Origin of the sequence: Jeotgalicoccus marinus DSM 19772, assembly GCF_000425825.1 — a bacterium.
GTDB lineage: Bacteria > Bacillota > Bacilli > Staphylococcales > Salinicoccaceae > Jeotgalicoccus > Jeotgalicoccus marinus.
Window position 1 is genome coordinate 114,929 of record NZ_AUEE01000003.1, and the last position, 57,671, is coordinate 172,599.

Genomic DNA, 57,671 nt, shown 5'->3' on the forward strand with positions numbered 1-57,671 from the left:
TTGGTGCACTTGTTTTCTATAAACTTGGTCGTCATCCACTAGCAGGTTTAGCAGCTGGTTTTGCCGGAGCTGGGGCTGGTTTTACGGCCAACCTTTTCATCGCTGGTACCGACGTTCTTTTATCAGGTATTTCAACAGAGGCTGCACGTTTGATTGATGATTCAATCGTTGTTACACCTGTAGACAACTGGTACTTCAACATTATCTCAGTATTTATGCTAACAATCATTGGTGGTCTTTTAACTTCTAGATTTGTTGAACCACGGTTAGGTCAATACACAGGTGAAAGTGTTGAGGAAGAAAATGAAGAAGAATTACCTAATGCCAAAAAAGGCCTGATCGCTGCATTAATAACAGGTCTAGTATACTGGGGCATAATTATTGCTGTCATCTTCCTGCCTAACAGTCCTTTAACAAATGAAGATGGTGGTATTATTCCATCTCCATTCATAGACGGTATTGTTCCAATCATACTTATATTCTTTATTTTAATTGGGCTTGCCTTTGGTATTACAACTGGGAAAATTCGTTCAACTAAAGATGCAACACATTACATGACCGAATCAATCAAGGACATGGCTGGTTATATCGTACTTGTATTCGCAATTGCACAGTTCATTGCTTACTTTAACTGGTCAAATTTAGGAACATGGCTTGCTGTAAATGGAGCTGAATTCTTAGAAAGTGTTGAATTTACCGGTCTCCCATTAATCATTGGGTACGTTATCTTCACAGCCCTATTAAACTTCTTGATTACATCAGGTTCTGCAAAATGGGCAATCGAGGCACCAATATTTGTACCGATGTTTATGCAACTTGGTTACGATCCAGCCTTTACTCAAGCGGCTTATCGTATTGCAGATTCATCTGTAAATATCGTTACACCATTATTCCCATACATGGTTATCATTTTAGCCTTCATGCAGCGCTATGATAAGAATGCGAGTATTGGAACGTACATGTCACTGATGCTACCATACTCATTAGTATTCTTATTAGCATGGATTGTTTTACTAGCTATCTTTTACTTCACAGGATTACCACTCGGACCTGGCGTATCAGTATTTCTAGAAGACCGCGCACAATAATCTTAGGAGATGAATAACTTTGGTATTAAAAGACAAACTCATTCAATGGCGTCGTGATTTTCATCAACACCCAGAACTCGGTTTTTTAGAAATGCGTACCGCTTCAATCGTCGCTGAAACGCTAAATGAGCTAGGCATTGATTTTGAAATTGGTACGGCTGTTATGGATCCTAATTATGTTATGGGTAAACCAAGTGATGAAGAAACAAAAGCGCATTACCTATGGGCGAAAGCACACGGGGCCGTAGAAGTATATTTAGATGACCTAAAAGATGGATATACTGGAATTGTTGCAACTATTGATACGAACAAAGCAGGTCCAACGACTGCTTTTAGAGTCGACATGGATGCTTTACCAATCTACGAGGCAGAACATGACAGCCATGTACCTGTTAAAGAAGGCTTTCGTTCGATTAATAATGATATGCATGCATGCGGCCATGATGTCCACACATCCATTGGACTTGGTCTTGCTACACTTGTCCAAGAAAGAAAGGACGAATTGTCTGGTATTATAAAAATCATTTTTCAACCTGCCGAAGAAGGCACGAGAGGTGCAAGGTCAATGGCTGAAAAAGGAATCGTTGACGATGTTGACTACCTCATCGCCTCACATATAGGCACAGGTGTTCCAATGAATCATTTCTTAGGGTCAAACAATGGTTTTCTAGCCACAACTAAAATCAATGTAACATTTAAAGGTGTGTCAGCTCATGCAGGTGGCAATCCAGAACAAGGTAAAAATGCGATGTTAGCTGCAGCAAATGCTGTCATTAACTTAAATGCAATTCCTCGCCATTCTGAAGGCGCAACACGCGTGAATGTTGGTGAATTACACGCAGGTAGCTCACGTAATGCCATTGCTGATTTTGCCTCTTTAAAAATGGAAATTAGGGGGACTACTTCTGAAATTAACGACTATATGAGAAGCTACGCAGAGTCCATTATCAAAGGAGCAGCTGAGATGTTTCAGGTTGAATATACACTTGAAACTGTCGGAGAAGGCAGAAGTGCTAAAGGAGACACTACACTTGCTGAAATAGTGACCCAGGCAGCTCAATCAAATGGTTTAGAAACAACAATTGAAGAAGATAAACCGAGTGGTAGTGAGGATGCAACGTTTCTAATCAACCGTGTTCAAGAAAAAGGCGGGCAAGCAACATACTCTATTTTCGGCACAGAATTAAAAGCAGGCCATCACAATGAAAACTTCGACATAGATGAAGACAGTATGTTACCTGCTGTGAACACACTTTTTGATACTGCAAAACGTTTATCTACTCAATAATACACACCAGATATAGGGCAAAATCTCATGGTTTTGCCCTTTTTCACGTTTATTTTTCCTAAACAGTGCTATCTATATTATAATGATTAAATTTTTATCTACGTTCATGATTCACACTTTTCGTCTAGTGAGGTTGAAATTGTTAGTGTAGATTGTTATTATTTATCATTGTTAATCAAAAACCAAGGAGTGATGTAATGGCTAATCAAACGCCATCTTCGGAAAAGAACAAAGGAATGTCTCATGTATTTCTATATGCCGCTTTAATCGTCGGTGCCCTAGTTGTCATCGGTGCAATTTTCCCGGATCGTTTCGGTGATATATCTGGTTCCATTTCCGGCTGGGTAACAAGTTATTTTGGCTGGTATTACATGATATTAGTGGCTTTAATCGTTATGTTTTGTATTTTTCTTATCTTCAGTCCAATCGGAAAACTAAAGTTAGGTAAACCTGATGATGAACCTGAATTTAGAACAATCTCTTGGATTGCAATGCTCTTTAGTGCTGGTATGGGTATCGGACTTGTATTCTATGGTGCCGGAGAACCAATCGCCCATTACCTTTCTCCACCAACTGCAGACGGAGAAACTACTGCAGCACTTGCAGAATCAATGCAATCTACTTTCTTACACTATGGTATTCACGCTTGGTCAATATATGGAATCGTCGGCTTATGCTTAGCCTACGCGAGTTTCAGAAAAGGTGAAGTTGGATTACTTTCTAAAACGCTCCGACCTCTATTTGGTGATAGAGTAGATGGCTGGTTAGGCGTAGTAATCGATGTCCTTGCTGTTTTCGCTACTGTAATCGGGGTGGCCGTATCTCTAGGTATCGGTGCCATTCAAATTAATGGTGGCTTAAATTATCTATTCGGTTTACCTGTCAACTTAACAAGTCAGGCAATTATTATTGCTTCAGTGACTGTGCTCTTCCTATTCAGTGCTTGGAGTGGTCTGAGTAAAGGAATTCAATATCTAAGTAATACAAATATGATCTTAGCAGGTATCCTTTTTGCAATTATTTTAATTGTCGGGCCAACTATGATGATTTTAAACATCATGACAACAAGTACTGGTGGTTACTTAAGCTCAATCGTTACCAATACGTTTGATGTTGCACCACTCAATCCTCAAAAACAAGACTGGCTTAGTTCTTGGACTATTTATTACTGGGGTTGGTGGATGAGTTGGAGTCCATTTGTCGGTATCTTTATTGCACGTGTTTCTAAAGGCCGTACAATTCGAGAATTTATCATTGCAGTACTACTCGTTCCAACTGTAATTGGTATTATTTGGTTCAGTGTATTTGGTGTCACTGGTATTATGGCTGGTGTTAATGACGACCCAGGAATTTTTGAAATGGCAACAGAGGTTCAACTTTTCGCAGTGTTTGACACCTTGCCATTAGGTTGGTTATTGTCAATTGTTGCTATCCTACTTGTATCAATTTTCTTCATCACATCAGCAGACTCGGCAACCTTTGTATTAGGTATGCAAACATCACATGGTAGTTTAAATCCATCAAGTATGACCAAAGTGATTTGGGGTATCTCACTTTCTGCTATTGCATTTACACTATTAGCTGCAGGTGGAGAGACTGGACTGAATGCCTTACAATCTGCCGCAATTATATCTGCACTACCATTTAGTTTTGTATTAATTGGTATGATGCTCGCATTCTACAAAGACGCAAACAACGAACGTAAGTATCTCGGACTTTCAATCACACCTAGTAAAGAAAGACTTGAAACCTACAAAGAATCTTCTCATGAAGAATATCTAGAAGAACTCGATGCTTATGCTGAAAAAGATAAGCCTAGAGGTGTGTAATATAAAAAAGGCTTGATTCCATTTTGGAATCAAGCCTTTTTTGTGCTATTGCAATTTACCTTGAGCTGCGATGTCTAATGTGTCGACAACTTCACCTTCTCTTAATAGATATGCTTTATGATAGAGATTCGATACTGGGCAGATATGGTTCGGTATGATGCGAACTTTATCACCAATATTGATTGCTTGGTTAAAGTGTTCGTTATATATAATCGCATGTTCATCAAACACACCGTGTACATGTACATCGTCGTATTCTTTGACCTTACCAAATCCTGTAGTTGTCGTTAGCCCTTTACTTCTAGACTGAGCAGTTAGACCTTTTGCACCAACATCTGTGATCACTCGTTCTTTAGTCGGTTTAGAGATTATAGTTGTCAGTACACTAGCGGCAGAATGTTCGTAAGTGCCTATCGCGTTAGATTGTGAACAATCCATTAAAATATAGGTGCCTGGTCTAATCTCAGTGACACCCTCAGGAATATCAAAACCGAACATGAATGGTGGTGTTGAGCCAATGCTCACTGTTTCGAGTTCAAAGCCCATCTCGCTTGCAATATCGTTAAAGTATAAGGTTCTTGTTGTTGCTGTATTAAATACATCAAGACAATCCGCCTGATCTACTGCTTTGTAAGTATGGCCATCGTGTGAGAATATCCCTTTTAACTCAATGTTATTTGACGCTTTTATTTCATGAAGTAAAGCTTTATAATCATTGACCTCAATAATACCAGAACGCTCTTCTCCAACTTCGATTTCGATTAGAATCTGAGCTTTTTTCTGAGCACCCTCAAATACTGCTTCAATCTCTTTAATGTGAGCAATACTATCTACCCCAAATGAAATATCAACAGTTTCTGCAAGTTTTTTTATTCTTTCAAGTTTCTGTTTACCCGCAACTTGATTTGCAATAAAAATATCATTAATACCATAGACCGCCATGATTTCCGCTTCACCAATTTTAGCAACCGTAATACCACTCGCACCATTTTGTAATTGCTTCTGTGCAAGTTTAGGCATCTTATGTGTTTTTGTATGCGGTCGTAAACTCACATTTTGCTTCTTTGCATAATCACTCATATAAGCTAGATTTTTCTCTAGAACTGCTTCATCTATTAAGAGTGCAGGTGTATCGATTTCTTGATAATTCATTAAATCCCCCCTTACACTAAATATATACCATCTTATTCATCATTACATAGAATTTTGCCATTATGATGATGATGTTTACATTCTACTTGTAAAGTAACATGACTGATATTTGAGTCTTTCATCTTTTCTTCTATATCATTAATGATTGCTTGAGTTTCATGCACATTTAAGCTGCCATTAACTACAATATGTCCACTCATTGCATTAAAACCGCTCGTAATACTCCAAATATGAACGTGGTGAATGTCTTCAACACCATCTACGGTTCTTACCTCTTCTAATAGATGATTCAAATTAACGTCATGTGGCACACCTTCCATAAGGACATGTAGAGATTGACGAAGTACTCTCCATCCGCTGACAGTAATAATAGCAGCAACAATTACGCTAGCTAAAGGATCCATGAATCCCCAATCCAAAAACATAATGGATAAGGCGGCAACAATTGCTGCGACAGAGCCAAATAAGTCACCGAGCACATGTAAGAATGCGCCTCGCATATTGAGGTTATCATGTGTATCTCCAGACATTAAAATCTTTGCAACAATTAGATTTACTATAAGACCCATTATTGCAATGACTAGCATGCCCGTTGACGCTACTTCTGGTGGATTTATAAAGCGATTAATTGCTCCGATAAAAATTGCGATGGCAATAATAATCAAGGTGGCTCCATTGAAAACCGCTGCAAGAATCTCAAATCTCTTGTAACCGAATGTACGCGCTTTGTCCGCTTTTTTCTCACCAAATTTAAAGGCTAATAGTGCGATTAATAAAGAAAAAGCGTCACTTAACATATGACCAGCATCACTTAAAAGTGCCAGACTGTTCGTAACAATACCTCCGATAACTTCAACAATCATAAACACTCCGATGAGAATTAAACTGATCGTCAGTGCTTTTTTATTCGCACCATGAGTATGATCATGATGTCCGTGATTATGATGATGATCACTCATAATATCACTCCGCTTCTTGGGATTTTTTGCTATCTATTTACTATTTCTGGGTGTATTATAGGCATATCAATACTTTACCACATTTTAAAAGGTATATAGGTGTATAAATTATGAAACAAAAATATCAATTATATCTACTTTACAATAGTATTTTTCTTGTCTTTTTAGGTATCAGTTTAGTAATTCCAGTTCTACCTTCAATAATGAATGAACTTAATATTTCTGGTGCTGGCGTCGGTTACTTAACAGCCGCATTTGCAATGACCCAACTGATTTTTTCGCCTTTTACTGGTCGTGCAGCCGATAAGTTTGGACGGAAAATTATCATCGTTATCGGAATGGTCATTTTCGCCTTTTCCGAACTATTATTTGGACTTGGAACGACAATAGAAGTCCTTTTCATTTCAAGAATTTTAGGTGGCTTAGCAGGGGCATTTATAATGCCAGCTGTCACTGCATTTATTGTTGATTTAACAACAGATCAAAACCGTGCAAGAGCACTTGGCTATATGACCGCTGCTTTAAATTTCGGTTTTATAATTGGACCAGGTGTTGGTGGTATCTTAGCGGAAGTCAGTACACGTCTACCATTTTTCGTCGCTGCCGTACTTGGTATCATCAGTGCAGTTACAGCAATTTTTCTATTGACCGAACCAAGAAGAAAAACTGAGGTCGCAGCAGAGAAAACCGAAGTTAAGGCGAGCAACTTTAGAACAATCTTAACTCCAGTATTCTTTATTGCTTTCTTAGTTATCTTTGTTTCTACATTCGGTATGTCTGCATTTGAATCATTCTTTAGTCTATATTTCGATAGAAAACTCGGCTTTACACCGTTTGATATTGCAGTCGCAATAACTGGTGGTGCTTTGATTGGTGCAATCGCTCAAATTATCTTTTTTGAATCACTTGTTCGTAAATTTGGAGAAATCAATATTATCAGGGCATCAATCATTTATTCAGCCTTCTTGGTATTTATTATTACCTTTATGGAATCCTACTGGGCAATCATGGCCATTGCTTTTATTATCTTTGTAGGTTTCGATTTAATCAGACCTGCAGCTACAACCTTCCTATCACATATAGCAGGAGATAACCAAGGCTTTGCTGGAGGAATGAACTCATTTTTCACTTCACTTGCAAATGTTGTTGGTCCAATTATCGGTGGTATTCTATTTGATATTAATTTAGATTTACCGTATTACTTCAGTGCAGTTGTTTTAGTAATCGGTTTTCTTATAACAGTAATATTTTGGCGAGACCCTCGAAGAATATAGTGGTACTAAAGTCTGAATTACGCGTCAATCGCTCAATCTCGCGTTATAACACTTTTAATTTTGATTCGCATTATGTAATAATTAAGAAGATGAAAGTTGTTATGAGATTTCTCACATATTTTGGAGGGTTATATAAATGAAAGATGAAATTACAGATATAACAATTATTGGCGGTGGACCAACAGGTCTATTCTCTACATTCTATGCTGGAATGAGACAGATGTCTGTACGCTTAATCGATAGCTTACCTGAATTAGGTGGACAGTTAACTGAACTTTATCCGGATAAATATATTTATGATGTCGGCGGATTTCCAAAAATCCTCGCCAAAGATCTTGTGAATAATTTAGTGGAACAGGCGAAATACGCTGAACCTGATTTTCATTTAGGTGAAACTGTTCAATCATATAGAAAAGAAGATGATCACTTTGTCCTAACAACGGACAAAGGTGAATATTTAACACGTACAATTTTGATTACAGCTGGTGTCGGCGCTTTCCAACCTAGAAAACTTGGTCTAGAAAATGAAGTAGAATTCGAAGGCGCTTCCCTACAATATGCTGTTCGTGATTTAGAAAAATTCAAAGATAAAGATGTCGTCGTTCTTGGCGGCGGTGACTCAGCACTTGACTGGGCACTCATGTTAGAAAAACTTGCTAAATCAGTCACACTTGTGCACAGACGTGAACGTTTTACAGCACATGAAACGACAGTCCAACAAGTTAAAGACTCCAGTGTAACAGTTAAAACATCTCTTAATGTAACAGAAATTAAGGGTGATGCAGGTCAGATTGAAGAATTAGTTTTAACGGCTAAAGATGGTAGCGAAGAAGTAATTCAAGCAGACCAACTTATCGTTAACTTTGGTAACATTTCTTCACTAGGACCACTTAAAGATTGGGGTCTAAAGCTGGATAAAAACTCAATCGAAGTAGATGCTCACATGCAGACAAATATCGAAGGTATCTTCGCAGCAGGAGATGTCACTACCTTTGAAGGTAAAGTTAAACTAATTGCCACTGGATTCGGTGAAGCACCAGTCGCAATTTCATACGCTAAATCTTCATACGATGCTAAGTCTCGTATCCAACCAAAACACTCTACAAGTGTCTTCAAACAAGATTAATTACACAAAAAGCACGGTCATTTGACCGTGCTTTTTTCATGTGAAACATCATCCAAATATTCTTAGACCAACGACAGCAATGACAATGATTGAAAGATACATTACACGCTTATAGCTCGCCGATTCTTTATAAAAAATTATACCTACTAAAGCACTACCAATTGTGCCAATACCAGTCCATACTGCATAAGCGACACCAAGCGCAATTGTTTCCATTGCGAGACTTAATAATCCCAAGCTAATTGGAAAACCGATACATAGTGTCAACCAACCGCGTATCTTCTTACCCTGACCAATCCATGTCATACCAGTAACACCGGCAACTTCAAAGAGTCCAGCAAATATTAAAATAATCCAACTCATTTCGCACCCTCCTCATGATCCGTTACCGTTTTAAGGCCAATTACACCAAAGATTAATAAGGCAACAAAAAAGATGACTATCAGGCTAAAATCCTCACCAAATATAACAATGTCTACAACAACTGTCCCAACAGCACCAAGCCCTGCAAATACTGCATAGACTGTACTTGCTGGTAGTTTAGTAGAAACATACACTAAAAGTAAAAAGCTCCCGACGACACCTAAACCTGTTAAAGTCCATTCATACCACGTTACTGCATACTTTAATCCACTTGCCCAGCCAATCTCAAAAAGGGCTGCTAATACAACTAATAACCACATACCAATGCTCCTTTTCTTTGTTTTAGAGCGAAAAAAGCCTGGGAGAATAACATTCGTTACTCTCCCAGGCTTTTGTCCCTCCGTGTACCGGATAATCCGGCGTTTTCTCTCGGTCCAGACTTATTTTCATAACGGAACCCTAGAAAACTTTTATAGAATTCATTTTATAATAATACATCGTGAATTTTTTGTCAAACTTCTATGATTCCATAATGAAACTTACTCGATTCTCTTTTAACTTGTTTAAAGCCTAATGCTTCAAACCTAGGACTTCTGTAGTGATCTTTAAGAATCACTTTTTTTTTTGCCACTCTCTGTGCCTCTTCTACAGCTTTAGTCGTTAGACCTTGATTTGCTACAGTAGCAATAGCCTGTATTCCTTGTGACTCCTCTATTTCTGTTGAAAACATCGGGTCGAAATATACGATATCTATACTGGAATCCTCAAGGTTTTCTAAATATTTTACATGATCACTATGGATGACTTCTATTTGCCTCATACTGCTTATAATTTCATCTAAGTGACTTTTATATTGATTCATTCCTTCTTTTAACATGACATAGAGTGAAAAGTCTTTCTCAATGGCATACACTTTTCCTGTCTGACCAACTGCCATTCCTGCAATAATGCTGTCAGCCCCGAGGCCTGCTGTACAATCAAGAAATGTCATTCCTTGGTCTAGCCTCGATGTTTCAACTAAGGCATCAACTTCACCTTTAATGATGCGTTTCGCCCTAACCATAGCAAAGTTTGGGTGATAGACAATCGGTTTTTCTACGCCTGACAGCTTAATACTGATACTGTCTGAACTTACAACCAATATATCGTCGTTATATCGTTCCTCTATAGCTGATATAGAGCGTTTCTCTCTATTTAAAAATACCAGTTTGTAACGCGTAGCGATGTCTATTGCTAAAGCCAAAGTTTCCTGTGAATAACGACCTGCAGTTGTCACAATCATCGCCAAGACCCCTATCAAAATTGTTTATGTATGTATTTTATCATGGTAATATATTTTTATAGTACTAATAACGAAAAGAGGCTATCCAATGACATTAAAACAAGAGCTAAATGCTGAAGAAAAAGAAACGTTAATTGCCAAACTAAAATCTCGTTTTGATACTCACCAAGAAAGACATGAGTCTTTATCATTTGAAGATATTGAATCTCGTCTTGACGACAAAAAACTTGTAACACTTTACAACATGGAAGTCACTGAAGGTGAACCCGATGTCATTGTTTTAGACGGTGAGCTCCATTTTGTAGATTGTTCTAAAGAGAGCCCTAAAGGTAGACGTAGCGTTTGCTATGACCGCCAAGCTTTAGAAGCGCGTAAAAAGTATAAACCTGATAACTCGGCTGTCGATCTCGCTAATGAGATTGGTATAGAGATTCTAAGTGAAGATGATTACAGAACCCTACAAGAAGTTGGAGAATTTGACCTTAAATCATCTAGTTGGATTGTTACACCTGAAAAAATCCGTTTCCTAGGTGGTGCACTCTTCTCTGACCGACGTTACGATAGTATCTTCGTATACCACAATGGCGCAGATTCGTATTATGGCGCTAGAGGGTTTAGAGGAAAACTTAAAATATAAAAAAGAGGGAGACTCCCTCTTTTTTCATTTGTCATCAATTATTTCTTTTAAGACTACAGCTTGATTGTAATGTTCATCTTTTGCTGCATATAAAAGTGTCACATTATGACCATCTGAGTCATTCCGAATCTCAGCGATAAGATCTCCCTTATCCTTCAACTCTTCTTCATATTTCTCTTTAAATTCTTTCCATTTATCTACATCGTGATTAAACCATTTTCTAAGTTCAGTAGAAGGTGCCAATTCTTTATACCATTCATCGAGTTCTAAATCTTCCTTCTTAATGCCTCTTGGCCAAACTCGGTCTACAAGAATTCTTTTACCGTCTTGGGTGGAAATATCATCATACACTCTCTTTAGTTTTAACATATGACTACCAACTCCTAAAAAATATGCTACTCACTATATACCCATTCCTATATTATTTTTCGTCATCATTACCTTTATTTAGAATTAAAAAGTCCAATTCTTCTTTAGACAATGATTTCAAGGTCTTGTATTTAAATGCAAAGAATATAGTACCTAAGATTACCCACATTAATAAGACATAATATGACGGTGCCGAAAGTGCCGCTGGTGATCCTGGGTATAATAATAACACTAAGAACACTAATGAGATGATGACACCTAGAACACCGAATATGACATATACAATGTTTTTACTTTCTGGTTTGGAGAAGTATTTTACTGCGACTGCACTCGTCGCTAAGAAAGCAATAGAGACACCAACAGAAGACATATCTACAATCCAGTTTAAAGCAGTTCTTCCTAGCCATGGAGCAACAAGACAAACGATTAGAACGAATAACACTGCGTAGTGTGGCGTCTTGTTTTTCTTGTGCACCTTAGCAAATATTGCCGGTACAAATTGTGCACGTCCCAGTGCAAAAAGTAAACGTGATGATGACATATAGAAACCGTTGAGACCAGTAAAGACACCAAAAGTTATGGCAAATGTTAAAAACATCAACCCAATTATACCCATGGAGTTTTGGATGACTGAACCAGTTACCCAAACTGCACCGTCCATAGAATTCTGATCCGGGTAAATCCATGATGTTACTAAGATCATTGCGACATAAGTAATGATAGATGCGATGATTCCAAACACAATAAGTTTAAAGGTTTTATCTGCACTAAATTTAAACTCTTCTGCTGCCTGTGGAATGTTATCAAAGCCAACATACATCCACGGCGCTATTGCAACAATTAGAATGATGGACTTCCAAACACCGTCTGTTTCATGGAAAAGTGGCTGTGCATTCTCAAATGAGAATTCTCCGACGAAGAAAGACAATACAAATAATCCAGCTACAACTAAAGCCATAAACAAACAGAATATAAATTGAAGGTTTCCTGAAAGTCCTGAACCCTTCATACTAATCCAAGCAAAGATGATCAATATCACGGTGGATAAAATCACTTCCATAATATAAACGTCCCAGCCCGCTATCGTATAAAGGTAACCGACTTCTAAGAAGTCTGGTAAGACAAATTTAAAAAGTAAACTAAAGGCACTGGCATTCAGTGCGACGACACATATGTAACCGAGTACCAAGAACCATGAAGCAATAAAAGCTGCAAATTTACCAAATCCAGCATAGGTAAATGCAAATTCACCACCTGATACCGGGAATTTTGCCGTGAGTGCGCCGTAACCTACTGCAATGATGAGCATCAATATACCACCGATTGTAATACCTAACGTTGCCCCAAGTGTTCCTGATGAAATCAACCAATCGCCTGGTAGTATAAAGGCCCCCCAACCAATAGAAGAACCATAGGCTATCGCCCAAATAAATCGTTTTGACATCGTACTTTCTAATTCAGTCCGTTTCTCAGACATTTCTTTGACCCCTCTTGTTTTAAGTTTTTACTTGTGGTCAAGTATGTCATAATATGCTTGAAGTCGCTACATCTTTAATAAATTTATGACAATTTTAGGGAGGATTTGACATGACTTTACCAAAGATCGGAAAGCCCGCTACAAATGCCCTCGCCAACATCGGAGTCACTGAATTAAAACATGTTTCAAAAATCGACGAGGATAACCTCCAGAAAATTCACGGTGTCGGACCGAAAGCCATTAAAATTTTAAAGACGGCTTTAGCTGAAGAAAATTTAAATTTCAAAGTGCTAGAACCCTTACCATTTAGGACACCTTTTGCGGTTATGGGGTCTTTATCTTGTAACAATGCACCTAAAAGAGAAATACTACGGGATTTTGTGATTGGTGTTCATGCTAACCAGCCAACTTCGATTCGTCATTTACACACAGATGATTGTGATTTTGAGTTTTTTACTGACGTAGAATCGATCAGCAGTTTAGAGATTGACCATTTAATCACTCACGGTAAGGAAGGGGCCGCTTCAAGTATTACCACTTTAAAATCAGGAGAAAAATTGTCCTACGCCTATATATTCGAATTTGAAAATAGTAAAAAAGAAGCAAGAATTAAAAAAGTTTCAATTTATTTTCAAGCTGACTGTTAGTCACATAAAAATTCGGGTATTACTAAATAATACTTTAGAGAATAATTGAGGTGAAAATCAATGCAGGTGTCATATCACACAGATCACGACAGCGCATACCAAAAATTGATAACCGATGTTGCTGCTCGCCCTGACGATATTTTTCCACTACTCGGAACAACTTTAGGTGTTCAACAATGGTTTCCAGAACTCTCAGTTCGTGGTGGTGATGTAATTACTTTCGGCCACGGAACACAGGATGAAGAGGATTGTGAAATCTTCAAATACGAGAATCCTAAAGTGCTTCATTTCGAATGGTATGGTGGAGAAATAGAATTTCTATTAGAGGAAAATGAAGACTCGAGCAAGATTATGCTTAACCAGAGATTGCCGTTAGATACTGAGTATCTCTCTCAAGACTTTGGAGGCTGGCAACACCACTTTAAGAGCATTAAATCAATTGCTGAAGGTGGTAAAGCTTTAGAGATGGATATGGATGAATTTGAACATACTAAAAAAGATATAGAAGCAAATTTAGATAAATAATTTTAAGGGATAATACTACGGTGTTATCCCTTTTTTACTGCCTTTATTGACAATTAATAATTACATATTGACAAATAAACTTGTCAATATGACGTGTTAATGTTACATTATGTATATCAAATCGATTTGAAATATTGATCAGTGAGGTCAAAATATGAAAACAAGACTAAGAGAATTGCGTGCTAGAGATAGGTTAAACCAAACAGAACTTGCCAAACTCGCAAAAATTTCACGACAAACAATTAGCCTAATCGAAAGAGAAGAGTATATTCCTTCTCTACTTATAGCTAAGCGGTTAGCAAATATCTTTAACGAACCAATAGAAAGTATCTTCATTTTTGAAGAGGAGGAATTATAATGAAAATGGTACTAAAATTGATTGTTGGCGCACTCATCGGTTTTGCAGGCGGTTACTTGTTAATTGAAGCTTTATATGGAAATATTAATAATATTTATATGGATAATATTTATTACTATCTGAGTATCGTGATTGTCATTACTGCTCTAGGTTTAATGATTTATACACTCATCAAAAATTATCAATTGATTTCACGACTTAAAGGAAATAATACAGACTTTACTGATGATGAGTGGGACCGTTATAAATACAACTCATATAATATTTTGACAGTATCATCATCTTCAGCAATTATTCTCTCCTTCATTGGATTATCAATTCAACTGATGCATGCAAGAGATACATGGTTGTTGATTGCGACAGGCATTTTATTTTTAGTCTCAGTTGGCGTCAGCTTCGTGACACCTAATCTGATTCAATCTTTATTCCCTGATAGAGACTTGCCTGAACCAGGTGACAAGGATTACGCAGACAAATTGTTTAATGCATCTGATGATGGTGAAATTTATATCATGGCTAAAGCAATGTATCGTTCAACAAACTTAACGACGCTTCTACTATTTTTTGCCTTAGTAGCGATGATGTTCTATACAATTATAACTGGAGAATCACAAATTTTCTCAATCATTTTAGTCGGTATTATCTTAGTTATCAATCAAGTTAAATACTCTATTGAGATTAGAGATAAATAAAAAAGTCCTGTTAGCTATTTAAGTAGCTAACAGGTTTATTTATGAGTACATGATGCTCTGTGGTCAACGCCATCTCACCTTTGAACTTCCAGACGCTCACCACAACCTCTTACCACGTCTCTATATCATCACGTACGCTGTATTCTTGTTTTTTACCGTGTCGCTGTTCTAAATTCTCTTCAATATCTTTTAAAGTCACACTATTTTGATTTAGCAGAACTAAGAAGTGATACAATAGATCGCTAGATTCATCAATGAGCTCTTTTTTGTCTTGGTTTTTAGCAGCGATGACGACTTCCGTCATTTCTTCACCACATTTTTTGAGGATTTTATCTAGTCCCTCTTCCATTAAATACTTGGTATACGAACCTTCTTCTGGTTGTGCCATTTTTTTCTGAACAGTTTTTTCTAGTGTTTGAAGGTTGAAGTAATCGTCCCCAAAGCAACTGTTTGTTCCTGTATGGCATGTAGGTCCCTTAGGATTAACTTCAATAAGTAAGGCATCACTATCACAGTCGAGCTTCATAGATACGACTGCTTGGGTATTACCGCTCGTTTCTCCTTTTTTCCACAGGCGCTGTTTTGACCTAGAATAAAACCACACAACACCCTCTGCTTTAGTCTTTTCTAATGCCGTTTCATTCATAAAGCCATTCATTAACACTTGTTTTGTCTCACTATCCTGTAGAATTACAGAAAGCAGTCGATCATTTTTAGAGAAATCTGCCTGCATTAAATCTCCACCTCTATGCCTTCTTTTTGTAAGGATGATTTTAATTCATAAATTTCAACTTCTCCTTTGTGGAAGATGGAAGCTGCAAGTCCTGCACTTACATTTGTCTTATTAAACACATCGATAAAATCTTGGATGCTTCCAGCACCACCACTGGCAGTAACTGGAATGCTCACTGCTTCTGCTGATTTACTCAAGAAGTCATAGTCAAATCCTTGTTTCACACCATCGTGATCCATACTCGTGATTAACAGTTCACCTGCACCGAGTGATTCACATTGTTTCACCCAGTCTAAAGCATCGATATCTGCACGTTTCTTACCACCGTGTGTGAGGACGTAATACTTATCTTCTGTATCATCGCATTCTGTATCAATCGCCACAACGATCTTGTCACTACCAAATTTCTTAGAAGCTTCTGTAACGAAAGCTGGATTGGCTACAGCTGCTGAGTTTATGCTCACTTTATCTGCACCAGCTTCAAATAATTGTTCGATATCTTCAACAGATTGGATGCCGCCACCTATTGTGAGTGGGATTGTTAGGTCCTTAGCTGTCTCCCTAATCAGATCAAGTAATAAATCATGACCTTCTTCAGTTTTTGAAATATCTAGAAATACTAATTCATCGGCACCACTTTGATTATACTTATCTGCTAAATCCTTTGGATTACCGATATCTTCTAAATCTACGAAGTTAACACCTTTCACTACTCTACCGTCTTTTACATCTAAGCATGGAATAATCTTTTTCTTTGTCATGTAATGTCCTCCCAAAATTCATCTTTGTGACTCGCTTTACCTACAATCGCTTCGGTAATACCTAGTGATTCTAGACGATCTAAATCACGCTTATCTCTCACACCGCCACTTGCAACAACTTTGTGCTTAGTTAGATGATTAATTCTTTCAGTGTTCAGAAAATTAGGTCCAAGCCCCATACCGTCCTTATTAATATCGGTATATATGACACCCGCAAGTTCAAGGTTTTCAATTTGCTTTAGATATTCATCAATCGTAATTCCTGAGTTTTCAGTCCAACCGTTGATATAGATATCATTCTCTCTCGCATCAACACCGACAAAGATTTTCCTGGGAAATTTTAATGTAATATCCTTCAACCACGGAATATCCACAATGGCTCTAGTCCCTAAAATAAAGTAGTCTACCCCCATTTCGTGGTATTTTTCAATCATTTCTAATGAACGAAGTCCACCGCCAATTTCCAAAGGTTTGGAGGATAAAGATCTCAGATGGCTCACTAGATTCGATTCCTTAGATTCTTGATGGAGGGCACCCATCAAGTCGACAATATGAATCCGAGAAACCGAATCAAAGCTTTGGTAGAACCGAAGTGCCTCTTCTGGCGTTCTTTTCATAGCTGTTTTTTTATCGTAATCACCTTGTGATAGCCTGACATTATTGCCATCAATCAGGTCGATTGCAGGTACAATATTCATAGTGACAGTCCTTTCTTATTCGATGACGCCTTTAGATGATGGAATTCCGGAATTCGTTGGTGACAATGCAATTTTTAAACTGCGTGCAAATGCTTTAAATATTGCTTCTATTTCATGGTGTGAGTTACCTCGCTTAAGTAAATCAATGTGCAGTGTCATACGACTATTCATCGCTACTGCATTGAAGAATTCCTCAACGAGCTCAGTATCAAAGTCTCCGGTTTTTTCTCTTGAAAATTCCGCTCTGAAACTCAAGAATGGTCGTCCTGATAAGTCGAGCACAACGCGTGCCAGTGATTCATCCATTGGTAAATACATGGATCCATATCTAAGGTAACTCTGTTGATCTACGTATATTTCTCTAATCAATTGTCCTAAGACAATACCAATATCTTCTACAGTGTGGTGGGCATCAATATGGAGGTCACCTTCTGCTTTTACGTTCAGGTATATTTCTGAGTGAAAGCTAAACAGGGCCAACATGTGGTCAAAGAAACCTACGCCTGTATTGATATTAGATTCCTTGAAATCCCTTTTTGGATCCATAACAATTTCAAGCTTTGTTTCTTTTGTATCTCTCACTTTTTTATATTCAGTCATTCGCTTCACCCCACTTAGTGATCAGGGCTCTAAGTTCGTCTACAGCTGTCTCGTCGACAATTGAGAACCTCGCCACATTGGATAGTTGTTGGTCCTCTTCATATACTCGACCTTTAAAGCCATTTTCAAGTAAATAGTTGTATAAGTCTTTTGCCTTATCACCATATACAAAGACAAAATTCGTATGTGATGGTTTAATTCTGACGTGTCGACGCACGATTTCAAAGCTATCGACCAATTTTTGATGAAGTTCTTTTTGATAGTTAAACCATTCATCTAGTTTCTCTTCGTCATTTAAGAGTGCATTGGCTAAGACTAGAGAAAGACTATTCAAGGGATAAGGATGATTAATCTTGGTGATTTTATCGAAAGCTTCTCCTTTTGCAATGGCGATACCGATTCTTAGGCCGGCAAGACCGTACACTTTACTAAGCGTTCTTAAGATGATGACGTGGTCGCCTGTTGGCAATTCTCGATCCAAAGCAAACTCTCCGTACGCCTCATCTATAACAAGGTAACCTCCAACAGCCTTCATCGCATCGGCTAACTGTTTCATCGCATAAGATGGTAATAGGACGCCTGTTGGATTATGAGGATTTGATATAAAGAAGACGGATGGTTTTTTATCTTGTATTGCCCTAACTGCCGCATCAAAATCAAAAGAAAAATCTCCTCTTGAAGCGACTGAGTAAAATCGAATACCCACTTGATTTGTATAGACTTGGTACATAAAGAAGTCCGGCTTAAAGGACATCACACCACTCTGACCAAGTGTCATTACAATTTTTTGAATCCATTCATCTGAGCCATTTGCAACTTCGATTTGATTCCTATTAAATCTATTTCTTTTAGCATAAAGTGTCTTAAATTTTTCAAGTTCTTCCTCTGAATATGTTTCAATATTTGCTTGTTCAACCGCCTTATTAATCATGTCTTTTGTTAGCGGTGATTTTGGGGATGTGTTTCTATCCATACTGATCATGCGCTCACTCCATTCTAATATTCAAAGATTCTCCGTGTGCGAATAGCCCTTCTTTGTCAGCCAACAACTTAGCAGGTTGACTAATCTCATCATAAGTCTCTTTCTTTAAATTAATAATGGCATGACTAGTCAGACAGTCATTGACATTGAGACCATGACTAAAGCGACCTGTTCTGTTCGTTGGAAGCACATGGGATGGGCCTGCGGCATAATCACCGATTGCTTCTGGTGAATATTGCCCGATAAACACCGCACCTGCGTAAGAAATTTCACTTGCAATGGACTTAGCATCTTGATGCTGGATCGATACGTGTTCCGGTGCAATATAGTCGATAACTTGTTTTAAATTTTCTCTAGTATCGACAATTTGCCAGTGATTATTTTTAAGAGAGCCTTTAATTACATCTGCTCTTTCTTGTTCGTCTACCAAGCGATTCACTTCAGCTTCTACACCTTCGATCACTGACTCACTTTCAGCGATGAGGAAGGTACGTGCATTAACGTCATGTTCTGCTTGAGCAAAAATATCATAAGCAATTGCAGTATAGTCTGCACTCTCATCCACATAGAGTAGAATCTCACTAGGTCCAGCAACCATATCAATCCCGACATCACCAAACAATAATTTTTTTGCAAGTGCTACATACTTATTCCCTGGCCCGACAATCTTATCCACTTTTGGAATAGATTTTGTACCATAAGCTAAAGCAGCAATCGCCTGAGCACCACCGATACGGTATACATCTTTTACACCAGCGACATATAAGGCTCCAAAAGTAATGTTGTTATCAGAGAAAGTTGGCGTTACAACGGCGATATTACTTACCCCTGCAACCATGGCAGGTACTGCTGTCATCAGTACACTGGATGGGTAAAGTGCGGTACCACCTGGAATGTAAATACCGATACTTTCTATCGGTTTGTAGACATAAGAGAATTCATCGCCTTCGACATCCTTATATTTAATTGACGCCTGATATTCACTAATTCGGTCTTTGATAGATATCAGGGCATTCTTTTCTTCTTCAGTTAAAGCATCAAAACTATTCTTTAAGCTCTCTTCTGGCACTTTAAAATCTTCTATTTCCACACCGTCAAAAGCTTTCGTATATTTCTTTAGTGCTTCATCTTTATTTATTTTTACATCGTTGATAATATCTAGAACCGACTTCAAGCTGTCACTATCATCTTGTGTCGATGTAGAAAAACGTTCTATAAACTGCTCGGCATTCATTCAATCACTCCAATTTCGCTTAAAAATTCATAGATGTCATCCTCTTTGGTATAAAAGGTTTGCTTATTCGCAATCAATCTTGCTTGAACATCTAATATCTTTTGATATTCAATTAAACCGTTATCTCTTAAAGTACTCCCTGTCTGTACAATATCCACTATCCCATCTGCTAGGCCCAGTATTGGAGCCAGTTCGACTGAGCCATTTAAATGAATGAGAGATACCGCCTGTTGTTCATCATTAAAGAATTTTCGTGCAATATTAATATACTTCGAGGCAATCGTCTCAAAACGTTCTATATTCGGTGGTCCAGCTAAGGCAAAATGGCATTGCCCGAAGGGAAGTTCAGATACGTTTAAATAAGAAAATGCATCCTCTTCTAAAGTATCTGATCCAACGATGCCAATATCTGCGACACTACGTTCAACGTAAACAGGAACATCTGGCCCTTTAGCAAAAATGAATCGCACATTTCCGGATGTAGTATATAAAGTCCGAGATTTTTCTTTTAATACTCCGCTGTATTTATCTAAATTTTTTTCTTCTAAATATTTTATGAAATCATCAAATAGTCGACCTTTTGATAATGCTACCGTAATCATAACAAGCCTCCATCAGAAAGATTTAAGCCTATTCCAAAGGCACTGCTGTTGTATTGTCCACCACTGAGTACAGGTGAGTTCGCATTGAGGAAAGCTTGGAAGTACAAACCATTGTAATATTTTTGAGGTGACCGAAATGATAGATCTAAAATAAATTTCATTTCTTTATTTTGAGATTTAATAACGTCTTTTACTCTCTCAATTAACTGCATTATCTCAGTGTCGCCGAAAAGATGTTGAATCATTCCATATTGTTCACTCACCTTAGCACTTATAATCTTGTATAAATCATGGTCAGTACCAAGCACCCGTCTCAACTCTGAAATATTTTTACTGTAGACGAGTGTGCGGATATTTTCACTGAGTTTGTATTTGTAGACAAACAAATCCAAAAGCTGATCGTTGTTGATTACAAAAGTCTTAATCGTATCTTCTGTACTATTTTCTACAAACTGAATATGCATCAGTAAAGTATTGATAATGTCTTGATTTCCGACCTTATATATTTCGACACCGGCCTGGTAGAAAGATTCATGTTCCCTTACAACCGGGCCAAAATAACCAAACTTGGTTTCATTTGAATAGTAATTGTTATTGAAATTAAGTAAAGTTCTCGTCCAATCACTGCGTATCGCGTACATTGTGCTATCTCGTTCAAACACGATACTCGTCGGATGATGATTTTTATCGTCTATATAAAAAGGTTCAATCATATTCATATCGACTAAGGTAAAACCTGAGCGGTCCAATAAGTCTAAGTACGTTGTACCCAATGCAGTTCGTTTTAGTATTAACTGATTTGCTGACATGCATATTCTCCTTTACTACTTTAGCGTGATAAAGAAATCTGATAAATTACATACTAACAAAGAACAGAAATAAGTACAACGATTTTCTTTAGCTCTTTAGTATGTTAAAGTGGGATATATGAAAATACGGGAGTTGATTACATGCAAATAGATAAGTTAAAAGGTCAGGAGCTTGATGATTTGTTCGACGGTATCTTATCTCTTGAGTCAAAAGAAGACTGTTATAAATTCTTTGATGATATTTGCACGTCTAATGAACTTGTCTCGCTTAAACAACGTTTTCAAGTGGCAAAGCTCATTAATGAAGGAATGACATATTCAAAAATTCAAGAAAAAACGGGAGCATCTAGCGCGACAGTATCGCGTGTGAAACGCTGTATAGATTATGGTAGTGGTGGATATATCACCGTTTTAAGTAAAATGGAGTAACGCTATGCGTTACTCCATTAGTTCTTCTTATTTACTTATAATTAATCTTCATCATCACGTTCTGTATCTAGAATTTCAAGTGAATCTGCATCAATTGTATATTCGTAAATTTCATTTTCATACAGTAAGTCAATGTCATATTCAGCCTTACCATCATCCATTGAAAGTGTCCATTCTGAAATATCTCCGCCGCCTGCATCAGAACTTGCGACTTCAAAAGCTTCGTCAATTGAACTAACGCTAGAGTAATCTAGAATTTCTTCTTCATCGTCATCACCTTCTGAATCAGTTCTAACGTCGACGACTTCCTCTGTCTCTTGATTAATCGTTACTTCAGCTTCTTCATCTGCACTTCTTAGGTCTATTTTATACACCCAGTCTCCTCTATCTTGATCGAGCTGAACTTCGTGCAGATTACCATCGAATTCACCCTGTGCAATTTCAATAGCATCTTCAGGACTTAAATTTACATCGTCAATGGCGATTGCTTCACTGCTATTCCCTGATGAATCACTGGAAGACTCTTCTGAGCCGGAGTTATCATCGTTTGAATCATCATCTGTTTGATTATCACCTTGAGTATCTTCCACAGGTTCTGCAGGTGTACCTGCATCGTCTGCATCTTCTTCAGAACCTCCATCACTATTACAAGCAGCTAAAGCTAATGTTGTTGCTAATGCTAGTCCAAAAATCTTCGTTTTCACCCTCGTTCCTCCTTATTCTATCTATTAATCTTTTAACCAATAATGATTCACTACAAACATGTACGGGAAATCATTTATCATTTACATGCTTATCGATATAATAGAGGTATTAATATTTGAAAAGGCTTAGGGGTGTTTAGATTGACAAATATCGATAACGACAACCAGGATTACAAGGCGCACTATTTTCAACTTTTAGCCGAGAAGTTTAATTCTGAAGAAAAAGTGGCAACTGAGATTATAAATCTTGAATCTATAATGGAATTGCCAAAGGGTACTGAGCACTTTGTCAGTGATTTACATGGTGAGTTTCAAGCTTTCCAACACGTATTAAGAAATGGTTCGGGTAATGTCAAAGTTAAAATTGACGATTTATTTAAAGACCAACTGACAACGAACGAGTTAAATGAACTTGCAGCTGTCGTCTACTATCCTGAAGAAAAGCTTCAATTAGTAAAGAATGAATTTACCAATAAGGATGAATTAAATCATTGGTATAAAACTAAGGTTGAGCAATTAATTGAGTTGGTTGCTTACTCTTCTTCAAAATATACACGTTCAAAACTTAGAAAGGCCTTACCACCACAGTTCGCTTATATCATTGAGGAACTTTTATATAAGAAAGATGAAAATGATAATAAGAAACAATACTATAATAGTATTCTTAGTGAAGTAATCGGTTTAGGTCAAGCGGATAAATTAATCACTGGACTCGCTTTTAGTGTTCAAAGATTAGTTGTCGATCACCTTCATGTTGTTGGCGATATTTATGATAGAGGGCCAGAACCTGACAAGATTATGGATACGCTTATCGATTATCACTCTGTTGATATTCAATGGGGGAACCACGATGTTTTATGGATTGGTGCCTATGCCGGCTCCAAAGTGTGTCTTGCCAACATTATTCGTATCTGCGCTAGATACAATAACTTAGATATTATTGAAGATGCTTACGGTATAAATTTACGCCCTTTATTTACTTTAGCTGATAAGTACTATGGAGATAACAAGGCATTTAGACCGAAGAAAACAACTGGTAAAACATTGGATGAAGCTGAACAGTTACAGATGACCAAGGTTCAACAAGCTATTGCGATGATCCAATTTAAACTAGAGGCACCCATTATCAAGCGCCGTCCTAATTTTGAAATGGATGACCGTCTAGTACTGGAAAACATCAATTACGACACACTTGAATACACAGTTAATGGTAATATATATCCTTTAGAAAATACTTGTTTCTCTACGATTGATCCGAATAATCCTACAGCTTTAACTGAAGATGAAGAAGATGTGATGAATACTTTACTCATCAGTGTGCAACAATCCGAGAAACTAAAACGTCATATGAGTTTCATGATGAAGAAAGGAAACTTATACCTACGTTATAACGGCAATCTATTAATTCACGGCTGTATTCCTGTAGACGAAGATAGCAATATGGAAGGTATGGAAATCGACGGTAAAACATACTATGGCCGCGAACTTCTAGATCAGTTTGAGTACTACTTACGCTACTCATTTACGCACTTAGATGACACTGATGATCTAGCCACTGACCTTGTATGGTACTTATGGAATGGTAAAAAATCTTCTCTATTTGGAAAACGTGCCATGACTACATTTGAGAGATATTTTGTAAATGATAAACCCGCTCAAAAAGAAGAGAAGAACCCATACTATTACCTTAGAGAAAAAGCCGAGTCTGCACGTATCTTCTTAGAAGAGTTCGATTTAGATCCTGATGAAGGTCATATCATCAACGGACATACGCCTGTGAAAGAAAAAGAAGGTGAGAACCCGATTAAAGCGGATGGTAAGTTTATAGTTATCGACGGTGGTTTCTCTAAAGCGTATCAATCCACAACAGGCATTGCCGGCTACACCTTGTTATATAATTCATATGGTATGCAACTTGTTGCCCACCAAGAGTTTAACTCTAAAGATAATGTACTAAATAATGAATCCGATGTACTTGCTGTTAGAAGGATTGTCGATGAAGAAGTAGAGCGTAAAAAAGTTCGGGATACGAAAACTGGTAAACGCTTGAATTACGAAATTAATATGCTGAAAGAATTAATGAAACAGAGATATCTTAACTAGAAGATAGAAACAAAATTTAAGACAAGCTGGAGTTTTTGTTAGATGATGTAATAGAGCGTAAAAATGGAAGGTGATAATATGAACAGCATCCCAGAATATAATTTACATGATGGTTACAAAATTCCAGCCATTGGATTTGGAACGGTATACCTTAACGGGAAGCAAGGTGCTAAAGATATAGAAGCTGCCATAAATAATGGTTACCGGTTATTAGACACTGCAATCCGTTATAGAAACGAAGGGGCTGTTGGAGAAGCTATCAGAAATACTGATGTTTCTAGAGAAGAAATATACGTGACATCTAAGCTTCGTGGTGGTTTATATGATTATGACACTGCATTAGAATCTATTGAAGAATCCTTGTTTAGAACAGGTTTGAATTATATTGACTTATTCTTATTGCACTGGCCAAATCCTAAACAAGACAAGTATGTGGAAGCTTGGAAGGCATTAATTCAAGCTCAAAAAAATGGATACGTTAGATCAATCGGTGTGTCTAACTTTGAACCAGAGCATATTGACCGTCTAGTCAATGAAACTGGTGTGAAACCTGTTATCAATCAAATAGAACTTCACCCCTGCTTTATTCAAGAAAAGGTCCGTAAATATAATAAGGATAACGACATTATAACGGAAGCATGGAGTCCTTTATCACGTGCACAATCAGTAATTAATGATCCGCTTTTGCAAAAACTAGCAAAAGAAAAAGAAAAAGACGTCGGGCAAATTATTTTACGTTGGCATTACCAACATGGTGTCTTACCAGTACCACGTTCATCCAAACCAGAACGTCAGATAAGTAACTTAAACATCTTTGATTTTGAACTCTCTGAAGACGAGATGCATGCGATCGATCGTTTAGACCGCCTTGATGGACGTATCAACGACCAAGACCCAAATGAATATGAAGAATTCTAAAAAAAGCTGGCTCCCTAGGGAGTCAGCTTTTTTAATCTATCAGATTATTTTCTTGTAAGAATTCTTCTGCCACGTCATATGGTGCTTCGTCATCTACTGTTACCCGATAGTTCATATCTTGCATTTCCTCATCTGTAATCATGCCAGACAATTGATTTAATGGATCAATAATTTCAGAATGTTCATCTAAAAATTCTTGCTTAAAGAGTGGCGCACCTTGATATGGGGGAAATACTTGTTTGTTATCTTCCAATATAACCATATCGTACTGACGTAATTCTGCATCAGTTGCATAAGCATCCATTAAGTTAATCTCACCATTTTCAATTGCTTGGTATCTCAATTGTGGCTCCATAGTAATGACATCATTAAAGTTTAGGTCATAAGCTTCTTGAATTGCCGGGTAACCGTCTTCAACTCGGTCATTAAACTCCATAGTAAAGCCAGGTCTTATTTCATCTTCTATACTTTTTAAATCTTCGATTGTGGTTAAATTATTTTCTTCAGCAAAATCTCTTTTTACTGCTAGAGTGTAAGTGTTGTTAAACATCATAGGTTCGAGCATGGTCATATCAAATTCCGAATCTAATGCAGTGTTCGCCTGGTTGTATACCACTTCTACATCATTCGATTCTGGAGCTTCTTTTACAAGCTCTCCTAAGACTGTACCTGTAAACTCTAGGTAACCATCTATATCGTCAGATCTTAAGGCATTGAACAAGAATGAAGTTTGCCCTAAACCATCTTCAACATTCACTGTATAATCGGTTTCTTCTTCAATTAATATCTTATACATATTCGTTATAATCGCAGGCTCTGAGCCTAATTTACCTGCAATAGTAATCTCGCCATCTCTATTCGTTAATAGTGGTGCTAAGGTAACTGCTAAAATAATGACAAATATTGTACCCACTGTAATCATGGCACGTTTATAGGATAAGTTTTGTATGATTCTTAAACCGATATCAAAAATAATTGCTAACAGTGCTGCAGGTATCGCACCGATTAGAATAAGATCTGTGTTATTACGATTAATACCGAGTAGTATTAAATCACCTAAACCACCTGCACCAATTAAAGCTGCTAAGGTTGCCGTACCAATAATTAACACCATTGCTGTTCTAATACCTGCCATAATAATTGGCATAGCAATCGGTATTTCCACTTTTAATAGTCGTCTTACCGGTTTCATACCGATACCTTCAGCCGCTTCCACTAAAGACTCATCTACTTCATTAATACCTGTATAAGTATTTCTTAATACGGGCAGTAAGGCGTATATTACAAGTGCGATAATTGCCGGTACTTCACCGATACCAAATAAGGGTATCATCAAGCCTAATAGTGCTAATGACGGTATAGTCTGCATTACTGCAGCGATATTTATAACGATCTCAGCAATTCGGTCCGTCTTGGTTAAAAGTATGCCAAGTGGTACCCCAATAAGTACCGCAATTAAGAGGGCAATAAATGAAATCTGTATGTGCTCGATTAGTGTTTGTAAAAGCTCACCACGTCTCGACGATAAAGTCTCTAGAAATGTATTCATTTAACTTCACCACTTTTCCGGGCGAGATGTTGAAACACATCAGAACGCGTTAATAGTTTAGGACCGTCCTCAACTTCAACTATAACTTCATCCTGTTCAGTGAGTGCTGTAAAAACATCGTGAAGTGATTTATCTTGTGAAATATAGACGCCCTGATGTTCATTACTAATTACTGCTTTATTTAATACTAAATCGCCTGCTTTAATATCATCAAAAGGTTCACTTTGACCACCTATAAAGGTTCTAACAAAGTCACTTTTTGGCGTCTGAATAAACTCATTTGGCGTACCAATTTGTTCAACTGCCCCTTCATTGAACAAACATAAACGGTCTGCAAGCTTGAATGCTTCAGATATATCATGCGTAACAAAGATAATGGTCTTTTTGATTTTCTCTTGTAGTTCAATTAGATCGTTCTGAAATTTTTCTCTAGTTATAGGGTCTAGTGCACTGAAAGGCTCATCCATTAAAATCACTGGAGGATCAGCAGCCAGTGCTCGAAGCACACCGATTCTTTGTTGTTGACCACCCGACAGTTCAGTCGGCTTCCTATCTCTATAAACCTCAGGGTCTAAGCCGACCATCTCTAATAATTCATCGATTCTATTTTTAATTTTTTCGTCAGACCATTTTTCCATCTGTGGGACTTGTGCAATATTTTCTGCGATTGTCATATGCGGAAAAAGCGCAATTTGTTGTAGTACATATCCCATGTCTCTACGCATTTCATAAACTTCGTAATCGCTAATTGGGTTGTCTTTAAAATATATGTATCCTTCACTCAGAGGAATTAGCCGATTAATCATTTTAAGTGTTGTCGTCTTACCACTTCCTGATGGGCCAATTAAAACAAAAAATTCTCCTTCATTTATATAAAAACTGACGTTATTCACAGCGATTTTATCACCATAACGCTTTGACACATTTTTAAATTCAATCATGACACAAAGCTCCTTTATAATTTCATATATGTTATAGATAAGTTAAACTGGTTGTAAATGTCCATACCCTAAATATCAATATCTTAAAAGATTATTCACAATATAAATATATTTTGAAAGTAGGTTTATACTATGTCAGTTGAAGCACTTGTTTTGGAACAAAGAAAATATTTCTTAAATGATTACACACGCCCTGTTGACTTTCGTGTTCGTCAACTTAGAAAATTGAGAACAGCTTTAAAAGCCAACGAGAAAATAATCCTAGACGCACTGTATGAAGATCTTGGCAAATCATCTACTGAAGCTTATATGACAGAACTCGGCATTATTTACCAGGAAATAAATTATGCAATTAAACATGTAAAGAAATGGGCGAGCCCAAAGAAAGTAAAATCTAGTGTCATGAGCTTACCAGCATCTAGTCATATTTATGCTGAACCTTATGGTGTGACCTTGATATTGTCACCATGGAATTACCCTGTAAATCTAACAATCGGTCCATTAATCGGCGCCATTGCAGCAGGCAACTGCGCTGTAGTAAAACCGTCTGAAACTAGCCCTAAGACGTCTGCAATCTTAGAAAAAATCATAAATTACACCTTTGTAGAGGAATTTGTTCATTGCTTACCGTATGACACACCACATGATGAGGTCAACAAGCAAGATTATGATTACATCTTCTTTACTGGAAGTACAAGAATAGGTAAGGAAATTATGAGTATAGCGAGTCAAACATTGACGCCAGTTACACTTGAATTAGGTGGTAAGAGCCCGGCCATTATCGACGAAACTGCTAACATTGATGTCGCTGCTAGACGCATTGCTTGGGGTAAATTCATTAATGCAGGACAAACTTGTGTGGCACCAGATCACCTTATCATTCATGAGTCCATTAAGGATGCCTTTATTGAGCGTCTAATCGATGAAATAAATGAGCGCTATGAAGATGCAGAAAGTCGTGATGATTATCCAAAAATCATTAATAATAAGCACTTTGAAAGATTAACAGCCTTATTAGATGACCCTAAACTTATTGGGGGTAGGGTCAATGTAAAAGAGACAAAAATTGCACCCGCTATCTTGCCTGATAGCTATTTAAATGATGATGTAATGGCAGAAGAAATTTTCGGCCCTATTTTACCAATCCTAACCTACGATAATATCGATGATTTAATCGTTCAACAACAAGCACTGCCTAAACCACTGGCAACATATATCTTTACTGAAGATAACAACACAGCAAACCTGCTGTTACAGAAATTATCTTTTGGTGGCGGTTGTGTAAATGATACACTGATGCATTTAGCCAGTCATTCTTTACCATTTGGTGGCGTCGGTGCGAGTGGTATGGGTGCCTATCACGGCAAAGCGTCATTTGATACGTTTTCACACTTTAAGAGTGTTGTCAAAAATACCACAGCAGTAGATTTCCCTGTACGATATGCACCATTTGATCAAGCAAAATCCAAGCTATTCAAACGTTTATTAGGATAAAATAGACATATCAACCTATAAGGAGTGTATGACTTTATGAGTATATTAGTTATCGGCGCCAACGGCGGTGTAGGTAAACACCTAGTTAAGCAGTTACAAGGTAAGGGCAAGACATTCACTGCAGGGGTTAGAAAAGAAGAACAAAGAGATGCCTTAAAAGATAGTGGTGTGGAATCCTTACTTATTGATGTAGACCAAGATACCATTGAAGAATTAACAGATAAGGTTTCAGGCTTTGAACAAGTCGTATTCTCTGTAGGATCAGGGGGTAGCACTGGAGCAGATAAGACAATCTCTGTCGACTTAGATGGTGCAGTTAAAACAATAGAAGCAAGCAAAAATTCAAATGTTGATCACTTCGTTATGGTATCAACTTTCGATTCAAGAAGAGAAGCATTCGACACACCAGATGCTCAGAAAATTAAACCTTATACAATTGCTAAACACCATGCAGACGAACACTTAAAACGTTCAGGATTGACACATTCAATCGTTCACCCAGGTATTCTGACTGATAACCCAGGTACAGGTAAGGTCGAGCTAGGACTCTACTTTGACGAGATTAAAGAGGTTCCACGAGAAGATATCGCAAGCGTAATATTTGAGCTTGTAGACAATGCTGACAATCGTGGTAAAGAACTTCAAATTGTTACTGGTGACCAAGATATTTCAACAGCAGTGGCTAAATTTTAATAAGAAAAAACGGGGAGAAAATCTTAGAATTTTCTCCCCGCTTTTTTAACTTTAGGACCAGCCAATTGCTTGGGCAACGATCAATGCACCTAATGATATCCCCATAAGAATTAAGAATAACGGCAGGAAGAATTTTATCCATTTATGCCATTCAACACCTGCGATAACAAGTGCAGCCATGAAGTATCCACTTGTTGGATATAAAATATGTGCAAAGCCATCACCTAGTTGGAAAGCGAGTACAGCTGTTTGTCTTGTCACACCGAGCATATCCGATAATGGAGCCATAATTGGCATTGTTACCAATGCTTGACCAGATCCTGATGGAATGATGAAATTAATCAGTAACTGAACGAAGTACATACCTGCAGCTGCAAGAACTGGCGGTAAGTCTCCTACAACTGTTCCAAGTCCATTTACAATCGTATCCATCACTCGACCATCTTCTAATATTACTGCGATAGAGCGTGCTAAACCAATAATCACAGCACCCATTAATACGTCTCTAAAGCCTTTAGTGAAGGACTCACTAATATGTGTTAATGACATGCCTGAAACCATCCCGACTGTCACGCCCATCAGTATGAATAAACCGGCCATTTCTATCATAAACCAACCTTGAGTAATTACGCCCCATACTAAAATAATAAAGAATATGAGTACAGTGAACGCTCCAGCAATTTGTCTATTATTTGCCTTTAGTGGTTCCTGATCCGCAATTGATTTATATGATGCACGTTTCTCACTATCTTCTTCATAGACGATACTTGCCGTAGGGTTTTTTTGAACCTTTCTAGCATATCTCATAACAAATAGAATTGTTATAGTCAGTACGATCACAAACAGTATTAACCTAAAGCTTAGTCCAGAGAAGGTTGGTAATTCTGAAATGGTTTGTGCTAAACCGGTATTGACTGGATTCAATACCCCCACCGAATAACCAACAACCGTTCCACATAAGGCAATTGCTGCTGCAGTCATGGAGTCATAACCTAAGGCAATAATTAAAGGAATAATAACGGGTATGTAGACTAACGATAATTCTGCAGTTCCAATAAGTGTCGCTATTGTCGCAAATACTGTCATTAAAACAGGAATCACAAGAATACTCTTATTTGAAAACCTACGCGCGAGCTTATCAACCGCTATTTCAATAATCCCACTTTCTCTAAGCACCATGAACATTCCACCGATGATTAATGTGAAGAAGACAACTTCACCTGCATCGATTAGGCCTCGTGGTATAGCTGTCATAAACTGAACTAGGTCTGTCGGTTCAGACTCTGTGAATTGGAATGATTCAGGATCTACTGCTGTTCTCCCTTCCTCTATTTCAACTCGGTCAAATTCACCAGCTGGTATAAGATATGTAGATGCAGCTGCAACTAGACCAAATAGGAATAAAATCACGTAAATATGAGGCATCTTAAATTTTCTTTCCTTATTGTTATTCGTCATAAATTTCTCCCTTCAAACTGTTTATTACAGTTTACCTTATAATATCAACAGCGACTAAAGCAATAATATAAGAAAAAAGAGATATTTATGTTTTCATAAATATCTCTTACCCTATTAACCTTTAGTTATTTGTCCATCTTTCATCTCAATTCTACGATCTGCATATTCCAACATATCCATGTCATGTGTCACCATTAACACTGTGATACCTAAATCTTGTGATAATCTTTTAATCAGTGCCATAACTTCTTCAGAACGTTTAGAGTCTATGCTTGCTGTCGGTTCATCTGCAAACAATAACTCTGGATCATGAATGATTGCTCTCGCAATTGCTGCTCGTTGTCTCTCACCACCTGATAAATTTTCAGGATAACTATTCTTATGCTTGTACATATCCACAGCTTGAAGTATCTTATTAATTTTATTATTTTTGTCTTCTTTAGAAAGTTTGACATTTGCCGTATCAAGCATGAGCGCCAATTGTTCCCCAACAGTTAGGAATGGTACGAGATGCGCATGTTGAAAGACAAAACCAAATTTTTCTGCTCGAAGTTTTCGTATTGACCCATCATTCTTTTCAGATATTTTTTTACCTTTAAATGAAATACTACCGTTCGTTTTGTTTTGTAAACAAGCTGCAATGGTTAAAAGTGTACTTTTCCCCGAACCTGAAGGACCTGTAAGGGCCGTTAATTCACCTTCATTTAAAGTTAAGTCCACATCGTTTAATATTTTTTCTTCCCTATTTCCATTTTTAACTGCCTTATCGATATTTGTGAGTTCAAATAATGCCATCTTACATACCTCCTTGATTAATTGCCTGCAATGGTTCTGCTTTTCTAATCTGAAGTCCTGAAATCGTAGCACCGACAAAACCAATTACGATAAAGGCCACAACTGCAAAGATAATCGTCTCAGTCGGTAAGAAGAACGGCATACCTTCTGGTGCAACAGCGTTTATGATTAAGCTAATCGCAATAGCTGGAATTAAGCTGATTACAGTAATGAATAGCATTTGAGCCCACATCATTACAAATAGTGAAGATTGCTTAACTCCAATCGCTTTTAATATGCCAAAGGTACTCATTTTTTGGACATTAATCATATAGAAAAATATCGCAAATAATAAGGCACTGATCACATATAGAAATACGATAATCATGTTGAGTGACATCTGTTCTGCGCTGTAACTTGGGATTGTGTTTAAGAAGTCACTGTTACTATAATTAGTCAGACCTTCTACATCCGCTTCACCTTCAGTAAAACCGACTTGAAATGCATCAGTTCTATACATTTCTTGGAAGTCCGCTTCATTGATAAATCCAGCTTCTGTGTGACTAAATTTCTGTCCATCTACAAAACCTGAGATAGTTAAATCATCTTCAATTAGACCATTGGTTACTTTGTCTCCGACACTAAAGCCTTCATCTTCTAGTGAGCGATCTAAAATAATCTCACCATCATCCACATTAGGGAAATAATCCCCACCATCTGATGTTACAAAAGCCGTGCTAAATTTCTTGTCATCTGCATTATTGATTTCTCCCATTTGAATGGAAAAGAGTGTGTAATTTTCATCTGTTGCTGCTAGTGCTTCTTCCTGTTCATTCTCAATTGCTGAAAAGCTATAATTATCTTCAGCATCTTCACTCATGTAAAACGTACCATCTGGCATATGTTTAATTAGAGATGCATTATCATCGGATAAGCCATTTGCCAATCCGGAGATGCTCATTGTTAATATGCTAATCAAAAATACGATAAACCCTAGTATCAAATAACGTAATTTAAACTTTTTCATTTCTTTCCATGCCATCTTCATGAAAAAGACCTCCTGTGTTCTTGTTAATTCACACTTTACTTAAGTTATGTGAACTCAATATGAACAAGGAGGTTTTTCTTATTTTTCTGTTATAGGTAAACGGACAGTAAAGGTTGTACCTTCTTTTTTACTTCTTACATTGATAGAGCCATCATGCATTTCGATAATTTTTTTGACGATAGATAATCCCAATCCTGAGCCACCGACCTTATTTGTTCTAGCATTATCCGCTCTATAAAAACGGTCGAATATTTTATCGATATGAACATTATCTATACCTTTACCGGTATCACTTATCGACACGATTACATGTGAACCATAGTCAGCCATTTCAATATCAATACTGCCTGCATCCTCATTGTATTTTACAGCATTAGATAAGAGGTTATCCCACACTGTATTCAGCAATGACTTGTCAGCTCTTATATCTATATCGATTAACTTATGAGATATCATTAGCTCTCGTTCATTAATCTGCCATTCGTAAACTTTAATCGCTCTTTCAAGCTGTTGCTTGAGATTATAATTTTCCCTTCTCATCAGGTAATCTTCATGGTCGATGGAAGACAAGACTAAAAGTTGTTTAGTCATCGTAGATAAACGATCAATTTCAAAATCTATTGTTTCTGCATAATCTTCACGTACATCATTCGACAATGGTTTCTTCAATAACTGATTATAGCCCTTTATATTCGAGAGTGGCGACTGGATATCATGAGAAATATTTGAGATGAAATCTCTTTGAATTTTATCATTATAGCCTAGTTGTAAGGTCATGTTTCTAAAGTTCGTAGCCAAATCTCCAATCTCATCTTTCCTTGATATATCAAGGTTATCTAGAGAGTAATCACCTGAGGCAAGTCGTTTGGTTGCCTTGCTCAATTTAGTTACAGGCTTAATGAGATAATGGGCACTAATCAGCACTAAAATAATACTTAATATAATAGTAATTAAGAATAAGACACCGAACAAGACGTGCATTTCATTGAATAATAATTCAATATCCGTACGCATGAACAACGCATAAGATTGACCATCAATTGTTACTGGTACGCCTACTGTATTCTTAAGCTCATCTGCAAAGAATCCCGTAACGAATAATTCAGCATCAAAATTCGCCATACCATGATATATTTCTCCAGAATGTACTTCTTTGATTGCCTCATCCTGAAGGTTGATGTCTCCAAACTGTGTACCAAAGAACTGATCTCGGCCATTCGCATCCACTAAGTAAATTTGGTGTCCAGATTTTGCAACAGTATCCAAGTATTCCTCTACTTTAATGTCAGGATTGTTTTCGATAAACTGAGCAACTTCTAGTGCAATGTTCTTATGCTTGGTGTCATTCTCTTCTTTTAAGTTTATCTGGTAGATAAAATTTGAAATGAAAAAGGCGAAAAAGAAACTGAACAGCATTATAGCAAGTGTTGTAATTAAAAATTTTACGTATAATGATTTCATATTTTTCGCTCCAGAAAATATCCTCTGCCACGCATTGTCTTAATTTCAAATTCATCAACTGCTGATTTAAAACGCGATCTCAGACGCTTTATATGTACATCAACTGTACGGTCATCTCCCTCATAGTCTGGTCCCCATATACGTTCAATTAGAGCATCTCTAGTAAAGACCTGCCCTGGATACTGAGCTAATAGTTGCAATAACTCAAATTCTTTTAGAGGTAGCATGTACACCTTACCTTCAATTTCCACTGAATAATTGTTCGAATTAATCAAAACTTTTCCCAATTTTAAGGTAGTATTAGAAGTCTCATCACTATATCTTCTTAATAAAGCTTCAATTCTAAACAATAGTTCCCGAGGTTCGAAAGGTTTAACTAAATAGTCATCTGTCCCTATTTTAAATGCTTCTGCCTTGTCATCGATATGTCCCTTAGCAGTCAGCATGATAATCGGTATATCAAAGTCTCTTTTTAGAATTTCCGTTAAAGCTAAACCATCCATATACGGCATCATAATATCTACTACAGCAAGGTCACAGGCTTCTTTCTTTAACTTTTCTAAAGCGTTTCTACCATCACTCGCCCCGACAGTTAGAAAGCCAGCCTCCTCTAGGTTTAAAGTGACAAATTTGACAATGTTAGGATCATCATCAACGACCAAGATTTTATTCATACTGAACCCCCAATCGTCTACTTTTATATTATTGTACCATTAAGTTGTCATATCTTTCCTTCTCGGTACATATACAAAATTTGATTTTCCATCCATAATATATGAGTGAGATGACAGGAGGGAAAGCCTTGAATAAGAAATCATATCCTCTTATTTGGAGATGGCATTTATTTGCCGGCATCATTATAGCACCATTTTTAATATTCCTTGCAGCAACTGGTGCGCTATATTTGTTTAAAGATAATATTGAGAACTACACATACCAAGATTATTACTATGTAGAAGCTGCTGAAGATGGAGAACGATTACCTCCATCTGATCTTGCCTTTACTGCTGAAGGTTATGCAGGGGGTGGGGACGTCACGCGTTACCGACCTGGTGAAGATGAAAACCGATCAGTAGAGGTCGGTGTCACTCAAACTGATGGTACCGCGGTCACTGTCTTCGTCAATCCTTATAATAGACAGGTCCTCGGAATGATTGAGGATGCGAATCGCCCAATGGATATCTTAGAGGCCTTACATGGTGAGCTGAGCGCAGGGACAATTGGGGATAGAATCGTAGAACTCGTTGCTTGTTGGACGATTATTATGATTATCTCTGGTTTATTCTTATGGTTCCCTAGAACTAAGGAAAAAATCAAGGGCGTATTCACAATTCGTTTTAATAAGCAGGGGCGTATTCGTTTACGTGATTTTCATGCAGTTCCTGCTGCATGGCTTTCTATTGGACTGCTATTTTTCTTATTCTCCGGACTCTTGTGGACCGGTTTTTGGGGGAATGGTGTCCAACAAATCGTCACAGCTTCAGGCTCAGGCTATCCACCATCCATTTGGACAGGTCCAGCGCCTGAATCTGATACTGTTACAGAAGATATTGCTGAAGTATCCTGGGCAGCTGAAAAAATGCCTGTGCAAAATTCAGACCAGGAATCTGGCTTTAGACAACTCTCTTTAGATCAAATCATTGAAACCGCTGATAGTACAGGTGTAGATCCTAGCTACGATATATTCTACCCCGCTTCAGAAGAAGGGGTCTTTACCTTATCGGTCTTTCCTGACCAAGCAAGAGATGAAGCAACAATTCATATCGACCAATACACAGGTGATGTCATTGCTGACTATCGTTACGATAACTACGGACCGTTAGGAAAGATAATGGCAACGATGATTACGGTACACAAAGGTCATGAATTTGGCATTGTAAACCAAGTGCTTGGTCTCGTCATCTGTTTGGGTCTAATAGCCATGGTTATTACTGGCGTTTACATGTGGTGGAAGAGAAAACCTAAAAATAAAAGTGGGGCACCTAAATCTGCAAGTGTCGTTGAATACAAGGGAATCTTCTTCACCTTAATCGCACTCGGTATTATCTTCCCCTTAGTTGGTCTATCGTTAATTGTTATCTTTATTGTCGATCGTCTGATTCTTAGACGAAATGAAAAAATTCGTTCTTGGTTGAACTATTAAGGAGAGGCTTATGGCTAAATATATTTTTTTAATATTCTCTGTCCTATTCTTAAGTGGTTGTTCCATAGTCGATCAGAGTACACACGATAAGTACAACAATCTAGATAATTCCGTTATCGTTATCGATACGTCAGAAATTACCGAATCAGAGACAGAAGGACGCGTAAATATTCACATCTTAGAGAATGGTCAACCAGTTGAAGATGCTGACATCACCCTCTTCAGTCGACCAGCTAAAGAGGCAGAAGTATGGAATGAAGAATATGAAGTCAAAAAAGTAGACGATCATTATACAGCTGATGTTGAAATTCCAAGGGATGGTCTTTACCTTCTTACCCTAAATGTCAAAACGGATCACTTAGATGCATCACCAATTAAATTTTTCACGGTTGGTGAGCTCGATATGTTTGAAGAAGTATTTTTACAGGAATACCAAAATGATGATAGTGCCGGTGGACACAGTCACCACTAAAATATTAAATGACACAAAAAAAGGTGAGCATATCAAAGATACGCTCACCTTTTTATTTGTAATTTAGACTGGTGTACTCAATCTAGGAACAAATAGCTCATAGTGAATATGTTCTGAATCTACACCTGCTTTTTCTAATTCCTTAACAATAGATTGAATGAATGTTACACCACCACATACATACACTTCTTGATTCTCTTTTAAATATTGCTCAAGGTTTTCTTTAAACAGGTAACCATCTTTATCGCGTAGATGATTGTGAAGTTCTACGTTATTTTTAGTAGCAATATTTGCTAATTCAACTTCGAATGCAATGTTGTCACTATTGTCTGATACTTGTAAGAATTGAACATCATTCGTCTTTTCTGCTGCTTGACGGAACATAGGGAATAACGGTGTTACGCCGATACCTGAACCAATAAACAACTGCGGCGCATCTTCGTTTTCAACTCCAAATACACCAACTGGTGCAGAGATATTAATTGTATCGCCTGCTTTAATTTGTTCATGTAAGAAAGTCGATACTTCCCCGCGAATACCATCAAGTTCTTCTTTTCTTACTGCAAATGTCAGTCTACCATCTTGTACATCTACAATTGAATAATGACGTTTCGCTCTATAAGGTAGTTCTGGGACTTTTACATCAACAGTGATGTACTGTCCTGCTTGATATGGAATATCATTGATTGCGTCAGATTTTACTGTAAATGATTTAATAATGTCAGTTTCATCTCGAACAGCTAATACTTCAAATGGTTTAAAGCCTTCCCAAGCCATAATAGCGTATATTTCTTTTTCTATACCGATAAAGGCATCTGCAATCTCACCGTAGGCTTTGCCCCATGTTTGAATTACTGGATCATCCATATCTAAGCCAGTGACTTCGGATATTGCTGCCAATAAGTTTTCGCCAACGATTGGATAGTGTTCCGGGAAAACTTGAAGTCCACAATGCTTATGAGCGATTGGCATAACAACAGGTACAATCGGTGTTAAATCTTCAATATGTTGTGCTGCAGCAACTACAGATGCTGCTAGTGCAGTCGACTGCAAACCCTGTTTATGGTTAGGTTGATTAAACATATCTCTGAGTTCAGGGTGGTTCTCAAACATTCTTTTATAGAATTTAGTTGTAATTTCTACACCCTTATCTTGTAATAATGGCACTGTGCTATGAATCGTTTGAATTTCTTCTTGATTTAACATAATGACACTCCTTGTATGATTAACTTACTACCATTATGTTTTACTTTTTCAATAATTTCAACGCTCCTCAACAACTATTGTTAATTTATTCACATAAATATGGAAATTTATTGACAATTATTTGTTTACATTGAAAAAAGACGTGAATAGGCGTATTATTCACGTCTTAGATAATTAAGTGACTGTCACTTCTTTTTTACTAAATAATTGCCCCTTTTGAACCTCAGTCGCATGCTGTTCTTGCACACACAAGAGCGCAATAAAAGCAATGACACTTGGAACTGCGAATCCTAAGAATGTTAGTTGAGGTGGTAGGGTTGTCATCAGTACCATGCCAATTAATAATGGACCTGTAATAGAACCAATTCTCCCCATACCAACAGCAATACTAAGTCCAGATCCTCTAATATCTGCAGGGTAAAACATTGTGATATAAGGGTTGATTAGGTTCTGTGAACCAGCTGTACAAGCACCGACTGCTGCAATCAGTACAAACAAGATCAAAGTCTGTTCCGTAATACTTAGTAGCACAAAGGCGATTGCGCCGGTTCCAAGTAAGGTCAACAGTACATTCTTATGTCCAATTTTATCGACTAAAGCACCACCTAGTAATGAGCCCATCATCTGGCCAGTAGCAAGTGTAATCGTAAAGATCATCGCTGAAGACACACCGTAACCCGACTCCTGCATAATATTAGGTAACCAAGTACCTAAGCCAGCAATCATCATTAAACAGCTGATGACAGCGACCCAGAATAGGATTGTAGAAAGTGCTCTACCATTATTGAAAAGCTTCTTAACAGGAATACCTTTTGATTCTACTGAATGATTTTCAATGTAATAGTCATCATTACTTGTATAAGTGTTACTCGCCGTTGCTCTATTTAATATGTCAGCAATGTGAGCCTTATTGCCTCGGCGCACATGATAAGACAGAGATTCAGGGAATTGTTTTAATAAGATTGGCGTCACAACGACTGTCAGTAAACTCACCCAGAACAAGACTCTCCAACTTATAAATTCTAAAACATAGATACCTAACAAAGAGGCACCGATTGTCCCAGTTGAATAGCCGCAATACATCAAGGCAACAATCATCGCTCTATTTTTAGCCGGTGAATACTCAGTCATTAATGAAATCACTGCAGGCATTAAGCCACCCATACCAATTGAAGCAATAAATCTAAAGACGACAAAGTAGGTCTCGTTTGGTGCAAAACCAGCTAAGAAGTTAAAGACGCCTATGATAATCAGACAAGCTGCTAAAATTCGTTTCTTACCAACTAAATCCGTCATCATACCAAGGATAAAAGTTCCTGCCATCATACCGATCATGGCGTAGCTGCCGACGGCACCAGCTGTTGCCGTCGTAATGTCAAAATCATTCATCATCTGTGGTAAACCAATGCCATAAATTGCAATATCAAAACCATCTAAGGCAATCGCAGTAAAACACCACAAGAAAACCATTAAATGAAATCTGTTAAATTTACTTTTCCCAATTACCTGTTCTGGGTAGACTTTCGCCATTCACATCGTCCTTTCTTAGTTCCAAACCTCTTTAGTAATATCAACAACAGACTGTAATTTCTTCCATTGCTCATCTTCTGCAAGCACATTACCTTCTTCAGTTGAAGCAAAGCCACATTGAGGACTTAAGGCTAATTGCTCTAGTGGTAGATATTCACTCGCTTCTTTAATACGTGCCTTCACCTCATCTGGATTTTCTAACTCGCCTGTCTTAGACGTAACTAATCCAAGTACAATCGTAAGATCTTTTCTCTTCACATGTCTAAGCGGTTCAAAACTACCGGCACGGTCACTATCGTACTCTAAGAAGAAAGCATCGATATTTAAATCCCCAAAGAGTCTTTCTGCAACTGGTTCATAACCACCAGATGAAATCCACGTTGAACGGAAGTTCCCTCGACAGATATGCATCGTGACATATAGATCTTCTGGACGATCTTTAAGTGCTGTATTTAATACTTCAATATATTTATCTTGTAAGTATTCAGGGTCCTTACCACTATCAATTAGCTTCTGGACTTGTTCTTTTGAACTAAAGTAACCCCATGACGTGTCATCCAATTGTAAGTAACGGCAACCCGCATCGTAAAAATCTTTAATCACTTCACCATAGACTTTAGCGATGTCCTTAAAGTATTCTTCCTCATCCGGGTAAACATCTTTGTCAACGTCACCTCTAAAGTGCAACATGCTTGGACTTGGGATCGCATATTTTGCAGTCGCATCTCCAGCTTGTTCTTGAAGGTATTTAAAGAATTCAATCTCCCTATGTGGCTGGTAGAATAATTTCTCTACCACTTTTATAGAACGTGATTTAGTTTGGACACCCTGAAAGGCAATACCATCACCAGTATCTGACCCTTCTACTCCACCTAAACCTTCTAGAAAATCAAAGTGCCACCAGGCACGGCGAAATTCACCATCTGTAACGGCTTTTAAGCCGACATCCTTTTGTTTTTGTACTACCTCAGCAATTGCTTTATCTTCTACTACTCTTAATTCTTCTAAAGTAATTTCTCCATTTGCAAATTGACTTCTTGATTCTTTTAATTCAAGTGGTCGAAGTAAACTCCCCACATGATCAGCCTTATATGTAAACTGTGCCATTCTTATGCATCTCCATCTCTATTTATGATTGTTTAAATACTATCATGGTTGTATGATATAGACTAACTCATTAATTTCATGACCCGTTATAACTTTTATCTATATTCAAAGGAGATACTATGACTATCCAACAACTCAAATATCTAATCGCTGTCGTAAAAGCAGGTTCATTGAACGAAGCCGCCAAGCAACTGTACATTTCGCAGCCGACCTTATCTAAATCTATAAAAGAGCTGGAGAAGGAAATGGGTCTCACAATTTTAAAACGCACTTCAACAGGAATTACACTGAGCTCAGATGGTGCTGAGTTCCTCAGCTATGCCAGACAAGTGGTTGAACAGGTCGATCTTTTAGAAAACAAATATTTAAATACGCCTCACCAAGAACAACTACTCAGTGTGTCGACTCAGCATTATTCTTTTTCTGTTGATGCAATGGTAAAAACAATAGAGCATCACGGGGGAGATAAGTACCAGTTCTCTCTAAGAGAAACGAGAACTTACGAAATCATCGATGACGTCAAAGACTTAAAGAGTGAGATTGGTGTCATGTATATGAATAAATTTAACGAAAAAATTCTTACTCAACTCTTAAAAGAAAATCACTTAACTTTTGAGGTCTTATTCACTACAAAACCTCACGTTTTTATAAGTAGAAATAACCCGTTAGCAGCAAAGGATAAGGTTACCTTAGAGGACTTACAAGCTTATCCCCGTCTATCATTTGATCAAGGTGACCATAACTCCTTTTACTTTTCCGAGGAAATACTCAGTACACTTGATAGCCCTAAAAATATTCTAGTCAGTGATAGAGCGACAATTTTTAATTGTATGATTGGTCTAAATGGTTATACTATCTCAAGCGGCATACTCAGTGAAGAGTTAAACGGTACAGATATTATCCCAGTGCCACTTGATGTTGATGATGAAATCACTATTGGTACAGTAACCAACAACAAAGCAGTTTTAAGTCGTATTGCAAAGCATTACTTAGAAGAACTTCATGCTGCTATCGACAACTATGATATACATTAATGGATAGTTAATAAATTTAAGGGTATATAGAAGTAACAATTAAAGTTGGGGGAATAAAAATGGAAATTAAACACGAGAACAATCAGTTCTATTTTGGTGATGCTTCAAATCCTGACGGTTACTTATCCTATACCGTAGATGGTAATGTGTATACGATAGACAGCGTAGTCGTCGATGAGTCACTCCGTGGCCAAGGCTTAGGAGATGTGTTATTGGACCACGCTGCAGATTATGCCAGAGACAACAATCTGAAACTCATTGGTAAATGTCCGTTCGTCGCAAAACGCTTTAATCAACATCCAGACAAATATGAAGATGTCATTAGCAAGTAAAAAACTCAGCACCGATTAAGGTGCTGAGTTTTCTGTCTCAAGATTTGGTTCTGGATGCACGTATAAAGACATGATGCCCTTAGCATGCATGTGATTTTCAACCTTGTCACAAATATGATGTGCTTCAGTCACTGTAATATCAGGGTCTACAATAATTGTGACATCTAAAAAGATACTGCTACCATGGTAACGGCCTTTGATAGACTTCACTTCTCTAACCCCAGTAACTTCTAAAATATCTTCTTTATGTTCCATTAAATCCGTTTCTTTATAGCCATCACTCAAAGCAAAAATAGAATCTCTAAAGATAGTATAACCTGTATACATAATCATTAGTCCGAGTATGGATGCAATAATGACGTCAGCGATAGGTAGACCCACTTGGGTTAAGACAAGTCCTATAGCAGTACCGATACTGATCATGCCATCAGACAGATTATCCATGGCTGCTGACCTCAATGAAACACTTTTTGCTTTTTTAGCCAAGCGATTATTAATAAAGAACACAACCATCATAATCAAACCAGATATGATACTTACAATGATTACTACTGGATGTGGTGGCTCTGATGCCGGTTGAAAGATTGCTGGTATGTTTTCGATTAATACCTGTAAGCCCACAAACATAATAATAAATGAAACAACTAAAGCCGCAATATTCTCTGATTTCAAGTGACCATAAGGATGGTTATCATCTGGGGGTTTTATCGAAACCTTTAAGCCAACCAGTACTGCAATAGAAGCTAATATATCTGTTAAGTTATTTAAACCATCGGCACGAACTGCTGCAGAATCATAAATTGTACCGAAATAAAATTTCACTAAAGCAAGAATGATATAAACGCCGATGCTTAAATATGCACCATTTTGAGCCACTTTAAGATTATTTAAATCCCCCAATATAATCGCTCCTAATCTTTAATAGAAACTCATTATGCACTGATTCAATCAAAAGTTCAATGGCTATGGTGGACTTTATATTAGTTGAAATTTATTTTTAGAACGCCCTAAACTAAAGCTTAGACTATTTCTTTTTTATTCATTGTATTTACCAAACACGTAGCTGATATAGCAACCTAATATAAATACTACTATAGACACTATCCACATCATTATATTTGTCGGTAGCCCAGGGTAAATTGCAAAAAGCGAGCCAAATAACAGCCCCACGATTCCAGCATACGTTAGATAAGTAAAACGTCTAAGTAAATATGCGATGAGCCGGCTACCTAGTAGTATTCCTACAATAATACCAACCCCTGTAGACAATAAGACAGGAAGAACATAGAAATTAAATGAAGTAAATTCATCTATAGCAAATATAATAATCGGATATACACCGATGATTAATAATACTAAGGATCCTGAGATACCTGGTAATAGCATAATTGCAGCAGCTAAAACACCTGAAAAGAAGTATTTAATTAGATTCACTGCATCCGTTGGTATTGAAGACAGATCTGATGCAGAAGTATTAGCTAAAGACATAAAGAAAAGTACTGCTATTCCAATAATTATTAATATATAGTGCGGTATTTTAAATTCTACTTTTGCATTAGATATTCTAAGTAACATCGGAATGACTCCTAACACCATTCCCATGAAAAACCAATGTGTCGGTATGGTATGGCTCTGTAATAAATAATTCAAAAGAGATGACACTGATAAAATTGCAAGAGCCATACCGATTACTATCGGTAAAAGAAAACCAATCGAATTTTTATAAAATTTAGAAACTAACCGACTGAGTGCACCTAAAAATTGATCATAAATACCAAGTAATAGTGCCATTGTACCGCTACTCACACCTGGTACAAGTTCAACTATACCCATCAAGAATCCTTTTGGAAGGTTCGACCACTTAAACATATTATCAATTCCATTCATAATTTTTCACTCTCAATATTTTAGCACATCAGCCATAAATTAAGGACTATTTACTTAGTAAATGGAGTAACGGTGAGCATTATTTTGTAATGATAGGTGATATAATAATATTTTTTTATAGTCTAGTGTATCTTTGTCACAAAATTGTATATTCTCAATAGACCTTGAAAACACAATTTTAATTGACATATTGCTCATTATGTCATAAGATTTCAAAGTGATAATGATTCTCAATGAGAAATGGAAATGAGGCATAACCATGTCAGATGCATTAGAAGTGCAAAATATACAAGTCGGGTACCAGAACCGTTCAGTCATCGAAGATTTTAGTGTGACTATACCTAAAAATAAGATAACGACAATAATTGGCCCAAATGGTTGTGGAAAATCTACTTTAATTAAAACTGTCTCCAGAATTCTAAAGGCCGAAAGTGGGGCGATTTTTTTAGATGGGAAAGCGATTAACACCTTGGATACGAGAGAAATCGCCAAGAAAATGGCAATATTGCCGCAAACAGCTGAATCACCAGGTGGTTTGTCGGTATTTGAATTAGTTTCTTATGGTCGTTTCCCTTATAGAAAAGCGATGGGTTCGCTGAGTAAAGAAGATTATGAACATATTCATTGGGCAATAGATGTTACAGGCTTAAATGAATTTAAGGACCGCCAAATTAGTGATATGTCGGGTGGTCAAAGGCAACGTGCATGGATTGCAATGTCACTTGCACAAGGTACTGATACTTTAGTACTTGATGAACCAACTACATATTTAGATCTTGCACATCAACTAGAAATACTACTCCTATTAAAGCGATTGAACGAAGAAGAAAACCGTACAATTGTTATGGTCTTACACGATTTAAACCTTGCATCACGTTTTTCCGACTATATGATTGCAATGAAAGATGGTGACCTAATCACTAAAGGCACACCGGAAGAAGTAATGACGAAGGGGCATTTAAGAACACTCTTTAATATAGAAGCAGAGTTTCAATCATGCCCTTACAGTGGGCACCCAGTCTTCACTTCTTACCATATAAGTAAACAGGAAGACAGCCATGGCTAAAAATGCAACTATAGAAAGTAAGGCTCAGGTCAAGGCTGTTAAGAAGACTGCAAAACCAATTCGTGGCACAATCATTATTATCTCGGGACTCGTTTTTTTATGCTTTAGTTTTATCTTGTCTATATCTTTAGGCGCTGCTGATATAAATCTTTCGACGATATATAATGCTTTTTTTAATTTTGATACTGGTGTTACACAGCATCAAATCATTCGTGAGCTACGTTTCCCTAGAATTATTGGAGCTGCCTTAGTCGGTGCAGCATTTAGTGTTGCAGGTGCTCTAATGCAAGGAATGACAAGAAACCCATTAGCAGACTCTGGTTTACTCGGCTTGAATGCTGGTGCTGTAATGATGCTTGCAATCAGCTTCAGTTTCTTCCCTGGTATGCCATATGTATATACAGTATTATTATCATTTTTCGGTGCAGCTCTCGGTGCCTCTATTGTATATGGTGTCGGGTCACTAAGTAAAAATGGTTTAACACCAATCAGACTCGTCTTAGCTGGGGCAGCTGTAACGGCATTATTAACTGCTCTAAGTGAAGGAATCGCGCTCTACTTTAATGTTGGTCAAGACATGGCCTTTTGGTATGCCGGCGGTGTTTCTAGCACGAAATGGGAACATCTTATAGTTATAACGCCTATCGTTATCATTATGATATTCATTGCTATGCGTATATCACGGTCAATAACGATTCTAAGTTTAGGTGAAGAAGTTGCAGTGAGTCTTGGGGAGCGTACAGTTAGAACTAAGCTGATCAGTATCTTAGTTATTGTTGTCCTTGCAGGACTTGCGGTATCGGTAGTTGGTGCAGTGAGCTTTGTTGGACTGATTGTGCCACATCTAACACGTAAAATTGTTGGTTATGATTACCGCTGGATTATCCCAGTGAGTGCAGTGGTTGGAGCGGTCTTGGTTGTTGTTGCAGACCTATTAGCTCGTACATTAAATGCACCTTTCGAAATTCCAATTGGTGCCTTAATCTCACTAATCGGTGTACCTTTCTTCCTCTACTTAGCACGTAAAGGAGGTAAGGAATTATGATGTCACAAAAGACAGCTGGATTAATCAAGAGACAGAAAAAGGCTGTATTTGTCGGAATATCTTTAGTTGTGATACTCATTGTCTTGTTTGTAGTCAGCCTAAACACTGGTGTAATGAAAATAGACCCACTCACTGTTATCAAGACAGTATTTGGTCAAGGCGAAGCCACAGATGAACTATTGCTTTTTGAATTCAGATTACCACGTATTGTCATTGCTGTTCTAATTGGCATGGGACTAGCGATGTCAGGTGCAGTGCTCCAAGGTGTTGTTAAGAACCCACTAGCTGACCCTGGTATTATCGGGATTAATGCGGGTGCTGGTTTAGCTATAACGCTTTTTGTAACGTATTTCTCAACTGAAGTCGGTGGATCTGTCTTCTTAATGCCAATCGTCGCCTTCATAGGAGCAGGGTTAACTGCAGTGACGATCTACGCCTTCTCTTACAAAAAAGATGAGGGGATATCACCGATACGATTGATTCTAGTCGGGGTAGCAGTTGCAGCAGGTATTAGTGCTTTAATGATCGTTCTCACGTTAAAAATCGATCCTAAAACGTACGACTTTGTTGCCACCTGGCTTGCAGGTAGCATTTGGGGTTCAAGTTGGAACTTTGTTTTTGCACTCTTACCTTGGCTCATTGTTTTAATGCCATACGTTTACTTTAAAGCGAAAGTATTAGATGTAATGAACTTAGGTGACTCTACAGCTGTCAGTCTCGGTATGAACCTTGAAAAGGAACGTCGTACCTTGCTCGCTGCTGCAGTTGGCTTAGCAGCCGCTAGTGTTTCTGTTAGTGGGGGTATTGGTTTCGTAGGACTCATTGCACCACATATGACCCGCCGTATAGTTGGTGAGGCATATCGTTATGTTTTACCTATCAGCGCCCTGATTGGCGGAGTTCTAGTACTTGCCGCTGATACAATCGGCCGGGTGATCTTACAACCAGCTGAAATACCTACAGGTGTAGTGGTTGCCATAATTGGTGCCCCTTACTTCTTGTACTTATTAGCAAAACTCAATGATTAACGGTAATTCCATCCGGTAGCTTCACTGCTACCGGATTAAATAAAAAACATCAATTGATAATAATTATCAATTAGAAGGAGAGTATGTTATGAAGAGATTATTTAGTATGTTTTTTGCATTAACTTTTGTCCTTGTTTTAGCCGCTTGTTCCAGTCAAGGTGAAGAATCCGAAGACAATTCCTCAGCTGATAGTGAAGACTCATCTTCAGAAACAGTTACATATGAATCTGAATCCGGCCCAGTAGAAATCCCTAAGAATCCTAAACGTATTGCTGCCTTAACTTATGGACCGAATGTCCTTTCATTAGATGGTGACTTAGTAGGCGTTGACCAATGGTCAAAAGCAAATCCTTTATTCACTGAAGACCTTGCAGATGTTACACAAATTACTGAAGAAGATCCTGAAAGTGTCTTAGCAGTTGAACCAGATCTAATCATAGCTGGAACAAACATGCAAAACCTTGAAGAGTTAGAGAAAATTGCACCAACTGTTGTCTTTACTTGGGGAGAACTTGACTACTTAGAACAACAAATTGAAATTGGAAAAATTCTAGGTAAAGAAGATGAAGCACGTGAATGGGCAGAGGACTTTGAGAGTCGTGCATCTCAGATAGGTAAAGAAATCAAAGAAAAACACGGTGAAGATGTGACTGTCACAATGTTCGAGACAAATGGTACCAACTTCTATATCTTTGGTGAAGCATGGGGTAGAGGAACAGAAATTCTCTTCCAAGCGATGGATTTAAATATGCCTGAAAATGTTGAAGAAGCTGTATCTGAAGAAGGCTACCATGAGATCTCTCAAGAAGTTTTATCTGAATATGCCGGTGATTACATTGTTTTAAGTCGTGGTGAAGACACTGATATGTCATTTACTGAAGATGAAGTATGGCAGTCAATACCAGCTGTTAAGGAAGGTAGAGTCATTGAAATTGATACTGCAAAAACGAGTTATAGTGATCCAACCACTCTTGAATATCTTCTAGAAATCTACGCAGAAGAATTAAATAAATAAACAGAAGCCCCCTAATATAGGGGGCTTCTGTAGCTTCTAATCTATTTTTTAACAAACTCTGACTTCAAGCCAAGTTGACCGAATCCTGGAATTTTACAATCAATGTCATGTCCATCTTCTGGATCAACCAATTTTATACCTTTTACTTTTGTTCCTTGTTTGATTACATTTGATGCACCTTTAACTTTTAAATCTTTAATCACACTAACATTATCACCATTATTTAATATGTTACCATTGGCATCTTTGACCATTGAAGCTGCTGTAGCTTCCGCTTCAGACTCTTTAGTCCATTCATGGTTACACATTGGGCATACAAATAGGCTACCGTCTTCATAAGTGTATTCCGAGTTACAATTTGGGCAATTTGGTAAGGTATTCTCCATGGTCTTCCTCCATTATTTAATCACTAATTTTAAGATACCATAAATACATAAGTCCTTATCAAAAAGATATACAATTCATGTTACTATAAATAATGATACTGAAAAGATTGGGGATTTCTATGGCTAAACTTTACTATCGCTACGGTACGATGCAGAGTAATAAAAGTAATCAAATTATCACAACACATTATCAATACACTACACAAGGCAAACGTTGTCTTGCTTTCACTTCTCCAATTGATTCAAGAAGTGGGTATCATAAGATTAAATCGCGTGTTGGGCTCGAACTTGATGCCGAATACGTCACTGATGATATCTTTGAGAAAGTTAAAAAAGAACATGAAAAAGAAAAGGTCTTTGCTGTCTTAGTTGATGAAGCACAATTTTTATCGAAAAAAGATATACACAATCTCAGTGATATCCCAGACTTGTTAGATATTCCTGTTATTGCCTTCGGTTTAAAAACTGACTTTAGGAATGAGTTGTTCGAAGGAAGTAAAACTTTGCTCGAATTAGCAGATGCAATTGATGAGTTGAAGACAGTATGCCAGTATTGCAACAAGAAGGCCACATTGAACCTTCGAATGCAAAATGGGATTCCGACAAACATCGGTGAAACGATTCAAATTGGTGATGAGGAATATGTTCCAGTTTGTAGAAAATGCTACAAAGAACGTTTAGATTTAATATAAGAAATACAAAGCAACTGTGAATTCACAGTTGCTTTTTTCACATGAAACATTTATCTTTTTACCAGTTCAATATTAGGGAGGTATCTCAGATTAAGCACATCGCCATCATCAAATGATATTGTAAATTCTGAAGTCCCACCATATTGCTCTGAACCTATGATAATTTGCATCTTCTCATAGTCAACGACATTCGACACACTAAGGCTTCCATACTTGTCTGTATTCGGTACATTGATATCATAAACACCCTCTGGAATATCTTCACCAACAACCCATAAACCAGTAGTGAGTACATCAATATCTGATGTTTCATAAGGCTCGAGTTCTACTCCTGAGTCATGCTGTGTCTCAAGTGTATAACCTTCATCTAAAAAGACAACTAGACTATCAGGATACTGTCCCTCATGGTTATTAATACCAGATAAGGTCTCACCAGCAACTATTCTACCTTCTGCATTTTCGACAGAAATACTACTAGTTTCTTCATGCGGTATCACTTTATAGCGGCCAGGTTCAATATCAGAACCAACCGAATGCGTTCCTTTGTCTAAACTGACAGCAGCACCTTCATTCATAAGATGGCTGTAGTCAATATAATCTATATCTTCATTTGTAGATGTTTCAGTTTCTGATGAACTAGTGTCCTGAGTTGAATTGTCATCAGGTTCATCATTAGTCGTTTTTTCAGTTGGTTCATCTCCAGAAATCCAACTGTTAATCTCATCTGCTAACTGATCAAATGGATTACTACATGCGGATAGTATCAAGGTAGATAAAAACAATAGACTTATAAAGCGATACTTCATCATGTCACTTCCTCAATTCTGTAATTTTAATCTAAGTGTAAACTTACCATGATTGAATAACAACTTGATTTAATATAAGCATTTTTAATAAACTCTGCTATAATATGTTAATTACGTTAAAGAGGTCTCTCATGAATAAACATTTAAATATTATTGCTATTATTTCTCTAACTATATATTTAGTCATTTGCTTCAGCGTTCTAGTAAAATTGAATTGGACTGAAGCATTCGACCTAAGTTTAATCCATTTCATCCAAGGATTTGTAACAGCAGAACGCGCTGAAATCATCGTCTTACTCACTGATATTGGTGGTTCTTTTGCGATTATCCTTTTTTCAATTTTAACCGTTAGTCTTTTATTCCTATTTAAGATGTATACTGCTGCACTTTGGTTTTCAAGCACTCTAGTTATCGGACCTGGTTTTCTTGTCAGTTTGATGAAGCGTCTTGTTGATAGAGAACGTCCTGATTTTCTCAGACTTGCATTTGAGTCTTCAGAGAGCTTTCCAAGCGGTCATTCTACTGCCTCTACAGTATTTTTTGGTCTTTTAGGTATCTTGCTCATTTATTTCGTCACACATACTTGGCAAAAGTATTTGATCGGCGTTATAACGATAGGCGTTATTTTATTTGTTATGACTTCAAGAATATTTCTTGGTGTCCATTTTCCAACAGACGTCCTTGCAGGTCTAACATTCGGTATCTTCATCATTACCTTATCTCTTAGTTTGTACTTCAAATATAGTCCAAAGTTAATTAACTATTTAGCACAACATTCTATAGAAGATAAAAGTCCATCTAGAAATTAATCTAGATGGACCTCATTTTATTCTGGGAAAGTAACATTTTCAATTCTAACAATACCAACTGGGTCTAATTCTACACCTTCAACAAGAGTTTCATTTACACCAATCCCAAGTTCTCCATAATAAAGCGGTGTAATTGGGAGATCCTCCATGAGAATTTCTTGCGCTGTATGATAGGCTTCAATACGGTCTTCATCTTCTGTTGATTCTTGTCCTGCTTCTAGATAGCTATCCAGTTCTGGATTCGAGTAATTCCATCTGTTACCAGAGCCGACAGAATCAGTGTGGAACATCGGATATAGACCGTAGTTAGGGTCACCAGTTACAGTAATCCACTGTAACATGAACATATCATGTGTACCTTGGTTTGCCATCTCTAAGAATGCGCCGTGTTCGTACTGTTCAATTGCAACCTCAATCCCTAGTTCTCCGAGAGACTCTTGAATGACTAAGGCAATGTCTCTGTTCTGTTCAGAATCAGATGTCCATATAACCGTTTCAAAACCGTCAGGTACACTCGACTCAGCCATATACTCTTTCGCTAAGTCTAAATCATAGGATACTTCTTCCATTTCCTCATTGTGTGCAAACACTGAAGGTGAAATATGATTTTTTGCATGGATCCCTCGCTCATTCAAAACACCGTTTATAATCTGTTCACGGTCAATCGCATGGGAAATTGCCTTTCTTACATTCTCATCATCAAACGGTTCTTTATCGTAGTTAAATGCAACATATGTCATCGATAGACTATCTTGATCGATAATATTTGTTTCTTCATGCTCTCTTACACGGTCCATAGATTCTGTATCAACGTTATCCGTAATACCAATACCACCTGTTTCTAATTCTGCTAGACGTGCTGAGTTTTCAGGAATTACACGGTAAGTTACCGTATCAAATTCTCTTTCACCACCATGAAAATCCTCAAATTTCTCTAAAACAATTTCATTACCGGGATCTCGATTTTGTAGTTTTAAGTGCCCAGTACCATCTGGTTTTTCAGAAATTATGGCCCCTACGTGTTCACCGATTTCTTCAGAAACAGCTTCAAACTCTTCTCCACCTGCTTCACGTAACTCATAATATTCTTCTAAAGTCACATCCGATTCAGCTTGGTCTAAGGCATTTTGGTAATCTTCATCTATAACTTCCTTACTCAATATACCTGCTGTATTGTGGGCTAAGTGACTCGGTAGCGGAGTGAACGGATAATCTGTCGTAAAGATGACAGTATGATCATCAACAATTTCAATGTCGTTAATCATTTCAAACATGAACGCTACAGAGGACCCAACCGATGGATCCATCACTCTGTCTAGAGTCGCTTCAACGTCTTCAGCTGTAAAATCTGATCCATTGTGGAATGTGACCCCATCTTTTAGCTCCAATGTCCATTCGTTTCCATCTTGTTCAAATGAACTCGCCAAACCTTCTTCAAATTCCATATCAACATTTTGTTGAACCAAGGTATCAAAAATTTGTGTTCTAAGCTGTGCGGATGGTATGTCGTTCGACACATGTGGGTCTAGAGAAACTGCTTCATTGATCATCCCAATCACTAGGTCGTTTCCACCCTCACCACTTGATTCACCACTCTCTGCCTCATCAACATCACTATCATCCGTACAAGCTACCAATAGTAAAATCATGGTAAACAACATAAAAAACCATAACTTCTTTTGCATAAACATCCCCCTTATTAATGTACGCGCTTTCATAAAATTATACCTGTCGGAATTCGAAATTTCAATAAATTGAATGATTATTCTGTTAATTCTTAGCTGCAGCTTTTACCAAGGCAGCAAATATTTTCTGTGAGTATTCATCTACTAAATAGGTCCCTTCAGGATGCCATTGCACCCCTATTAGAAAATTATATGACTTACTTTCAACTGCTTCTATAATTCCATCACTTGTCTTTGCAGTAATTTCAAAATGGTCTGGAATAGTTTTCACTGCCTGATGATGAAAACTATTTGTTTTCACTTTTGTCTGACCTAAAATACTATGTAGCTTCGTATTCTCCTTTATAGAAACTTTATGGGTCAAATAATTTTTGGGAACCTCTTGGTTATGTTTATATGTCCCTTCACCGACTTGTGAATATAAATCTTGATAGATAGTTCCACCTTGATGAATTGTTAGTACTTGAGCGCCTCTACAAATGCCAAGAATCGGGATATTGGCATCTAGTGCAAAATCTATTAGCTTCATTTCATAGGCGTCTCTACCAGGTTCAATCGCTCCCATTTTTTGATGAGGTGCTTCTCCAAAAAATTCAGGATCAACATCATCCCCTCCGGATAAAACTAATGCATCTAATGATTGAATTTGCGCTTTGATTAACGCATCGTTTTCCACCTTAGGTAAAATGATTGGCACTCCGCCTTCATTTGCTATAGCAATACTATACGATTCAGGTAATCTTAGCTGGTCTTCGCTAACAAAAGTTGTCACACCAATTACAGGTAAACTCATAAATATCCCCCTTAGATTTCTTATGTTAAATATTATCAGAGTTTTTAAATTTTTATAAGGAAAATAAAGACAGCTCATCTTGAGCTGTCTTTAAGCTTATCTATTTATCCATTGTTGACCAGCTTCTACCGCTTCACCCGGTAAACTGTGTCCATTGACCCAAATCGACGTTACATCGGCGTTATTATTCTTGAATATATCGATAACATGTTCACTCTCAGTCTCTGGTACAATAGGATCTCCCTTACCTAATGAAAGGAATACTTCTGCCTGACTAAAGTCAATTTTGGTTTCAATATTTTTAGGATATAACGGTGCAAATAACATTGCTTTTTTAAACTTATCTGGATGATTTAACATCATGTGAATCGCAATATTTGAGCCGTTAGAGAAGCCAACAAAAATGACATCATTTGTAGAAAATTCATATTCTGCTGCTTTTCCTTCGATAAAGTTCACTAGGTCTTCAGAACGTTTCTCTAAATCATCCCAGTCATAATTACCCTCGCCCAGACGTCTAAAGTAACGGTTCATACCATTTTCTTTTACTTCACCACGTACACTAAGGACGTTGTAGTTCGGTTCCATTACTTGTGCTAAAGGTAGTAAGTCATTCTCAGTTCCACCTGTACCGTGTAGCAATACAAATACTGGGGCACCTTTTTGGTTCTCTTTATAAATATATTCCATTATATAGTCACTTCCTTATCTATTCTGGTCTTTTTATACTGAAAAATTCACCGATTTTTGCATAATCACTCCCGGCAAGTCGACCGACTGCACGAAGTGCTGATGAATCAATATAACCCGTGGTTCTATCGAAAATTTGTTCAGACAGTGAGTAATGTTGAACACTCAATAACAATAAGTCTGCTGTTGGTACATCGCCATCAAAGATGACAGTATGGTTATATAATTTTGTCTCAAATTTCACCTTAGCTTCTTTAATACCTTGTACATTGATTGTCTGTGAATCTTCAGTTGTAAAATCTGCATGATTCAATTCACTGTCATCAGGAGCATACGATCCTGATGTTAAATTCACCTGTTCTACATTGTCTTCATCAACAATATGCACGACAGCTTCACCGTTATTTAAGGTGTTTCTTGCTGTATCTTTCATTTCTCCGTTAACCCGTTGCACAGAAACTGATAAAATCGCAGGCTTATAAGAAACGATATTAAAATAACTAAAGGGGGCAAGGTTGATTATCTCATCTGCAGATTGACTTACAACGAGTGCAATCGGTCTCGGCCCAATAGCGCCAATCAGTATTTTGTTTTGTTCTTTTATCGAGAGGTCTGAAGCTTTGAAGTTATACATTACGATACTCCTTATAAATCTAGTTTTGGCAAGGTACGTTCATATTCTTCTCTACGATGTTCATATTGAGGCGGTAATTGTAATGATGTTCCTAGGTCTTTCTTATCTTCATCAACAGCAAAACCAGGCTCATCCGTAGCAAATTCGAATACAATATAACCAAATTCACTTGTATAAACAGACTTAAAGTATTTTCTATCTCTCACTTCGGTGACACCTAGCTCCTGACTTTGAATAAAGCTTTGCCATTCTTTTAATGTCTCTAAATTCGGTACAGACCATGCGATATGATGTACTGTACCAATTCCGAAACGCCCTCTCGGGCTTGGTGGTAACGCCGTTATAACGTGGTGTTTTTCACTACCGACGGTTTCAAAGTGATAACTTTGCCCCTGTGTTTGAATTGGTGTTAAACCTAGTCCACTAGTTAATAATTCATTCGTTGCTTCAGGGTGACTGGATAAGAGTACTGCTCCATGGAAACCGATAATAGCTTTGTTGTCAGATTCATCATTACCTTCTACTAAAGCTAATTCAAGACCATGCACATCATCGAATTCTAAGGTATCCTTATCGAATAACTGTGTAATTTGAGTCTTGATATCTAAGTCATTTAGATGCTTCTGCCAATCACCCATAGTACCTTTAGGAATTCTAAAGGCAATACGTCCAACCTGTCCGCTACCTTTTAAGCCTGGACGGTCAACGATCCAGTTAAAGAAAGTAATGATTGTTCCTGGATTCCCATCTTCATCTCCAAAATATAAATGATAAACACCTGGATCATCAAAGTTAACGGTTTGTTTTACTAATCTTAAACCGAGTACGTCTCTGTAAAATTTGATGTTTTCATTTGGGTCTCCAACAATAGCAGTGATATGGTGTATTCTCTTAATAGCTTCCATGGTCCGCCTCCTTTATTTTTTTGATCTCGTGGTATCAAATGGTCTTATTTGAGCTTCGATTTGCTCACGTTTTGGCTCTAAGAATGGTGGTAATGCTAAGCTTTCACCAAGTGTTTCGTACGGTTCATCATCCATGAATCCAGGGCCATCAGTAGATAATTCAATTAAGATATGCCCGATACGCGCATAAAGAGCACCGAAGTAGAAGCGATCCACTAAACCAGAGTTTCCAATACCCATCGTACGATATTTTTTCTCCCATTCTTCTAGAGCTGCTTGATCTTCTACTCTAAATGACACGTGGTGGACCTCACCGTAGCCTTGTCTGCCTTCAACACCTTGGTCTTTACGTAAAATAACTTGGCCGCCGTTTCCACCCTCGCCAACATCCAGTAAAGTCACATTTTCTTCTTCAAGTACTGGTTTCATACCATAAATATCTTGTAATACTTTTTTGAAGTCATCGTAATAAGATACTGTAATTTCTATTGGACCTAAGCCGTAAATTGCTTTGTCTTCTGGAACAGGTCCATTTTTCCAAGGTTGTCCTGGTTCTACACCTTGATTTTTTTCATCAGAGAAGAGTTGATAACGTTGACCGTCTTCTTCTTCAAACGGTAAGACTTTTTTACCGAATAACTCTTGAATTCCGTCGTGTTTTACACCTTTTTCTTCAAAACGTTCTAAATAGTATTCAAGCGCAGCATCATTTGGTACTCTGAATCCTGTTCTTGAAATTGCATTCGTGCCTCTTGAACCTCTTGGGTTGTTCGGGAAGTCGAAGAATGTCATGTCTGTTCCTGGTGAACCTACATCATCCGCAAAGAATGTATGATAAGTTTGAATGTCATCTTGGTTAACGGTCTTCTTAACCAATCTCATACCGAGAACTTCTGTCATAAAGTCATAGTTTCTCATCGCGTTATTTGTCATTGCAGTGACATGGTGAATACCTTTTAAATCTGTTTTAGTCATTATAATTCCTCCAATTATTAGTTAAGTAAGCTTTCTGCGTGTATGCCGATGCGCTTAAACAAATCGATTGCAGTATCGATTTCTTCATCGTCTAATTCTTCAAACACTTTATTGATAACCGCTTCTTGTTCTACAACTCTTGCTCTCATATATGCTTTACCTTCATCCGTGATGCAAGCAAACATTTTTCTTCTGTCTTCTGGACAAGGTTGCCGATACAAAAAGCCTCTTTCTTCTAATTTGTCGATAACGTAAGTGATGCTCCCGCTACCCATGAGAATCCTTTTCCCAATCGATTGAATCGCTTGATCTCCTTTATGGTAGAGCAATTCCAGAACAGCGTATTCATTTAAGTTAATCTCTTTCTTTAAAAA

Annotated in this window: 62 protein-coding genes and 1 riboswitch (2 of these 63 running past the window's edge); of the genes, 25 read left to right on the plus strand and 37 right to left on the minus strand. The window is 37.5% G+C overall.

Translation table 11 applies throughout. The features are described 5' to 3' along the window. From H624_RS0100685 to H624_RS11400, 3 genes are all read left to right on the plus strand, one after another. A protein-coding gene (locus H624_RS0100685; RefSeq protein ID WP_026865850.1) for an AbgT family transporter crosses the window boundary here: on the plus strand, positions 1-1,088 show its 3' portion. 439 nt of this gene lie to the left of the window's left edge; the window shows 1,088 of its 1,527 coding nt (coding positions 440-1,527); the start codon falls outside the window, past its left edge; the stop codon is at positions 1,086-1,088. Positions 1,089-1,107: 19 nt separating this feature from the next. Next, complete coding sequence (locus H624_RS0100690) at positions 1,108-2,376, plus strand: amidohydrolase (protein WP_342664957.1); 1,269 nt, start codon at positions 1,108-1,110, stop codon at positions 2,374-2,376. Positions 2,377-2,573: 197 nt separating this feature from the next. Then, positions 2,574-4,205, plus strand: coding sequence for a BCCT family transporter (locus H624_RS11400; RefSeq protein WP_035855258.1), 1,632 nt, complete (start codon positions 2,574-2,576; stop codon positions 4,203-4,205). Positions 4,206-4,250: 45 nt separating this feature from the next. Here the strand turns inward: H624_RS11400 and H624_RS0100700 are convergent, their stop codons facing one another. Next, a complete protein-coding gene (locus H624_RS0100700; RefSeq protein ID WP_026865852.1) occupies positions 4,251-5,357 on the minus strand; it encodes a D-TA family PLP-dependent enzyme in 1,107 nt (368 codons plus the stop codon). 32 nt (positions 5,358-5,389) lie between these two features. Next, positions 5,390-6,316 carry a cation diffusion facilitator family transporter gene (locus tag H624_RS0100705; protein WP_026865853.1) on the minus strand — a complete coding sequence of 309 codons (927 nt, stop codon included), beginning with the start codon at positions 6,314-6,316 and terminating at the stop codon, positions 5,390-5,392. A 110-nt stretch (positions 6,317-6,426) separates the two neighbouring features. Between H624_RS0100705 and H624_RS0100710 the strand changes: the two genes are divergently transcribed. Both H624_RS0100710 and H624_RS0100715 read left to right on the plus strand, forming a co-directional pair. Beyond that, positions 6,427-7,590: an MFS transporter gene (locus H624_RS0100710; RefSeq protein WP_026865854.1), complete on the plus strand. Its 1,164-nt coding sequence runs from the start codon at positions 6,427-6,429 to the stop codon at positions 7,588-7,590. A gap of 136 nt (positions 7,591-7,726) precedes the next feature. Then, positions 7,727-8,716 carry an NAD(P)/FAD-dependent oxidoreductase gene (locus H624_RS0100715; protein WP_026865855.1) on the plus strand — a complete coding sequence of 330 codons (990 nt, stop codon included), beginning with the start codon at positions 7,727-7,729 and terminating at the stop codon, positions 8,714-8,716. 48 nt (positions 8,717-8,764) lie between these two features. On the opposite strand, the gene H624_RS0100720 is transcribed toward H624_RS0100715, so the two are convergent. The 3 genes from H624_RS0100720 to H624_RS0100730 all read right to left on the minus strand — a co-directional run bounded on the left by H624_RS0100720 (position 8,765) and on the right by H624_RS0100730 (position 10,361). Continuing rightward, entirely contained in the window at positions 8,765-9,079 is a 315-nt protein-coding gene (locus tag H624_RS0100720; protein WP_026865856.1) for a DMT family transporter, read from the minus strand. Then, entirely contained in the window at positions 9,076-9,399 is a 324-nt protein-coding gene (locus H624_RS0100725) for a DMT family transporter (protein WP_342664958.1), read from the minus strand. The genes H624_RS0100720 and H624_RS0100725 overlap by 4 nt, the downstream gene beginning before the upstream one ends. A 59-nt stretch (positions 9,400-9,458) precedes the next feature. Further along, a riboswitch (guanidine-I (ykkC/yxkD leader) is annotated at positions 9,459-9,553 on the minus strand. A gap of 37 nt (positions 9,554-9,590) precedes the next feature. Beyond that, positions 9,591-10,361 (minus strand): class I SAM-dependent methyltransferase, encoded by a 771-nt coding sequence (locus H624_RS0100730; RefSeq protein ID WP_026865858.1) that lies wholly within the window; start codon positions 10,359-10,361, stop codon positions 9,591-9,593. An 88-nt stretch (positions 10,362-10,449) separates the two neighbouring features. On the opposite strand from H624_RS0100730, the gene H624_RS0100735 reads away from it, so the two are divergent. Beyond that, a complete protein-coding gene (locus H624_RS0100735) occupies positions 10,450-10,998 on the plus strand; it encodes a DUF4256 domain-containing protein (protein ID WP_026865859.1) in 549 nt (182 codons plus the stop codon). A 24-nt stretch (positions 10,999-11,022) separates the two neighbouring features. Here H624_RS0100735 and H624_RS0100740 read toward each other — a convergent pair whose 3' ends face one another. Both H624_RS0100740 and H624_RS0100745 read right to left on the minus strand, forming a co-directional pair. Further along, positions 11,023-11,367: a DUF488 domain-containing protein gene (locus H624_RS0100740; RefSeq protein WP_026865860.1), complete on the minus strand. Its 345-nt coding sequence runs from the start codon at positions 11,365-11,367 to the stop codon at positions 11,023-11,025. A 52-nt stretch (positions 11,368-11,419) separates the two neighbouring features. Further along, the gene (locus H624_RS0100745; protein WP_026865861.1) at positions 11,420-12,844 is read right to left on the minus strand and encodes an APC family permease; all 1,425 of its coding nucleotides are present in this window, start codon (positions 12,842-12,844) and stop codon (positions 11,420-11,422) included. 110 nt (positions 12,845-12,954) lie between these two features. Between H624_RS0100745 and H624_RS0100750 the strand changes: the two genes are divergently transcribed. From H624_RS0100750 to H624_RS0100765, 4 genes are all read left to right on the plus strand, one after another. Beyond that, positions 12,955-13,491, plus strand: coding sequence for a helix-hairpin-helix domain-containing protein (locus H624_RS0100750; protein WP_026865862.1), 537 nt, complete (start codon positions 12,955-12,957; stop codon positions 13,489-13,491). A 60-nt stretch (positions 13,492-13,551) separates the two neighbouring features. Then, positions 13,552-14,016, plus strand: coding sequence for an SRPBCC family protein (locus H624_RS0100755; protein WP_026865863.1), 465 nt, complete (start codon positions 13,552-13,554; stop codon positions 14,014-14,016). A gap of 154 nt (positions 14,017-14,170) precedes the next feature. Next, positions 14,171-14,374, plus strand: coding sequence for a helix-turn-helix transcriptional regulator (locus H624_RS0100760; protein ID WP_026865864.1), 204 nt, complete (start codon positions 14,171-14,173; stop codon positions 14,372-14,374). Then, entirely contained in the window at positions 14,374-15,066 is a 693-nt protein-coding gene (locus H624_RS0100765; protein ID WP_026865865.1) for a DUF3169 family protein, read from the plus strand. The genes H624_RS0100760 and H624_RS0100765 overlap by 1 nt, the downstream gene beginning before the upstream one ends. A gap of 109 nt (positions 15,067-15,175) precedes the next feature. On the opposite strand, the gene hisIE is transcribed toward H624_RS0100765, so the two are convergent. Genes hisIE through H624_RS0100805 form a run of 8 tightly spaced genes read right to left on the minus strand, consistent with a single transcriptional unit; the run spans position 15,176 to position 21,485 of the window. Next, positions 15,176-15,799, minus strand: a complete 624-nt coding sequence (hisIE, locus tag H624_RS0100770) for a bifunctional phosphoribosyl-AMP cyclohydrolase/phosphoribosyl-ATP diphosphatase HisIE (protein ID WP_026865866.1) — start codon at positions 15,797-15,799, stop codon at positions 15,176-15,178. Then, positions 15,799-16,560 (minus strand): imidazole glycerol phosphate synthase subunit HisF, encoded by a 762-nt coding sequence (hisF, locus tag H624_RS0100775; protein WP_026865867.1) that lies wholly within the window; start codon positions 16,558-16,560, stop codon positions 15,799-15,801. The genes hisIE and hisF overlap by 1 nt, the downstream gene beginning before the upstream one ends. After that, on the minus strand, positions 16,557-17,258 hold the full coding sequence (locus H624_RS0100780; protein WP_026865868.1) for a HisA/HisF-related TIM barrel protein: 702 nt from the start codon (positions 17,256-17,258) through the stop codon (positions 16,557-16,559). Before H624_RS0100780 ends, hisF begins: the two co-directional genes overlap by 4 nt. Positions 17,259-17,273: 15 nt before the next feature. Further along, a complete protein-coding gene (hisB, locus tag H624_RS0100785; RefSeq protein WP_026865869.1) occupies positions 17,274-17,858 on the minus strand; it encodes an imidazoleglycerol-phosphate dehydratase HisB in 585 nt (194 codons plus the stop codon). After that, positions 17,851-18,840, minus strand: a complete 990-nt coding sequence (locus H624_RS11405) for a pyridoxal phosphate-dependent aminotransferase (RefSeq protein ID WP_051220428.1) — start codon at positions 18,838-18,840, stop codon at positions 17,851-17,853. Before H624_RS11405 ends, hisB begins: the two co-directional genes overlap by 8 nt. Before the next feature lie 4 nt (positions 18,841-18,844). Next, positions 18,845-20,074, minus strand: coding sequence for a histidinol dehydrogenase (gene hisD / locus H624_RS0100795; protein ID WP_026865870.1), 1,230 nt, complete (start codon positions 20,072-20,074; stop codon positions 18,845-18,847). Then, positions 20,071-20,676: an ATP phosphoribosyltransferase gene (hisG, locus tag H624_RS0100800; protein ID WP_026865871.1), complete on the minus strand. Its 606-nt coding sequence runs from the start codon at positions 20,674-20,676 to the stop codon at positions 20,071-20,073. The genes hisD and hisG overlap by 4 nt, the downstream gene beginning before the upstream one ends. Continuing rightward, positions 20,673-21,485 (minus strand): ATP phosphoribosyltransferase regulatory subunit, encoded by an 813-nt coding sequence (locus H624_RS0100805; protein ID WP_035855277.1) that lies wholly within the window; start codon positions 21,483-21,485, stop codon positions 20,673-20,675. Before H624_RS0100805 ends, hisG begins: the two co-directional genes overlap by 4 nt. Positions 21,486-21,626: 141 nt before the next feature. On the opposite strand from H624_RS0100805, the gene H624_RS0100810 reads away from it, so the two are divergent. Beyond that, positions 21,627-21,914, plus strand: a complete 288-nt coding sequence (locus tag H624_RS0100810) for a YerC/YecD family TrpR-related protein (RefSeq protein ID WP_026865873.1) — start codon at positions 21,627-21,629, stop codon at positions 21,912-21,914. 41 nt (positions 21,915-21,955) lie between these two features. On the opposite strand, the gene H624_RS0100815 is transcribed toward H624_RS0100810, so the two are convergent. Further along, positions 21,956-22,618: a PepSY domain-containing protein gene (locus H624_RS0100815; RefSeq protein ID WP_026865874.1), complete on the minus strand. Its 663-nt coding sequence runs from the start codon at positions 22,616-22,618 to the stop codon at positions 21,956-21,958. A gap of 141 nt (positions 22,619-22,759) precedes the next feature. Between H624_RS0100815 and H624_RS0100820 the strand changes: the two genes are divergently transcribed. Continuing rightward, positions 22,760-24,721 carry a fructose-1,6-bisphosphatase gene (locus tag H624_RS0100820; protein ID WP_281170719.1) on the plus strand — a complete coding sequence of 654 codons (1,962 nt, stop codon included), beginning with the start codon at positions 22,760-22,762 and terminating at the stop codon, positions 24,719-24,721. A 63-nt stretch (positions 24,722-24,784) separates the two neighbouring features. Continuing rightward, entirely contained in the window at positions 24,785-25,639 is an 855-nt protein-coding gene (locus tag H624_RS0100825) for an aldo/keto reductase (RefSeq protein ID WP_235678839.1), read from the plus strand. Between the two features lie 31 nt (positions 25,640-25,670). On the opposite strand, the gene H624_RS0100830 is transcribed toward H624_RS0100825, so the two are convergent. Together H624_RS0100830 and H624_RS0100835 are read right to left on the minus strand one after the other, a co-directional pair. Continuing rightward, positions 25,671-27,188 (minus strand): ABC transporter permease/substrate-binding protein, encoded by a 1,518-nt coding sequence (locus tag H624_RS0100830; protein ID WP_026865877.1) that lies wholly within the window; start codon positions 27,186-27,188, stop codon positions 25,671-25,673. Then, a complete protein-coding gene (locus tag H624_RS0100835; RefSeq protein ID WP_026865878.1) occupies positions 27,185-28,129 on the minus strand; it encodes an ABC transporter ATP-binding protein in 945 nt (314 codons plus the stop codon). The genes H624_RS0100830 and H624_RS0100835 overlap by 4 nt, the downstream gene beginning before the upstream one ends. Before the next feature lie 132 nt (positions 28,130-28,261). Between H624_RS0100835 and H624_RS0100840 the strand changes: the two genes are divergently transcribed. Together H624_RS0100840 and H624_RS0100845 are read left to right on the plus strand one after the other, a co-directional pair. Beyond that, positions 28,262-29,623: an aldehyde dehydrogenase gene (locus tag H624_RS0100840; RefSeq protein ID WP_026865879.1), complete on the plus strand. Its 1,362-nt coding sequence runs from the start codon at positions 28,262-28,264 to the stop codon at positions 29,621-29,623. Between the two features lie 36 nt (positions 29,624-29,659). Next, positions 29,660-30,316: an SDR family oxidoreductase gene (locus tag H624_RS0100845; RefSeq protein WP_026865880.1), complete on the plus strand. Its 657-nt coding sequence runs from the start codon at positions 29,660-29,662 to the stop codon at positions 30,314-30,316. Positions 30,317-30,367: 51 nt separating this feature from the next. On the opposite strand, the gene H624_RS0100850 is transcribed toward H624_RS0100845, so the two are convergent. From H624_RS0100850 to H624_RS0100870, 5 genes are all read right to left on the minus strand, one after another. Further along, positions 30,368-31,774 carry a YfcC family protein gene (locus H624_RS0100850; protein ID WP_026865881.1) on the minus strand — a complete coding sequence of 469 codons (1,407 nt, stop codon included), beginning with the start codon at positions 31,772-31,774 and terminating at the stop codon, positions 30,368-30,370. A gap of 114 nt (positions 31,775-31,888) precedes the next feature. Then, a complete protein-coding gene (locus H624_RS0100855) occupies positions 31,889-32,569 on the minus strand; it encodes an ABC transporter ATP-binding protein (RefSeq protein ID WP_026865882.1) in 681 nt (226 codons plus the stop codon). 1 nt (position 32,570) lies between these two features. Further along, a complete protein-coding gene (locus tag H624_RS0100860; RefSeq protein ID WP_026865883.1) occupies positions 32,571-33,596 on the minus strand; it encodes an ABC transporter permease in 1,026 nt (341 codons plus the stop codon). A 78-nt stretch (positions 33,597-33,674) separates the two neighbouring features. Next, entirely contained in the window at positions 33,675-35,057 is a 1,383-nt protein-coding gene (locus H624_RS0100865; RefSeq protein ID WP_026865884.1) for a HAMP domain-containing sensor histidine kinase, read from the minus strand. Further along, entirely contained in the window at positions 35,054-35,731 is a 678-nt protein-coding gene (locus tag H624_RS0100870) for a response regulator transcription factor (protein WP_026865885.1), read from the minus strand. Before H624_RS0100870 ends, H624_RS0100865 begins: the two co-directional genes overlap by 4 nt. Before the next feature lie 128 nt (positions 35,732-35,859). Here H624_RS0100870 and H624_RS0100875 point away from each other — a divergent pair, with 128 nt between their 5' ends. After that, entirely contained in the window at positions 35,860-37,200 is a 1,341-nt protein-coding gene (locus H624_RS0100875; protein ID WP_026865886.1) for a PepSY-associated TM helix domain-containing protein, read from the plus strand. A gap of 10 nt (positions 37,201-37,210) precedes the next feature. Beyond that, positions 37,211-37,672 (plus strand): hypothetical protein, encoded by a 462-nt coding sequence (locus tag H624_RS0100880; protein WP_026865887.1) that lies wholly within the window; start codon positions 37,211-37,213, stop codon positions 37,670-37,672. Positions 37,673-37,735: 63 nt separating this feature from the next. Here H624_RS0100880 and H624_RS0100885 read toward each other — a convergent pair whose 3' ends face one another. The 3 genes from H624_RS0100885 to H624_RS0100895 form a co-directional block, all read right to left on the minus strand. After that, positions 37,736-38,878: a globin domain-containing protein gene (locus H624_RS0100885; protein ID WP_026865888.1), complete on the minus strand. Its 1,143-nt coding sequence runs from the start codon at positions 38,876-38,878 to the stop codon at positions 37,736-37,738. 174 nt (positions 38,879-39,052) lie between these two features. After that, the gene (locus tag H624_RS0100890; RefSeq protein ID WP_026865889.1) at positions 39,053-40,408 is read right to left on the minus strand and encodes an MFS transporter; all 1,356 of its coding nucleotides are present in this window, start codon (positions 40,406-40,408) and stop codon (positions 39,053-39,055) included. 15 nt (positions 40,409-40,423) lie between these two features. Beyond that, positions 40,424-41,515 (minus strand): 5-methyltetrahydropteroyltriglutamate--homocysteine S-methyltransferase, encoded by a 1,092-nt coding sequence (locus H624_RS0100895; protein ID WP_026865890.1) that lies wholly within the window; start codon positions 41,513-41,515, stop codon positions 40,424-40,426. 119 nt (positions 41,516-41,634) lie between these two features. Between H624_RS0100895 and H624_RS0100900 the strand changes: the two genes are divergently transcribed. Together H624_RS0100900 and H624_RS0100905 are read left to right on the plus strand one after the other, a co-directional pair. Further along, positions 41,635-42,549: a LysR family transcriptional regulator gene (locus tag H624_RS0100900; RefSeq protein WP_026865891.1), complete on the plus strand. Its 915-nt coding sequence runs from the start codon at positions 41,635-41,637 to the stop codon at positions 42,547-42,549. 59 nt (positions 42,550-42,608) lie between these two features. Further along, on the plus strand, positions 42,609-42,881 hold the full coding sequence (locus tag H624_RS0100905; RefSeq protein WP_035855288.1) for a GNAT family N-acetyltransferase: 273 nt from the start codon (positions 42,609-42,611) through the stop codon (positions 42,879-42,881). 15 nt (positions 42,882-42,896) lie between these two features. Here H624_RS0100905 and H624_RS0100910 read toward each other — a convergent pair whose 3' ends face one another. Both H624_RS0100910 and H624_RS0100915 read right to left on the minus strand, forming a co-directional pair. Next, positions 42,897-43,781: a cation diffusion facilitator family transporter gene (locus H624_RS0100910; protein WP_035855289.1), complete on the minus strand. Its 885-nt coding sequence runs from the start codon at positions 43,779-43,781 to the stop codon at positions 42,897-42,899. Positions 43,782-43,916: 135 nt separating this feature from the next. Then, complete coding sequence (locus H624_RS0100915) at positions 43,917-44,768, minus strand: DUF368 domain-containing protein (protein WP_235678841.1); 852 nt, start codon at positions 44,766-44,768, stop codon at positions 43,917-43,919. A 259-nt stretch (positions 44,769-45,027) separates the two neighbouring features. Here H624_RS0100915 and H624_RS0100920 point away from each other — a divergent pair, with 259 nt between their 5' ends. The 4 genes from H624_RS0100920 (at position 45,028) to H624_RS0100935 (ending at position 48,922) form a co-directional block, all read left to right on the plus strand. Beyond that, complete coding sequence (locus H624_RS0100920; protein ID WP_035855293.1) at positions 45,028-45,834, plus strand: ABC transporter ATP-binding protein; 807 nt, start codon at positions 45,028-45,030, stop codon at positions 45,832-45,834. Continuing rightward, the gene (locus H624_RS0100925; RefSeq protein WP_026865896.1) at positions 45,827-46,879 is read left to right on the plus strand and encodes a FecCD family ABC transporter permease; all 1,053 of its coding nucleotides are present in this window, start codon (positions 45,827-45,829) and stop codon (positions 46,877-46,879) included. Before H624_RS0100920 ends, H624_RS0100925 begins: the two co-directional genes overlap by 8 nt. Then, positions 46,876-47,907, plus strand: coding sequence for a FecCD family ABC transporter permease (locus H624_RS0100930; RefSeq protein ID WP_026865897.1), 1,032 nt, complete (start codon positions 46,876-46,878; stop codon positions 47,905-47,907). Before H624_RS0100925 ends, H624_RS0100930 begins: the two co-directional genes overlap by 4 nt. Before the next feature lie 88 nt (positions 47,908-47,995). Continuing rightward, positions 47,996-48,922 (plus strand): iron-hydroxamate ABC transporter substrate-binding protein, encoded by a 927-nt coding sequence (locus H624_RS0100935; protein WP_026865898.1) that lies wholly within the window; start codon positions 47,996-47,998, stop codon positions 48,920-48,922. 41 nt (positions 48,923-48,963) lie between these two features. Here the strand turns inward: H624_RS0100935 and H624_RS0100940 are convergent, their stop codons facing one another. Next, positions 48,964-49,308, minus strand: coding sequence for a zinc ribbon domain-containing protein YjdM (locus H624_RS0100940; RefSeq protein WP_026865899.1), 345 nt, complete (start codon positions 49,306-49,308; stop codon positions 48,964-48,966). Positions 49,309-49,427: 119 nt separating this feature from the next. Between H624_RS0100940 and H624_RS0100945 the strand changes: the two genes are divergently transcribed. Beyond that, a complete protein-coding gene (locus tag H624_RS0100945; RefSeq protein WP_026865900.1) occupies positions 49,428-50,000 on the plus strand; it encodes a thymidine kinase in 573 nt (190 codons plus the stop codon). Between the two features lie 50 nt (positions 50,001-50,050). Here the strand turns inward: H624_RS0100945 and H624_RS0100950 are convergent, their stop codons facing one another. Continuing rightward, positions 50,051-50,809 (minus strand): hypothetical protein, encoded by a 759-nt coding sequence (locus H624_RS0100950; protein WP_035855298.1) that lies wholly within the window; start codon positions 50,807-50,809, stop codon positions 50,051-50,053. A 128-nt stretch (positions 50,810-50,937) separates the two neighbouring features. Between H624_RS0100950 and H624_RS0100955 the strand changes: the two genes are divergently transcribed. After that, the gene (locus H624_RS0100955; RefSeq protein WP_026865902.1) at positions 50,938-51,615 is read left to right on the plus strand and encodes a phosphatase PAP2 family protein; all 678 of its coding nucleotides are present in this window, start codon (positions 50,938-50,940) and stop codon (positions 51,613-51,615) included. A 17-nt stretch (positions 51,616-51,632) separates the two neighbouring features. On the opposite strand, the gene H624_RS0100960 is transcribed toward H624_RS0100955, so the two are convergent. The 7 genes from H624_RS0100960 to H624_RS0100990 all read right to left on the minus strand — a co-directional run. Further along, a complete protein-coding gene (locus tag H624_RS0100960) occupies positions 51,633-53,300 on the minus strand; it encodes an ABC transporter substrate-binding protein (protein WP_026865903.1) in 1,668 nt (555 codons plus the stop codon). A gap of 85 nt (positions 53,301-53,385) precedes the next feature. Then, a complete protein-coding gene (locus H624_RS0100965; protein ID WP_026865904.1) occupies positions 53,386-54,093 on the minus strand; it encodes a gamma-glutamyl-gamma-aminobutyrate hydrolase family protein in 708 nt (235 codons plus the stop codon). Between the two features lie 96 nt (positions 54,094-54,189). Beyond that, complete coding sequence (locus H624_RS0100970; protein ID WP_026865905.1) at positions 54,190-54,783, minus strand: alpha/beta hydrolase; 594 nt, start codon at positions 54,781-54,783, stop codon at positions 54,190-54,192. A 19-nt stretch (positions 54,784-54,802) separates the two neighbouring features. Continuing rightward, entirely contained in the window at positions 54,803-55,417 is a 615-nt protein-coding gene (locus H624_RS0100975; RefSeq protein ID WP_026865906.1) for a flavin reductase family protein, read from the minus strand. A gap of 11 nt (positions 55,418-55,428) precedes the next feature. Further along, the gene (locus tag H624_RS0100980) at positions 55,429-56,322 is read right to left on the minus strand and encodes a VOC family protein (RefSeq protein WP_026865907.1); all 894 of its coding nucleotides are present in this window, start codon (positions 56,320-56,322) and stop codon (positions 55,429-55,431) included. Positions 56,323-56,334: 12 nt separating this feature from the next. Continuing rightward, positions 56,335-57,297 carry a ring-cleaving dioxygenase gene (locus H624_RS0100985; RefSeq protein ID WP_026865908.1) on the minus strand — a complete coding sequence of 321 codons (963 nt, stop codon included), beginning with the start codon at positions 57,295-57,297 and terminating at the stop codon, positions 56,335-56,337. 17 nt (positions 57,298-57,314) lie between these two features. After that, positions 57,315-57,671, minus strand: partial view of a MarR family winged helix-turn-helix transcriptional regulator gene (locus tag H624_RS0100990; RefSeq protein ID WP_245570511.1) — the 3' portion only. Its footprint extends 93 nt past the window's final position; only the last 357 of its 450 coding nucleotides appear in the window; its start codon lies beyond the right edge, outside the window — the gene reads right to left on this strand; it ends in the stop codon at positions 57,315-57,317.

Bases quoted from the DNA above. Each gene is read 5' to 3' on its own strand.
- H624_RS11400 (WP_035855258.1), top strand. From the start codon at position 2,574: ATGGCTAATCAAACGCCATCTTCGGAAAAGAACAAAGGAATGTCTCAT.
- H624_RS0100845 (WP_026865880.1), top strand. From the start codon at position 29,660: ATGAGTATATTAGTTATCGGCGCCAACGGCGGTGTAGGTAAACACCTA.
- H624_RS0100905 (WP_035855288.1), top strand. From the start codon at position 42,609: ATGGAAATTAAACACGAGAACAATCAGTTCTATTTTGGTGATGCTTCA.
- H624_RS0100760 (WP_026865864.1), top strand. From the start codon at position 14,171: ATGAAAACAAGACTAAGAGAATTGCGTGCTAGAGATAGGTTAAACCAA.
- H624_RS0100925 (WP_026865896.1), top strand. From the start codon at position 45,827: ATGGCTAAAAATGCAACTATAGAAAGTAAGGCTCAGGTCAAGGCTGTT.
- H624_RS0100700 (WP_026865852.1), bottom strand. From the start codon at position 5,357: ATGAATTATCAAGAAATCGATACACCTGCACTCTTAATAGATGAAGCA.
- H624_RS0100870 (WP_026865885.1), bottom strand. From the start codon at position 35,731: ATGAATAAAATCTTGGTCGTTGATGATGATCCTAACATTGTCAAATTT.
- H624_RS0100835 (WP_026865878.1), bottom strand. From the start codon at position 28,129: ATGATTGAATTTAAAAATGTGTCAAAGCGTTATGGTGATAAAATCGCT.
- H624_RS0100750 (WP_026865862.1), top strand. From the start codon at position 12,955: ATGACTTTACCAAAGATCGGAAAGCCCGCTACAAATGCCCTCGCCAAC.
- H624_RS0100755 (WP_026865863.1), top strand. From the start codon at position 13,552: ATGCAGGTGTCATATCACACAGATCACGACAGCGCATACCAAAAATTG.
- H624_RS0100730 (WP_026865858.1), bottom strand. From the start codon at position 10,361: ATGATTGTGACAACTGCAGGTCGTTATTCACAGGAAACTTTGGCTTTA.
- H624_RS0100950 (WP_035855298.1), bottom strand. From the start codon at position 50,809: ATGATGAAGTATCGCTTTATAAGTCTATTGTTTTTATCTACCTTGATA.
- H624_RS0100970 (WP_026865905.1), bottom strand. From the start codon at position 54,783: ATGGAATATATTTATAAAGAGAACCAAAAAGGTGCCCCAGTATTTGTA.
- H624_RS0100765 (WP_026865865.1), top strand. From the start codon at position 14,374: ATGAAAATGGTACTAAAATTGATTGTTGGCGCACTCATCGGTTTTGCA.
- H624_RS0100725 (WP_342664958.1), bottom strand. From the start codon at position 9,399: ATGTGGTTATTAGTTGTATTAGCAGCCCTTTTTGAGATTGGCTGGGCA.
- hisF (WP_026865867.1), bottom strand. From the start codon at position 16,560: ATGACAAAGAAAAAGATTATTCCATGCTTAGATGTAAAAGACGGTAGA.
- hisD (WP_026865870.1), bottom strand. From the start codon at position 20,074: ATGAATGCCGAGCAGTTTATAGAACGTTTTTCTACATCGACACAAGAT.
- H624_RS0100735 (WP_026865859.1), top strand. From the start codon at position 10,450: ATGACATTAAAACAAGAGCTAAATGCTGAAGAAAAAGAAACGTTAATT.
- hisB (WP_026865869.1), bottom strand. From the start codon at position 17,858: ATGACTGAATATAAAAAAGTGAGAGATACAAAAGAAACAAAGCTTGAA.
- H624_RS0100935 (WP_026865898.1), top strand. From the start codon at position 47,996: ATGAAGAGATTATTTAGTATGTTTTTTGCATTAACTTTTGTCCTTGTT.
- H624_RS0100715 (WP_026865855.1), top strand. From the start codon at position 7,727: ATGAAAGATGAAATTACAGATATAACAATTATTGGCGGTGGACCAACA.
- H624_RS0100850 (WP_026865881.1), bottom strand. From the start codon at position 31,774: ATGACGAATAACAATAAGGAAAGAAAATTTAAGATGCCTCATATTTAC.
- H624_RS0100960 (WP_026865903.1), bottom strand. From the start codon at position 53,300: ATGCAAAAGAAGTTATGGTTTTTTATGTTGTTTACCATGATTTTACTA.
- H624_RS0100840 (WP_026865879.1), top strand. From the start codon at position 28,262: ATGTCAGTTGAAGCACTTGTTTTGGAACAAAGAAAATATTTCTTAAAT.
- H624_RS0100860 (WP_026865883.1), bottom strand. From the start codon at position 33,596: ATGAAGATGGCATGGAAAGAAATGAAAAAGTTTAAATTACGTTATTTG.
- H624_RS0100780 (WP_026865868.1), bottom strand. From the start codon at position 17,258: ATGAATATTGTACCTGCAATCGACCTGATTGATGGCAATAATGTCAGG.
- hisIE (WP_026865866.1), bottom strand. From the start codon at position 15,799: ATGCAGGCAGATTTCTCTAAAAATGATCGACTGCTTTCTGTAATTCTA.
- H624_RS0100985 (WP_026865908.1), bottom strand. From the start codon at position 57,297: ATGACTAAAACAGATTTAAAAGGTATTCACCATGTCACTGCAATGACA.
- H624_RS11405 (WP_051220428.1), bottom strand. From the start codon at position 18,840: ATGATCAGTATGGATAGAAACACATCCCCAAAATCACCGCTAACAAAA.
- H624_RS0100930 (WP_026865897.1), top strand. From the start codon at position 46,876: ATGATGTCACAAAAGACAGCTGGATTAATCAAGAGACAGAAAAAGGCT.
- H624_RS0100900 (WP_026865891.1), top strand. From the start codon at position 41,635: ATGACTATCCAACAACTCAAATATCTAATCGCTGTCGTAAAAGCAGGT.
- H624_RS0100885 (WP_026865888.1), bottom strand. From the start codon at position 38,878: ATGTTAAATCAAGAAGAAATTCAAACGATTCATAGCACAGTGCCATTA.
- H624_RS0100945 (WP_026865900.1), top strand. From the start codon at position 49,428: ATGGCTAAACTTTACTATCGCTACGGTACGATGCAGAGTAATAAAAGT.
- H624_RS0100895 (WP_026865890.1), bottom strand. From the start codon at position 41,515: ATGGCACAGTTTACATATAAGGCTGATCATGTGGGGAGTTTACTTCGA.
- H624_RS0100740 (WP_026865860.1), bottom strand. From the start codon at position 11,367: ATGTTAAAACTAAAGAGAGTGTATGATGATATTTCCACCCAAGACGGT.
- H624_RS0100890 (WP_026865889.1), bottom strand. From the start codon at position 40,408: ATGGCGAAAGTCTACCCAGAACAGGTAATTGGGAAAAGTAAATTTAAC.
- H624_RS0100955 (WP_026865902.1), top strand. From the start codon at position 50,938: ATGAATAAACATTTAAATATTATTGCTATTATTTCTCTAACTATATAT.
- H624_RS0100915 (WP_235678841.1), bottom strand. From the start codon at position 44,768: ATGAATGGAATTGATAATATGTTTAAGTGGTCGAACCTTCCAAAAGGA.
- H624_RS0100880 (WP_026865887.1), top strand. From the start codon at position 37,211: ATGGCTAAATATATTTTTTTAATATTCTCTGTCCTATTCTTAAGTGGT.
- H624_RS0100830 (WP_026865877.1), bottom strand. From the start codon at position 27,188: ATGAATACATTTCTAGAGACTTTATCGTCGAGACGTGGTGAGCTTTTA.
- H624_RS0100975 (WP_026865906.1), bottom strand. From the start codon at position 55,417: ATGTATAACTTCAAAGCTTCAGACCTCTCGATAAAAGAACAAAACAAA.
- H624_RS0100805 (WP_035855277.1), bottom strand. From the start codon at position 21,485: ATGTCAGCAAATCAGTTAATACTAAAACGAACTGCATTGGGTACAACG.
- hisG (WP_026865871.1), bottom strand. From the start codon at position 20,676: ATGATTACGGTAGCATTATCAAAAGGTCGACTATTTGATGATTTCATA.
- H624_RS0100980 (WP_026865907.1), bottom strand. From the start codon at position 56,322: ATGGAAGCTATTAAGAGAATACACCATATCACTGCTATTGTTGGAGAC.
- H624_RS0100965 (WP_026865904.1), bottom strand. From the start codon at position 54,093: ATGAGTTTACCTGTAATTGGTGTGACAACTTTTGTTAGCGAAGACCAG.
- H624_RS0100810 (WP_026865873.1), top strand. From the start codon at position 21,627: ATGCAAATAGATAAGTTAAAAGGTCAGGAGCTTGATGATTTGTTCGAC.
- H624_RS0100825 (WP_235678839.1), top strand. From the start codon at position 24,785: ATGGAAGGTGATAATATGAACAGCATCCCAGAATATAATTTACATGAT.
- H624_RS0100865 (WP_026865884.1), bottom strand. From the start codon at position 35,057: ATGAAATCATTATACGTAAAATTTTTAATTACAACACTTGCTATAATG.
- H624_RS0100710 (WP_026865854.1), top strand. From the start codon at position 6,427: ATGAAACAAAAATATCAATTATATCTACTTTACAATAGTATTTTTCTT.
- H624_RS0100720 (WP_026865856.1), bottom strand. From the start codon at position 9,079: ATGAGTTGGATTATTTTAATATTTGCTGGACTCTTTGAAGTTGCCGGT.
- H624_RS0100920 (WP_035855293.1), top strand. From the start codon at position 45,028: ATGTCAGATGCATTAGAAGTGCAAAATATACAAGTCGGGTACCAGAAC.
- H624_RS0100705 (WP_026865853.1), bottom strand. From the start codon at position 6,316: ATGAGTGATCATCATCATAATCACGGACATCATGATCATACTCATGGT.
- H624_RS0100940 (WP_026865899.1), bottom strand. From the start codon at position 49,308: ATGGAGAATACCTTACCAAATTGCCCAAATTGTAACTCGGAATACACT.
- H624_RS0100855 (WP_026865882.1), bottom strand. From the start codon at position 32,569: ATGGCATTATTTGAACTCACAAATATCGATAAGGCAGTTAAAAATGGA.
- H624_RS0100745 (WP_026865861.1), bottom strand. From the start codon at position 12,844: ATGTCTGAGAAACGGACTGAATTAGAAAGTACGATGTCAAAACGATTT.